Origin of the sequence: Mesorhizobium sp. B2-6-2 (assembly GCF_006440615.1) — a bacterium.
Classification (GTDB): Bacteria; Pseudomonadota; Alphaproteobacteria; order Rhizobiales; family Rhizobiaceae; genus Mesorhizobium.
In genome coordinates this window covers 224,033-281,294 of sequence record NZ_VFUG01000002.1, presented here as the reverse complement: position 1 = coordinate 281,294, position 57,262 = coordinate 224,033, and the positions used below count along the sequence as shown (strand labels likewise).

Here is a 57,262-nt window from a genome sequence, read left to right as displayed (position 1 = left end):
TGGCCGTAGCGCAGCACGATGCCGGTGATCGGCGAGGCGCCGAGCACATGCTTCTCCAGCGCAATGACGCCGCCGACGCTCACGGCGCGGCCGCCTACCGCATTGCTGTCCAGCGCATCTGTCTCGGCATGCGGCTCTGCACCCGGTGCATAGACCCAGGCGATGCTTTGCGCGATCAGCCGGTTGGCACCGGCCGCCTTCGCCGCCTCGACGAGATTGCGGGTTCCCTCGTCGCGAATGCGAGCGTTGCGTACAGTTGCTTCAGCCATCTTGGATGGATCGAGCCCGGCCGGCAAGTCTGTGAGCTGGTGGATGACGATCTCAAGCTTCGCCGCCACGACGGCGGCGCGCAGAGCGGTTGCATCAAATACATCGACCACCACCGGATCGGCGCCAAGCCTGCGCAGGTCCGCGGCTTTTGCCTCCTGGCGCGTCGTCGCCGTCACCTGATGACCTGCCGCCACCAGTTGCGGCACCAGCCGGCGGCCGATAGCGCCCGAGGCGCCCGCAAGAAAAATACGATGGCCCATCGTCTCTCGCTCCTTGCTGCTATAATATCAGAGTACGAACAACATATAAGAGCTATGACATCATGCGCAAGGGGAACCCATCCATTCCGTCCGCCGGTGAAGGCAAGCGCGGCGAGCAAGGCTATCTGGGCTATCTGCTGCGCCAGGCGGCCGGTGCCTATCGTCTGAAGGTGGAAAGGGCGCTGGATGAATTCGGCGTGACGCAGGCGCAGTTCGCGGCCCTCACCATGATCTCGGCCTATCCCGGCCTGTCCAATGCCGATCTGGCCCGGCTCGCGGTGCTGACGCCGCAGACGGTGAGCGTGATCGTCGGCAATCTGGAAAAGGCCGGATCGCTTATCCGCCGGCCGCATGCCGTCCACGGCCGCATCCAGCATCTCGACCTCTCGGACAGCGGCCGCGCCCTGCTGAAGAAATGCCGCGAGCGGGTTTATAAATTGGAGGGCGAGCTGACCGCCGGCCTCTCCGCCGAGGAGGAACGCGCCGTGCGGCGCTGGCTGGTCGCCGTCGCGACCGCTGAGGCGGCACAGCTGTAGACACCTCAGACGATCAGGTCGGCGCGCCGCCGTCCGTCTCGAAAAGCGTGAGCTTGCGCTCGCCGATGCCAAGGTCGGCCCAGCTCGCGCGCCATTCGGCGATATGCGCCGATTTGAAATGGGTTTCGAGCGCGGCGCGGTCGCTCCAGGCCTCCGAGACATGGATGAGCCCGGCATCCAGCACATCCTGCGCGTAGGAATAGCCAAGGCAGCCCGGCTCGGCGCGGCTCGCCGAGATCATTCGCTGCATCGCCGGCTTTGCCTGGTCGAGCCTGTCGGGCGGCAAGCGGATCGTGCCGATGATCAGGAGCATTCGATTTCCTTCCGATAGGTGGCTAAGGCGCCGTAGCCGCTCTCCCACTTTCGCGCAAGCTTGGAGAGTTACGGTCAACGGCCTGCCCTGTGCGTGGCGGCCCTGGATTTGAGGACGACATGGCGATCAGCGAAACACTACCGTCCGGCCTGGCGGTCAAGAACGGCCGCGACGTCTTCTTCGCGCTGGGCATCGTCTTCATCCTGGCGGTGCTGTTCCTGCCGATCCCCGCCTTCCTCATCGATATCGGCCTCGCCTTCTCGATCGCACTTTCGGTGCTGATCCTGATGGTGGCACTGTGGATCCAGCGGCCGCTCGACTTCTCGTCCTTCCCGACCGTGCTGCTCATCGCCACCATGCTCAGGCTATCGCTCAACATCGCCACCACGCGCATGATCCTGTCGCACGGCAACGAAGGCACGCATGCCGCCGGCTATGTCATCTCGGGCTTCTCGAAGCTGGTGATGTCGAGCGACTTCGTCATCGGCCTCATCGTCTTCATGATCCTGATCGTGGTGAACTTCATCGTCATCACCAAGGGCGCGACCCGTATCGCCGAGGTCGGCGCGCGTTTTACTCTCGACGCCATTCCCGGCAAGCAGATGTCGATCGACGCCGACCTTTCCGCCGGCATGATCGACGACAAGACCGCGCAGCTGCGCCGCCGCGAGCTGGAGGAGGAGAGCTCCTTCTTCGGCTCGATGGACGGCGCTTCGAAATTCGTGCGCGGCGACGCCATCGCCGGCCTGATCATCACCGCCATCAATATCGTCGGCGGCATCGCCATCGGCTATCTGCGCCACGGCATGGGCCTTGGCCAGGCGGCCGACGTCTTCATCAAGCTGTCGGTCGGCGACGGCCTCGTCACCCAGATCCCGGCGCTCATCGTCTCGCTCGCCGCGGGCATGCTCGTCTCCAAGGGCGGCACGCGCGGCTCGACCAACCAGGCGGTGTTCGGCCAGCTCGGCGCGCATCCGCGCGCGCTCTACGTCGCGGCCTCGCTGCTGGTCATCCTCGGCCTGATGCCCGGCCTGCCCCTGTTCCCCTTCTTCGCGCTTGCCGGCGGCATGGCCGGCCTCGGCTACATCATCCCGCTGCGCCTGAGCCGCGAGCGCGCCGCCGCCGAAGCCCTGAAGACGCAGGAAAAGGCGAACAAGGTCGAGGAGGAGAAGAACTCGGTCAAGGCCTCGCTGGTCACCGCCGAGATCGAGCTTCTGATCGGCAAGCAGCTTTCGACCAGGCTGATGGTGGCGCACCAGGAACTGGTGTTCCGCATGTCGAAGATGCGCAAGAAATTCGCCCAGCAATATGGCTTCGTGGTGCCGGAGGTGCGCGTCGCCGACGACTTCGCCATCCCGCCGAAGAGCTATCAGATCAAGGTGCACGGCACGGTGGTCGCCGAATACCAGATGCGCGTCGGCGAGATCATGGTGCTGCTCGGCACGCGCGGCGTGCCGGAAATCCCCGGCGAGGAAATTCGCGAGCCGGCCTTCGGCATGCGCGCCTATTCGGTGCTCGAAACCTTCGCCGAGGATCTGAGACGCGAGAACTTCACCTTCGCCGACAACATGTCGGTGCTGCTCACGCATCTCTCCGAGGTGATCCGCAACAACCTGCCGCAGCTCCTGTCCTACAAGGACATGAAGGCGCTCTTGGAGCGGCTCGACCCGGAATACCGCAAGCTCGCCGACGAGATATGCACCTCGCACATCTCCTATCCGGGCCTGCAGGCCGTGCTGAAGCTGCTGCTCGCCGAGCGCGTCTCGATCCGCAACCTGCATTTGATCATCGAGGCGATCGCCGAGATCGCGCCGCATGTGCGCCGCACCGAGCAGATCGTCGAGCACGTGCGCATCCGCATGGCGCAGCAGATCTGCGGCGACCTCTCCGAAGGCGGCACGCTCAAGGTGCTGCGCCTCGGCAACCGCTGGGACCTCGCCTTCCATCAGAGCCTCAAGCGCGACGCCAAGGGCGAGGTGCGCGAGTTTGACATCGATCCTCGTCAGCTCGAGGAGTTCGGCCAGGACGCCACCAAGGCGATCCGCAAGCATCTCGAGGCCGGCGAGCGCTTCGTTCTCGTCACCGCGCCCGACGCCCGTCCCTATGTTCGCATGATCATCGAGCGGCTGTTCACGACGCTTCCCGTTCTCAGCCACGTCGAGATCGCCAAGGGCGTCGAGATCAAGGTGCTCGGAACAATCTCGTGAACGCGCTCTCGCAAGGCGTCGTCATCGCCGCCTTCCTCGCCTTCTGCCGTATCGGCGCCTGCTTCATGCTGATGCCCGGCCTGTCCAGCGCCCGCGTGCCGCTGCAGGTCCGGCTGTTCGTTTCGCTCGCCGCCACCGGCGGCCTGCTCGCTTTCCTGTGGGACCGCATCTACCCGTTCGTCGATCCGCGCCCGCAGGTCCTGGCGCCGATGATCGTCTCCGAGCTCCTGGTCGGCGGGCTGATCGGAGCCATGACCAGGCTCTACATGGAGGCGCTGCGCTTCATGGGCTCGGCCATCGCCATGCTGATCGGCTATGGCGGCTCGGGCGGACCGGCGATCGAGGAACCCGAGCCGCAGGCGGCCCTTGCCGCCATCATCTCCTTCTCGGCGCTGCTTCTGCTCTTCGTCTTCGACTTCGACCACGAGATCGTCAAGGCGCTCGTCGCCTCCTACACGGTCGCTCCGGTCAACGTCTTCTTCAACCCGCAGGCGGCACTGGTCGACGTCACCGACACCGTGTCGGATGCCTTCTTCCTGGTCATCCGCCTCGGCAGCCCGTTCGTCGCCTATGCCATCCTGGTTAATCTGACGATCGGCTTCGTCAACAAGCTGACGCCGCAGATCCCGGTCTATTTCATCTCGCTGCCCTTCGTCATCGCCGGCGGCATGATCATCTTCTATTTCGCCGTCGGCACCTTGCTGTCGCTGTTCGTCGACGGCTTCGTCGATCTCACGCTGGCGAGATAGGCTTCATGACCGCGCGAAAGGACCGCCTGAAGAAACTGGTCAAGGTGCAGGAACAGTTGAAGGCGCTGCACGAGACCCGCCACGCCGGCTTCCTCGCCGCCGCCGTCAAGGCTGAAGTGGAGGCCAAGGAGCTGATCGAGCATTTCGACACCGACAGGTCGCTGGCTGGCCTCTTTCCCGCGCTTTACCACAAGCGCATCACCGACGCGCTCGGCCGGCAGCAACAGAACCTCGATAATGCGCGCCAGGAAGCGGCGCTGATCGCCGCCGCGACGGCGCGCACCAACATGGTCGAGCGTGCCTACAAGGACGAGCGTCGCCGCGACGAGCGCGAGCGATCCGACCGCGAGCGCCTCGATCTGATCATGCAGAAGCGAACCTCCGACGGCTGATCATCGCAAGCCTGCCACAAGCTTCTTCAGTCATTGTGCAACTAACAAAACCGGCAAAGGGCGGACTTTCTTGGCCATTTCCCCACCCAGCGACATCGTCATGGACGTCGTCCGCGCAGCGGAGCCGGCCGATGTCGAGGCCGCGCGGGCAGCGCTCGCGAGAAGGGCGAATGGCGCCTCGGCACCGTTCTCTGTCGATCCCTCCGCGACGGTCGATGCCGGCTCCATTCTCTCGCGTGCGACGGCGGACAAGGCGGAAGCAGCTAATCCGGCGAAGAAGTTCCAACGCTTCGAGGCGATGGTGCTGACGACCTTCATCCAGAACATGATGCCCAAGGACACCGAGGGCGTTTACGGCAAGGGCCTGGCCGGCGACATGTGGAAGTCGCAGCTGGCCGAAAAGGTGGCCGATGTCATGGCCGCGCATGGCGGCATCGGCATCGCCAGATCCATGCTTGCCGACCATTATCTTGACGGCAAGCACAAGGTGCCGGTCGGCCCCGTCGCCGGCGGAGCGCAGAAAACCGAGATCGACCGGCAGACCCGGCTTTCGACCTCGATGATCGAGGAGCTTGAGCGCAAAGCAGCACGGTCGATGACCGGCGACGAGACGACCATAAAAACAGATATTAAGATCTAGGGACCTACATGGCCGACCAAACGGACCTTTCCAACCTTCCCGCACGCACCAGCGCAATGGAGGCGCCCGCCGCCGCGCGACCCGGCAACCTCGCCGCCATCATCGGCCGCATCGAGGAAGTCGTGGACGAGGAAACCGCCGGCATCCGCAGCGGAACGGCCTATGATCTCAAGGCCTCGAACGCGCGCAAGAGCCGGTATCTCTACGAGCTGAACCGCGCCATGAAGGGCGCCAACGAGATCGAATTCCTCGAGCAGCATCGCGAAGGCCTGCTGCGGCTGCGCCAGAAGCTGGCCAGGAACGAGGCGGCGATCCTTGCCCATCTCAACGCGGTCAACGAAGTCGCCACGCTTTTGAGGAACGCCATCCAGCGCGCCGATACCGACGGCACCTATTCGGCCGGTGAGTTCGGAATGGCGCGAGCCTGATTGAGATGATCGAGGCGCAAGGACAGACCCGGTGATAAAATTCATCGCCGCCGCGCTGTGGATCTGCGCCGTGACGCTCAGCGCGGTCTTCTATTCCTTCCAGGCGGCGGGCCAGCGCGGCGCGGCCGAGCCGCCGAAGCCGATGCTGGGCGGCCTCGACTATGTCAAGACCGACATGATCTCGGTGCCGCTGCTGCGCGACGGCACGATCGAGGGCTATTTCCTCACCAAGCTCGTCTACACGGTGGAGCCGGACCAGATAAAGAAGCTGTCGATCCCGGCGCAGGCGCTGATGACCGACCAGGTCTATTCCTATCTTTATTCCAACCCGCAGATCGATTTCACCAAGAAGGAATCGATCGATCTCGACGCTTTCCGCAAGTCGATCCGCGACACCATCAACACCCGCGTCGGCGTCGAGCTGGTGCACGAGGTGCTGATCGACCAGGTCAACTTCCTGTCCAAGGACGATATCCGCGACAACGCGCTTCGGCGCCGCAAGAATGCTGGCGACACCGCGGCGGCGATGACCAAGCCTTTCCAGGCAGCGCCGGAGCATTGACTGCCTGGCCGCGTCCGGCGGCGATGGACATGACCCAGTTCCCTTAAGCGATATGACGCATGGTGACCGCGTTGACGTAAACGTCAACTCGAAGCTATATGCGCCTGTGGTCGCGCTGGAGCGCGGCGCGTCTACCTCGCCCAGCGGCCAAGCGCCGGTGCGCGTCAACGCAACCAACGAGGAGAACCGCCATGGGCGTTCAGGAGATTGCCGACAAGATCAAGTCGCGCGTGGCAAGCGCCGGCTTCGAGCATTCGGTCAAGTTCGACACCGGCAGCGACGGCGTCATCGTCATCGACGGCGCGACCGTCTCGACCGCCGATGCGCCGGCCGACTGCACCGTCAAGCTGTCGCTCGACGATCTGGATTCGCTGATTGCCGGCGACCTCAACCCGACCATGGCCTTCATGTCCGGCAAGCTGAAGGTCGAGGGCGACATGACCGTCGCCATGGCGCTTAGCCAGTTGCTCGGCTGACCCTTTGCAAAAACAGCAACGCCGCCCGATGGGCGGCGTTGCTGTTTTTGTCGAACCTAAAAGCCATTCCAGGAAAAGTGCGTAGCGGTTAGGCTCGGCGCCTTCGCCGTAGCCTTCCGTCCGGAATTGCGTGAAAACAAAGGCTTCAGGCGACGAAGCCCAGCGCCTGTCCTTTGATCTTGCGGCCGGCGGCCTTGATCGTGCCTTTGGCGCCGTCCAACGCGCCGTCCTGCAGTTCCAGCGCCAGAAGCCGGTGCCGCTCATAGGGGCCGGGCATGGCAAGCGCTCCCGTGCGGTCGGCTGAGAAGCCGAACCGCCCGTAATAGGGCGCATCGCCGACGAGCAGGATCGCGCCATGGCCGAGCCGCGCGGCTTCGGCGAGTGCATGCCGCATCAGCGCCGAGCCGATGCCGCCGCTCTTGAAACCCGGCTCGACCGCGAGCGGGCCGAGCAGAAGCGCAGCCGGACCGCCCTCGCCCAATCTCACATCCCACAGCCGCACCGTGCCGACGACCGCGCCCGACGCATCGCGGGCGACAAAGGCCAGGCCTTCCGAGGGCCGGCGGCCGCGCCGCAGCTTCTCGGACGACTTCTTCTTGCGCTTCGGCCCCATGGCGCGGTCGAGCAGCGCTTCGCGCGCCGCGGCGTCGCCCGCGCCTTCGCCAAGGATGACGAAGGCAGGCGCCTGGGCGGCCCCCTCGTCCGGCGCGCCGCGCGAGCCAGCCTGTGCCCGCAGGGCCAGGGAGGGCGCAAACGCATTTTCAGGCGAAGTGGAAACCGGTTCGCCGTAAGAAAATGCGCCAAGAGGCGCTGCCGTCGAGCCGTTCTCCCCCGCGGAGAAAAGCTCAGCCAACGGTCCGGACGAGGGGGCAATTTCAGTGGCCGCGAAGGCCGATTTGGTCAGGTATTCCATGTCCGCGATCCTTCACGAGCGGAGATCTGTCCCACAAGCGAGCCCGGGCGGGCGACAGGCGCCCGCGCCGATTTGATCTGAGCGGTTTCTTGCGAACTGCTCAGATCACGTAGGATCGGAGAGGTTCGAAGCCGTTGAAGGCGACCGCCGAGTAGGTGGTCGTGTAGGCCCCGGTGCCTTCGATCAGCACCTCGTCGCCGATGGTCAGCGACAAGGGCAGCGGATAAGGCGTCTTCTCATACATCACGTCGGCCGAATCGCAGGTCGGGCCGGCGAGCACACAGGGCGCGGTCTCCGAGCCGTCATGGCGGGTGACCAGCGGATAGCGGATCGCCTCGTCCATTGTCTCGGCGAGACCGCCGAACTTGCCGATGTCGAGGAACACCCAGCGCACATTGTCGTTGTCGGCCTTCTTCGAGATCAGCACGACTTCCGACTTGATGACGCCGGCATTGCCGACCATGCCGCGTCCCGGCTCGATGATCGTCTCGGGCAGCGCGTTGCCGAAATGCTTGCGCAGGGCAGAGAAGATCGCCCGGCCGTAGGCCTGGGCTGCCGGCACGTCCTTCAGGTAACGGGTCGGGAAACCGCCGCCCATGTTGACCATCTTCAAGACGATGCCTTCCTCGGCGAGCGTCGCGAACACCTTCCTGGCGTCGCCCAGCGCGCGATCCCAGGCCGACAGGTCGGTCTGCTGCGAGCCGACATGGAACGACACGCCATGGGCATCGAGGCCGAGGCCCTTGGCATGGCGCAGCACGTCGACAGCCATCGCCGGCACGCAACCGAACTTGCGCGACAGCGGCCATTCCGCGCCTTCGCCGTCGGTCAGCACGCGGCAGAACACGCGCGAGCCGGGGGCGACGCGGGCGATCTTCTCGACCTCTTCGACGCAGTCCACGGCGTAGAGGCGGATGCCGAGCTGGTAGGCGCGTGCGATGTCACGCTCCTTCTTGATGGTGTTGCCGAAGGAAATGCGGTCCGCCGGCGCGCCAGCATCCATCGCCATCTCGACCTCGGCAACCGATGCAGTGTCGAAGGACGAGCCCATCGCAGCAAGCAGGCGCAGGATTTCCGGCGCCGGGTTTGCTTTCACCGCATAGTAGATCTTGGAATCGGGCAACGCCTTCTCGAAGGCGCGGAAATTGTCGCGCACGACATCGAGGTCGACGACGAGGCAAGGGCCGTTCGGACGTCGGGTGGCAAGGAAATCAAGGATGCGCTGGGTGGCCATCGGGTCTCTCCATAGCGCCTTTCGGCGCGCAATAAGGCTGCGGGACGCGGGCTGTCGGCCTCGCGAGCACGCGGTGGACAAAGGCGGGACGTCAAATCCATGGGACCAGCCGGTGGAGACCCCGGAACCATGAAATGCCGTCTCGCGGCGATGAACCTTGGCCTTGCCCGGCCTCGGTTCGCTTTGTCTGCCTTGGCTTGGATGGGAAACCCGTCCGCACTGCCGGCAATGAAGGTGTGCCTCTTTAGTAACCCCGGTCTTTGGACAACCGGAAGAGAACCAGAAAGGCCCGCACCGTCGTTGCTTCAAGGTGTCCTCGGTCTTGTGGTTGGCCACTGACCGACTGGAGGGGTTGGCTCCAGTTACCTTACCGATTGCCCTCACCATTCGAGGATCGGCGGACACCCACAGGCACGTGCGACTTTGGGCAAGCGCGATATAGGAGCGAAGGATTTCACAATCAATAAAAATCGTATGCGCAGGTTGTAAAATTTCTGGCATCGAACAATGCTTGCCGCACTGTATCCGGATATCGAACGATGCCAGGAACTCAAGCACCGCTCAACGCCTTCCTCGATCTGCGCCAAATGCCTGTGGCGAATGCGGAATTGGGCCCGCTCGCAGGCCTTCGCCTTGCCGTCAAGGACATCTATGACGTCGCCGGCTACCGCACCGGCTGCGGCAACCCGCAAAAATTCGAGGAGGCGCACGCTGCCTCGAGCACGGCGCAAGCGGTGCAGACGATCCTCGACGCCGGCGCGCGATTCGTCGGCAAGACCCAGACCGACGAGCTGGCTTTCTCGCTGTTCGGCCAGAACGCGCATTTCCCCTACCCGGTCAATCCCGCCGCGCCCGAGCGCGTCACCGGCGGCTCCTCCTCCGGCTCGGCGGCCGCGGTCGCCGGCGGGCTGGCGAACATCGCCACCGGCTCCGACACCGGCGGCTCGATCCGCGCGCCGGCGAGCTTCTGCGGCCTGATCGGACTGCGCACCAGCCATGGCCGCATCCCGCTCGACGGCGCGATGAAGCTGGCATCGAGCTTCGACACTTTCGGCTGGTTCGCCGACGACATCGAAACCTATGAGACGGTCGGCAAGCTTTTGCTTGGCCGCGACCCGCACCTGCACCCGCTCAACCGGCCGCTGTCGATCCGCTGGCTTGACGCCTTCGTCACGGGTCCGGCCGAAGCCGCCGAATATGCGCGCATGAAGGCGCTGGCCGCCGGCGTGATCGGCCAGCCGGTAGAGACCGAATACGCCTTCGCCTCGTTCCCCGACGAGCTTTACTGGTGCTTCCGCCGCCTGCAGGCCTTCGAGGCCTGGCGCGAGCATGGTCCCTGGATTTCGGCCGGCGGCCGCCTCAGCCCGGGCGTCGAGGAGCGTTTCGGCTTCGGCCGCACCATCGACGCCAAGACTGCCGCCAGCGAAGCCGCGCGCCGCTTGACGTTCCGGGCCGAATTCGCGGCGCTGCTCGGCAACAACGGCTTTCTGGTGCTGCCCACCGTTCCCGGCGCGGCGCCGCTCGCTTCAAGCTCGCCCGAACAGTTCCAGGCTTATCGCGAAAGGGCGCTGCATCTCTTGTGTCTTTCCGGTCTTTCGGGCTTTCCGCAGATCACCTTGCCGGTCGGCTCCGTCGACGGCGCGCCTTTCGGCCTGTCGCTGCTCGGCCCTTCCGGCAGCGACGTTGCCCTGATACGGCTCGGCCGCAGGATTCTCGACGCGGCACGAAAGGTCTGACCATGGATACATTGACGCGCATGCGCGCCTTCATCGACGTGGTCGAGGCGGAAGGCTTTTCGGCCGCGGCGCGCAAGATCGGCCGCTCCAAGGCGCTGTTGTCGAAATATGTGCGCGAGCTGGAGGACGAGCTCGGCGCGCTGCTGCTCAACCGCACCACGCGCCAGTTCTCGCTGACCGAAGCCGGCCACACCTATTATCAGCGCGCCTCCGAGATCGTGCGCGAGGTCGACAGCCTCGCCGAGGCTGTGCGCCAGTCTTCCGGCGACGTTCGCGGCAGGATCAAGCTGTCGGCCGCCCGCACCTTCGCCGATGCGCCGATCGGCCAGTCGCTGGTCGACTTCGCCAGGCAGCATCCCGACATCGTGCTCGACATCCATCTCGACGACCGCTTCGTCGACTTGGTCGAGGAAGGTTTCGACCTTGCCGTGCGCATCTCGCGACTGGAGAACTCCTCGCTGATCGCCAGGCGGCTGGCGCCGTTCTCGGTCAGGCTTTGCGCGTCGCCGGAGCTGATCGCCAGGCATGGCAAGCCGACACGTCCGCAGGATCTCGCCAACATGCCCTGCATCGTCGACACCAACGGCCGCTCGCTGGCCAACTGGCGCTTCAAGGGCGAAGGCGATGACTCCATCAGCGTCGCCGTTTCGGGCCCGATCGAGGTCAACAGCCCGATCGTGGCAAGAGCCGCCGCGCTCTCCGGCCTGGGCTATGCCATGCTGCCGGATTTCGTCGCCGCCCCCGACGTCGCGTCCGGCAAGCTGGTCACCGCGCTCGACGATCGTCTCCTGGCGGGCACCGGCATCTTCGCCGTCTATCCGCACCGGCGCTATCTGCCGGCCAAGGTAAGGGTCCTCGTTGACTTTCTGGTGCAGTGGTTCAAGACGCGCGACGCAGCGTGATAACCCGCGTCCCAATTTCGCCCCCTTTATGTTAACTCTCGGGCCTCACTCCCGAAGTCGATGGAATCGCGGCCCGGAATGCATCTGAAACGGCAAGCAACCATGCTGGCGTCGGCCATAGTGGCCACGTTCGCCTCGGTCGAGCAGGCCGAGGTGCACCCGCATGTCTTCGCCGAGGCTCGCCTCGACGTGATCCTCAGCCAGGATCACCAAAGTGTGACGGCGCTGCGCCACCTTTGGCGCTTCGACGACCTTTTTTCGAGTACGGTGATGATGGAGTTCGACAAGAACTCCGATCTGAAACTTGACGACAAAGAGCTCAAAGAAGTGGCCGACACCGTCCATTCCTCGTTGGCCGAGTTCAATTACTTCCAACTCGTCACCCAGGACGGCAAGGACGTGCCGATGGTGCCGCCGCCGCATCTGATGGCGAACTTCGACAACGACCAACTGATCATCCTGTTCGAGTCGCAGCCCAAGACCCCGATCAAGCTCGCCGGCAAAGTCGACATCGGCGTCTACGATCCGACCTTCTATACGGCGATCGACTTCACCGACGACGCCAACCTTGCCGTCGAAGGCCTGCCATCGACCTGCACCAAAAAGGTCATCCGGCCCGATCCTGACGAGGCGATCAAGGAAAACCAGAAGACCCTGACGGAGGCGTTCTTCAACGATCCGACAGGCACCAACATGAGCAAGATCTTCGCCACCAAGCTCGAGTTGAACTGCCCGCCGGAAGGATGATTTGGTGATGAAACCGTCGCTGCGCGCAAGCAGGTTCCGCAAAAGTGTCTCACGGTTTTGCGATCGGAACCTGCGACAAACGAGGGAATCCAAACGGATATTCGTGGGGCATCCCATGAATATCCGCTTGGCCCTCGGCCTCTTGGCCGCCGCATTGATGGTGACCCATATGCCTGTCGTCGCGCACGCGCAAAGCTCGCTCGGCATCGGCACCAATGACGGCATGGCGCCGACCACAACGGGTCCGTTCGCCCATATCCTGATGTGGATCAATCTGCGTCAGCAGGAGTTCTACCATTCGCTGGCGGCCGCCATGAAGGCGATGCGCCAGGACGGCAGCAAGCTTTGGCTGCTGATCGGCCTGTCCTTCGCCTATGGCATCTTCCACGCCGCCGGTCCCGGCCACGGCAAGGCGGTGATCTCGTCCTATATGGTCGCCAACGAAGTGGCGCTGAAGCGCGGCATCATGCTCTCCTTCGTCTCGGCGATGCTGCAGGGGCTGACGGCGGTGGTCGTCATGATGCTTGCCTATTTCGTGCTGCGCGGCACCGCGATCTCGATGACCGACGCGGCCTGGTTCCTCGAAATCTCGAGCTACGTGCTGGTGACGCTGTTCGGCGCCTGGCTTTTGTGGCGCAAGCTCGGGCCGTCGATCCTGCGCCTGTTCGGCAGGACGCCTGCCTACAGATTGTCGGCCGCTCATGCCGGTCATTCGCATGGCGGGCATGCGGGCCACTCGCATGCTCATGCGCATGCCCATTCCAGCCATTCTCATGCGCATTCGCACGCCGCTCATGCGCATGCACTGCACGTGCATGACGATCATGATCATTCGCACGGTCACGATCACGCCGATCACGATCACCACGACCACGGCCCAGGCGAAGTCTGCGACGCCTGCGGTCATTCGCATGCGCCGGACCCGGCGATGCTTTCGGGCGACCGCTTCGACTGGCGCACCGCCTGGTCGGCGGTGGCCGCCGTCGGCATCCGCCCCTGCTCCGGCGCGCTGATCGTGCTGAGCTTCGCGCTGCTCAACGGCCTGTGGATCGGCGGACTGCTGTCGGTGCTGGCGATGTCGATCGGCACCGCGATCACTGTCTCGGCGCTGGCGACGATCGCAGTGCTGGCAAAGAATTGGGCCGTCTATTTCGCCGGCGACGGACGCCTCGGCAACCGCATCCATTCCATCGTCGAGATCGGCGGCGCGGCCTTCATCTTCCTGGTCGGCCTACTGCTGTTGTCGGCCAGCCTGTCTGGCGGCGTCTGATCAAAAAAAAGCAGTGCCCGAAGCTTGGTCGAGCTTCGGGTTCAGCCTGCATCAACCGATATCAACAGACGTCAGGCGATCTTCCCGCCGAGCTCGTCCTCGATATACGCGCGGATGATTTCGTCGAAATTCTTCTCGGCGGCAAATCCCAATTCCCTCGCCCGCCTGGCCTCGAACCGCGTCGGCCAGCCTTTGACGATCGCCCAGACGGTCTCGTCGGGCTGCTCGCGGATCCGCTTCGCGACCTCGGCGCCGGCGATGCGCTGCAGCGCCTCGATCTGCTCGCCGACGGTGACGGCGACCCCCGGCATTGTGAGGTTGCGGCGCGGACCAACCTTGTCGCCGTCGATCTCGGCTGCGTGGATGAGGAAATTCACCGCCGAACGCGGGCTGGCATGGGTATGCAGCACCGATCGCGGCACCGGCAGGATCGCCTCCTGGCCGGCGAGCGGCTCGCGGATGATGCCGGAGAAGAAGCTCGACGCTGCCTTGTTCGGCTTGCCGGGGCGAACGCAGATCGTCGGCAGCCGGATGCCGATGCCGTCGAAGAAGCCGCGCCGCGTATGGTCGGCGAGCAGCGCTTCGCTCATCTGCTTCTGCGTGCCGTAGGAGGTGAGCGGCGTCGGATGGAATTCATCCGGGATGACGTCCGGAAACGGCGCGCCGAACACGGCGATCGACGAGGTAAAGACGAGGCGCGGCGCGAACGCCGCCAGCCGCACGGCGTCGAACAGGGTGCGCGTGCCGTCGAGATTGACGCGGTAGCCGAGGTCGAAATTAGCCTCCGCCTCGCCCGAGACGATGCCGGCCAGATGGAAGATCACATCCGGGCGTGGAGCCACGAGAGCGGACATGGCGCCGGGCGCGGAAAGATCGCCGGTGTGGATCGAGACATCGACGCCCGCGATCTCCGGCGCCGACGGCGCCACGATGTCATGTAGGTCGAGCGCCGCGATCTTGCGTCCGCGCAAGGCGCCGTCCCTGGCCAGCCGCGCGATAAGCTTGCGGCCGACCATGCCGGCCGCGCCCGTGATCAGAATTCTCATCTTCAGAGACCTTTCTTGCGCTGGCTGCGTCCGCGCAGCCACAGGACGACGAACAGCGCCACCATGAAGATGACGGCAATAACGGCTGCCAACACCGTCGACACCTTGCCCGCGGCCAGCATGATGACCGGCAGGAAATAGGCGGCGAGGCCGAACACGAGCAGTATCACGGCCGCGGCGGTCGCCGCGTTGCGGGTGTCACGATCCATCAGCTGGCGTTCTTCAGTTCGAGGCTGCTCGGGTTCATCATCACGCCGCGATCAGTGATAGTGCCGACGATCGCGCGGCGCATCATGCGCATGGTCGTGATCATGATGGTGGTCGTGCTCGTCATGGCTGTCCGCGCATTGGCCGAATTCGGGTTCGACAGTGGCATGCTCGATGCCATGCTCGGCCGCAAGCCGTTTCTTGATGGCGCTCACCGCGGCATGCGCATCGACGCCGTCATTCAGGCAAGCATGCAGCGTCGCCATGTTGCTGGTCCCGTCGAGCGACCAGACATGCATATGGTGCACCTCGCGCACGCCCTTGACCGCGCCTTCAATGTCCTTGGCGATCAGGTCGCGATCGAGGCTGGCCGGCACGCCTTCGAGCAGGACGTGGGCCGCCTGGCGCATCAGCGACCATGCCGTCGACAGAATGAGCAGCGACACCAGCACCGACAGGATCGGATCGATGGGCGTCCAGCCGGTTGCCAGGATGATGAGGGCTGCCGCGATTGCCGCGGCCGAGCCAAGCAGGTCGCCCAGCACATGCAGGATGGCGCCGCGCATGTTGAGGCTTTCCCGGTCGCCGCCATGCAGCACGAAGAAGGAGGCGATGTTGACCAGCAGGCCTGCCACCGCCACCACCAGCATCGGCCCGCCGAGCACCGGCGCCGGGTTCATCAGCCGCCCCCAGGCCTCGTAGACGATCCAGAGCGCGATGACGAAGATGGCGATGCCGTTGGTGTAGGCAACCAGCGTCTTCACCCGGGCGAAGCCATAGGTGAGACGGCGGGTGGCCGGACGGCCCGTCAGGTGGAAGGCATACCAGGCAAGACCGAGCGCGATGGCGTCGGCCAGCATGTGCCCGGCATCGGCGACCAGCGCCAGCGACCCGGTCAGCCACCCGCCCAGCGCCTCGGCGACCATGAAGCCCGCGGTCAGGAAAGTGGCGATCAGCACCCGTTTCTTGTCGGTCGAGCCTTGCACATGGCCGGCACCATGGCTGTGACCGGCCAACCCGTGATCGTGCGAGCCATGGTCATGCGCCATCGCTGAACTCCTGTCACGCGCCGAAATCAGCGCGGAAATCCTCGAGCCGCCGCCTCTGGCCGCCCTCTCCGTCGAAATTCGCCGGATCGAGCCAGCCCTCATAGGCTTTGCGCAAGGCCGGCCACTCCTTGTCGATGATCGAATACCATGCCGTGTCGCGGTTTTCACCCTTGACCACAAGGTGTTGTCGGAAGATGCCTTCGAACTTGAAGCCGAAGCGCTCGGCGGCGCGCTTCGATGGCTCGTTGCGGTTGTTGCACTTCCACTCGTAACGGCGGTAGCCGAGATCGTCGAAGAGATATTTCGCAAACAGGAACTGCGCCTCGGTCGCGGCCGGCTTGCGCGAGATCAGCGGGCCCCAATAGATGTTGCCGATCTCGCCGACGCCGTTTGCGGCGTCGATGCGCATCAGCGTCTGACGCCCGGCGATCTTGCCGCTCGCTCTGTCGATGACGGTGAAGAACAGCGGGTCCTCGCTCGCTTCGGCCTTGTCCAGCCAGGGCTGGAAGGCCGCGCGGGTCTCCGGCGGATAGTCCGGCAGCCAGGCGAAACGTCCGCCGGCATCCGAAACCGAGGACGCCTCATAGAGGCCATCGCCATGCCTTGCCGCGCTCAGCGGCTCGAGCCTGACCGTGCGTCCCTCGATCGGCCTTCGTTCCGGCCGCGGGCGCGGCTGCCAATTCTTCAGATCTTCCGACACGGCCGCTCCAATCCGTTTGACTTTTACCTGCGGACGGTCACAAAAACGCTCGCTCACAGAAAGAACCACAGGGACGGGAAAAATGCTCCACACGATCGCGGCTTTCGACCGTCTCGGCGAGGAAAATGCCTTCGCGGTGCTGGCGAGGGCCACCGCGCTTGCCCATCAGGGTCGCGATATCGTCAATCTCGGCATCGGCCAGCCCGACTTCAAGACGCCGCAGCACATCGTCGAGGCGGCGATCAAGGCGCTGCGCGACGGCCACCATGGCTACACGCCGGCAAACGGCCTCTTGGCCACCCGCGAAGCCGTCGTGCGCCGCACGCTGGCCACCACCGGCGTCGAGGTGTCGCCCGAGAATGTGATGATCCTGCCCGGCGGCAAGCCGACCATGTTCGCCGCGATCCTGATGTTCGGCGAGGCCGGCACCGAGATCCTCTATCCCGATCCCGGCTTTCCGATCTACCGCTCGATGATCGAGTTCACCGGCGCGACGCCGGTGCCGGTGCCGATCCGCGAGGAAAACGGCTTTGCCTTCTCTGCCGACGAGACGCTGGCGCTGATCACGCCCAGGACCAGGCTGCTGATCCTCAACTCGCCCGCCAATCCGACCGGCGGCGTCACCCCGCGGGCCGAGATCGAGAAGCTGGTCAAGGGCCTGGAGAAGCACCCTGGGGTCGCCATCATGTCCGACGAGATCTACGACGTCATGACCTATGACGGCGAGACCCACTGCTCGCTGCTCAATTTCCCCGCGATCCGCGACCGGCTGATCCTGCTCAACGGCTGGTCGAAGACCTGGGCGATGACCGGCTGGCGCATGGGCTGGTCAATCTGGCCGAACGGCGACAAGGGTGCGCATCTCTACGACAAGGTTCGCAAGCTGGCGGTGAACTGCTGGTCCTGCGTCAACGCGCCGAGCCAGTATGCCGGCATCGCCGCGATCGACGGTCCGCAGGACGATGTCGAGAAGATGATGCGCGCCTTCGACAATCGCAGGAAGATCGTGGTCGAAGGGCTGAACGCGCTGCCGGGCATTTCCTGCATCACGCCGAAGGGCGCCTTCTATGCCTTTCCCAATGTCTCGAAGACCGGCTGGAAGGCCAAGAAGCTTGCGTCGGCGCTGTTGGAAGACGCCGGCGTGGCGCTCATCGGCGGCCCCGATTTCGGCGTTCTCGGCGAAGGCTATATCCGGCTTTCCTATGCCAATTCGGAGGAGAACATCCTGCGCGCGCTGGAGCGGATCGAGGCGTTTTTGGCAAAGTGAGCTCGGTTCCCTCGGTCGGCGATGTTCCCCTCTGGTGAGTGGCCTCGCCCCGAGCCACCATTACTGCATCCTTGCGGCCGGCCGGAGTCCGCCGGCATGGTCTTTGCAAACATTGTCACCGCATCATGACCGGGCGCAGGCAGGTGTTTGATCCAGCGCAAGGTGCCGGACTGCCCCACGTCGTAAGATTACGCATGCAAACGTCAGGACAGATCCCATGCGTAAAAGCTTGATGAAATCGGCGGCCGCAATCAGCGGCGTCTTGGCCCTTGTCCCCGGGGCCGCATATGCACAGGCATTGGATGCCGACAGATATGCCTATGGTCCTGGGATGATGTGGTGGGGCGGAGGTTGGGCGATGATTTTCGGTCCGTTGTTCATGATCCTCTTTTTCGTCGTCCTTGTGGGTGCCGTCACCCGCTGGCAGTGGGGGCCGGGCGCGGTGTCACCCCATCAGACGTCGCCGGGTCGCACGCCTCTCGACATTCTCAAGGAGCGCTTTGCGCGCGGCGAGATCGACAAGAACGAGTTCGAGGAACGCCGCCGAGTGCTCGGCGACTAAAGCAATTCCAGGAAAGTGTGAGCGGTTAGGCTCGGCGCCGCCGGCTCACCCGCGCCCGACAAACGGCATCTTAGTCGCCATCACGGTCATGAACAGCACATTGGCGTCGAGCGGGAGGCTGGCCATGTGCAGCACCGCGTCGGCGACGCGCTGCACATCCATCACCGCCTCGGCGGCGATCGAGCCGTTGGCCTGCGGCACGCCCACCGTCATCGGCTGCGCCATCTCGGTCAGCGCATTGCCGATGTCGATCTGGCCGCAGGCGATGTCGAACGGCCGGCCGTCAAGCGCCAGCGTCTTGGTGAGCCCGGTGATCGCGTGCTTGGTCGCCGTATAGGGCGCTGAGCCCGGGCGCGGTGCATAGGCAGACACCGAGCCGTTGTTGATGATCCGGCCGCCCATCGGCTTCTGCCGGCGCATGGCGCCGAAGGCTGCGCGAGCGCACAGGAACGATCCCGTCAGGTTGACGCCGACGACGTCGTTCCAGACCTCGACCGGGATCTCGTCAATCAGTGTCGACTTGTAGCCCATGCCGGCATTGTTGAAGAGCAGGTCGACGCGGCCGAAGCCTTCGAGCACGGTCTCGAACATGTCGTCGACTTCCTCGGCCTTGCTGATGTCGCAGGCGACGGCCAATGCCTTGGCTTGCGTCTTGCCCGCATCGGCGATCGCCTCTTCCAGCAGCGTCTTGCGGCGGCCGCAGAACACCGTGTTCCAGCCTGCCTTGAGCAGCGCCGTCGCGACGCTCTTGCCGATGCCGGTGCCGGCGCCGGTAACGATGGCGGTCTTCTCTGCTATGGCTGTCATCGCCGTCCTCCGGTCATGGATGGAAAGACGTGGCATCGCAAATGGCAGGGATGATGGCAAGCCGCTGTTGGCAACAAAGAAAAGGCCAACAAAAAGGGCGGCCATTGGCGACCGCCCCGATCTGAACCGCGCTTGGGAGGAGGAAAAGCCGGTCCGACTGATTAGAATGATGCGCTTGCTGGGTTAACGGAAGATTAACGACCGGCAAGGCGTCCCCGAAGGACGTTTACCAAGCCGAATCACCACGGTGAATTGGGCGCCGTTCCGGCCGGCACCTTGGCCGCCGAAACCGTCGCCTCGACATGATCGACCAGGGCGTCCGGCAGGCCGAGGCGGCCGGCGAGCAGGTCGAGATAACCGCGCTCGGTGCGCGTGTCGGGATCGATGGTAAGCCGCGAGGCGGTGTAGAGCTCGAGCTTCTGCGCATCGGTCTTGGCGCCGGCGACCAGCGTGTCGAGATCGAGCGGGCTTTCGAGCTCGGCAAGCAGGAACTTTTCCGCTTCGGCGCCGATGCCCGCGAGCTTGAGCTTGTCGGCGATCTTCTTGCGCTCGTCATCATCGACATGGCCGTCGGCCTTCGCCGCCGAGATCATCGCCCTGACCAGCGTCAGCGTGAACTCGGCCTCGCCCTGCGGCGCCTGCGAGGGGTGGAAGGCCGTGTCGGCCGGCGGTGGTAACAGTTCCGGCTCGCCGGCGGCCGGCGCCGGCTCCTTGCCGGCCTTGTAGTTCTGATAAGCCTTGTAGGCGAGGCCTCCGATCGCAGCCAGGCCGCCGAGCTTGACGGCCGTTCCCGTCACCTGCCGGCCGGTGCCGGTGCCGAGCAGCACGGCTGCCAGCGCGCCGGCGGCGAGCGGATTGTCCTTCGCCATCTGCACCGCCTGCCCCGCCTTGTCGCGGACAGTCGAGCCGGTCCCGGGGATTTGCGAGCCGAGAAGGTCGTCGAGCAGCTTCTTGGGATCGAGCATCAATGCCTCCAGAATGGGCCCGGCCGAACGCGCCCGGGCAGGGTTTCGGACCGGCAAGAGGTAGGCCCCGTGCATCGACATTACAATGACGGGGGCAGCTTTTCGCTCGCAGAGCTGGCCGCTCTAATTGCCGATATGGCGCTTGCCGCCGCGCGCTTGCGCCAGCTCGACCTGGCGGTGGCGTTCGGCATAGCGCTCGCGATCCTCGTCGGAGCGCGCTTCAAAGCAATGCGGGCATGATACGCCGATTGTATATTTCGGCGACAGCCGGTCCTCGACCGTCAGCGGATGCCGGCAAGCCCGGCAGAGCTCCGCCTCCCCCTCGATCAGACCATGCGAGACGGAGACTCGTTCGTCGAACACGAAACATTCGCCTTGCCAGAGGCTCTCTTCGGCCGGCACGTCCTCCAGATATTTCAGGATGCCGCCCTTGAGATGGAAGACGTCTTTGAGGCCGAGCGACTTCACATAGGCCGTCGCCTTCTCGCAGCGAATGCCGCCGGTGCAGAACATCGCCACTTTGCGGCCTTCGAGCTCTCCACGATGCTGCTCGACCCAGGCGGGGAACTCGCGGAAGCTGGTGGTCTTGGGATCGACCGCGCCCTGGAAAGTGCCGAGCGAGACTTCGTAGGCGTTGCGCGTGTCGATAACGAGCGTGTCGGCATCCGATAACAGCGCGTTCCAGTCGGCCGGCGCGACGTAGGTGCCGGCGCTCGCCGCCGGATCGACGTCCTCGACGCCCATGGTGACGATCTCGCGCTTCAGCCGCACCTTCATGCGGTGGAACGGCATTTCGGCGGCGGCGCTGTATTTGATTTCGAGACCGGCAAGGCCTTCGACGGCTTGCAGATGGTCGATCAGCGCGGCAATCGCGTCCTCGCTGCCGGCAACGGTGCCGTTGATGCCTTCATGCGCCAGAAGCAGCGTGCCCTTGATGCCGCGGCCGCAGCAGAATGCGGCAAGCGGCGCGCGAAGGGCCTCGTATCCGTCGAGCCGCGCGAATTTATAGAGCGCGGCGACGCGGACTGGCTGAATTTCCATGGCTGTTGTCATGGTCATGCCACTAGACCGTGGTGAAAGCGGTTTCAAGGCGAAGGAGGCTCAAAGGCCGGCGGCGATCCGTTGCGCGGCATCGCGACACGCCTGCCTTCGTGGACTTGGCATATCCCTTCTGCTAATCGGTTTAAAATGATCGAGATGGAGACCAGCAAATGACCAGCAAGACCGAAAAGCTCCTGTCGCTTCTCAACGGTCAACCGGTCATCCCGGTGCTGAAGATCGCCAATGTCGCGGACGCGGTGCCGCTCGCCCGTGCCTTGTCGCGCGGTGGCCTGCCGGCGATCGAGATCACGCTGCGCACCGCCGACGCGCTTGAAGCGATCCGCCGTGTGGCCGCCGAGGTCGAGGATGCCTTGGTCGGCGCAGGCACCATTCTAGACGCGAAGCAGTTCGACGAAGCAGCCCGCGCTGGTTCGAAATTCATCGTCAGCCCCGGCATCACCGGCCAGCTTCTCGACGCGGCCAAGGACAGCCCCGTGCCGCTGCTGCCCGGCGCCATCACGCCCGGCGAGGTCATGACCGCGCGCGAGGCCGGCCTGCGCTTTCTGAAATTCTTCCCGGCCGAGCAGTCCGGCGGCATCGCTTCGCTGAAGGCTTTCGCCTCGCCGCTCGCCGACGTGAAATTCTGCCCGACCGGCGGCATCACCGCCAGGAATGCCGCCGACTATCTGAGCCTGCCCAACGTCATCTGCGTCGGCGGCTCCTGGGTCGCGCCCGACGATCTCATCAAGGCCGGCAAGTGGGACGAGATCGAAGCGCTGGCGCGTGAAGCGAGCAAGCTCAAGAAGTAATCTGCCGCTTTTACCAGGGCAAAGGGCCGTTCTCGTCGAAATAGCCGCCCGTCGGCCCGCCGGCCTCCAGTGTCGCCAGCCGCACGATGATCTCGGCCGCCTGTTGGACAGTGCGGTGCCCCCTGCCCCCGTTCAGGTCTGTCGCAGTGTAACCGGGAGCAGCGGCGTTGACCGCTATGCCGCGCGGCGAAAGTTCTCTGGCGAAGGCCACCGTGACGGCATTGAGCGCCGTCTTCGAGCTGCCATAACTCATGAGATTGGGCGACTGGCTGTCGCCGGACGCGCGCGCGATCGAGCCCATATAGCTGCTGACCATGACGACCCGGGCTGCGGGCGTTGCCAGGAGCAGCGGCAGAAACGCCTGCGTGACCCGAACCGGGCCGAAGACGTTGACGTCATAGGTGGCTTTCATGTCATCGACACTCTCGCGGCTCGGCGGCCGCTCATAGCGGCCGTCCGGGCCGAGCGCCTCGACATAGCCGGGTGCAATGCCTGCATTGTTGACCAGCACCTCCAAGGCAGGCGCCCGCGCCGCGACTGTCTTGACCGCGGCCGCCACGCTGTCGTTGCTGGTAACATCGAGCTCGAGCCATTCAACGTCCAGGCCTTCGCCGCGCAGCGCCTGCGCCGCTGCCTCGCCGCGCTCGGCGTCGCGAGCACCGAGCCAAACCTTGAATCCCATGGCGGCCAGCCGACGGGCGGTCTCAAGCCCCATACCTTTGTTGGCGCCGGTAACCAGCGCGTTCTTTTGCGTCGTCATTCCAGGTCTCCTTCTTGGCGACCTAGACATGGCATCAACCGACCTACTTCGCGCGCCGGATCCTCGCGTCCTCTTGCCTAATCCTCTCAGGTGCGCGTCTTCGCGTCACCAGGTGCCGCGTCACATGGTTGCGCGGCCTGCATGGATCGCACATGCTGCAACGATGAACGAAGCGCTGCACGAATTGATCGTGATCGCCGGCCGCCATGCGCGCGGACGGCGGACGAAGACCGCTATCCCGCGCGTAACGATCGGCTGCAGCGAAGTCCCGACGCCGCCGCTGCCCGAGCTCTGTCAGCCGACCACGCTCTTTGTCCTGCAGGGAACCAAAACGGTGCTGATCGGCGACCGCACGCTTGCCTACGGCGCCGGCAGCTATTTCGTCTACGCGGTCGAGACACCCGCCACCAGCCAGCTCATCGAGGCGAGCGTCGCGCAGCCTTACATGGCCGTCGCCTTGTCACTCAATACCGAGCTGATCGCCGGCCTGCTCATCGACCATAAGCCAGCGATCGACGGTGATAGCTTCGCGACCAATCAAGTCGACGACTTGCTGCTCGATGCGTGGCGCCGGATGCTGCGGTTGCTCGACAGGCCGGGCGAGATTCCTGTTCTGGCGCCGATGCTCGAACGCGAGATCGCGTTCCGGCTTTTGCAAGGCCCGCAGGGCGAAAAGCTGCGCCAGCTCGCGCGCGCCGACGGCCGCCTTTCGCAGATCCGCCGCGCCACGGCCTGGATCCGGGCGCATTACAACGAGCCGATCGATGTGACGCAACTGGCCGAGCTGTCGCATATGAGCAATGCCGCCTTTCATCGCCATTTCAAGGCGGCGACGGCGATGAGCCCGATCCAGTATCAGAAGCAGCTTCGTCTATTGGAGGCGCGCCATCTGCTGATCGCCCGACCGGGCAGCGCGGCGCATGTCGCCTTCACCGTCGGATACGAAAGCGCCTCCCAGTTCAGCCGCGAATATGCGCGTCAGTTTGGATTGCCGCCCGCGCGCGACGCCGCGCGACTTCTGGCCAAGGGCGAAGCGGCTGCGCTGGAAGTCGACTGAGCATAAAAACCCGGCCGGCTTGCACCGACCGGGAATAGGACTTGGATGCAATCAGTGGCCGCGTTGGGTCTGGCGGGATCGCTATTTCGTCTGGAAGCGCGCGACCGAGAGGAACTTCACCGCGTTGCCCGTGAACCGGCTTGCGTCCGGCACCCCGCCATCCGCCTGGAAGCCGGCCGTATACACTTCGCTCGGCGGCGTATGCACGATGTTGTAGGCATAGCGCGGCGCTGTCGTCGGGTCGGATACCGCGGCAATGTTGACGCCGCTGCCCAACGCCCAGCGCGCGGCTTGCGGCGGCGTCGCCACCACCATGGCCTTGGGCCCGGGCTTCAGATCGTGGGCAGACGCCCTGGCTTCCTTGGCCGTCGTCTTCACGCCGGCGCCAATTGCCTGCGCCGGATCGGCCCCGGCCGGGAGCGCGGCAATGGCCTGGCGAGGCGAGGCCGCATCGACGCCCGACGGATCGTTGAACGCGGAGCGCGGCTCCGGCTCGGTCAGCGACGCAAGCTGGTATTCGGCGCCGCCGACGCCATCGGCCCCGACGGTGGCATTGGCCTGTTCGAGAACGGCTTTGACCTCGTCCTGCTTGCCGGGCTGCGGCCGGGCGGTCGGCAGCACGGAAAACGCGTCGGTCGCGCTCTTGTCCTGCGAAGCGGTTTCGGCCAGCGCCAGAAGCACGTTTTTGTCCTTCGGCGCCAGGTCGGTCGCCATCGAGCGGTCGGGACGCCAGGTCGGCAGCGGGATGTTGTTGACCGCTACTTGCGCCGGGTCGGCGCTCGCGGCCTCGGCGGCACTGGCCGTGCCGAACGGAACCTTGCCGGGCACGGGCGCCTGCGCCGTCGAAACCGCCTGCTCAGTCGTCGCCGAGGCATCCGCCATGGCGAACGGCACGTTCTGCGGCGTCTGCTGGCCGACATCGACCTTCGGACGCGGCGCGAAGTCGGGCAGCGGGATTTCCTTGGGCGGCAGGGCGGCGATGATCGTCTCCGGCGTATCCTGCTGCGGCTGCTGCTGCTCGTCGGCGCTGTCATCCGCGATCTGCGGGATGCTGGCGCGCTTGGCATCCTTCGGCGCGACGATCGCGATGCCCGGAGGATTGCTGTCGCGTGCCGTGGCGGCGCTCGCGACCTGAACCTGCTTCACGGCTTTCCGCTGCGGCGCCGGGGCACTTTCGTCGGCGGCGTCGTCGGCCTCGTCGGCACCGCCGCCGAACAAGGCCGCGAGCAGGCCGCCGGAGCGCTTGGTCGAGCCGCCGGCGCTGGCCAGTTCGATGTTCGGGGTGCCGGCTCCCTTGCGGGCCTGGTACGCTGCCACCGCTTGCTCATAGCCGGGCAGCGGGCGTCCGTCGCTCGGCACATGCAGCGTCTTGCCGTTGGGGAACAGGCTGACCAGTTCCTGGCGGCTGATGCCCGGCCAATGGCGCACGTTGCCGACATCCATATGCACGAAGGGCGAACCGGAAGTCGGGTAATAGCCAACGCCGCCGCCCTGCATCTTAAGGCCGATGTTGCGCAGTTTCTTCAACGGCACGCCGGGGATGTAGAAATCCATCGCCTTGCCCAGCATGTGCTGGCTCTTCTCGGCGACGCCGCGGCTGCGCGAGCGCAACAGCGCGTTGGTCGACGGCGAGCGATAGCCGCAGACGACCTGGATATAGTCGGTCGCGCCGCTTTCGCGATAGGCTTCCCAGACGAGGTCGAGCAGCCGCGGGTCCATTTTGGTCGGCTCGTTGCGGCGCCAGTCGCGCAGGATGATGTTGATCTTGCGCAGGCCTTCGGGATCGTAGCGGCCATTGCGCTTGTAGACGATCTCGGCCTTCTCGTGGGTGTGCAGGTGATAAAGCTTGAGCGTACGAACCTCGGCCCGGGCGCCTGATGTCGCCGCGGACAGAAAACCGACGGCCAAAATCACGAACGTCAGCCACCTCGGCCAGACGCTCATGTGAAAATGCCGCCCGTTTTTATGTCGTTCGACTTCGTTCAAATCAAATGGCCTTGCAGGCTGCCGTTTGTCCCCGGATTTGACCAAACGGATGCGTCGTTTTCACATCCGAATATCGATCCTAATGGTTAATCATCGTTTATTGAAGCCGAAATGCGGTAACACCGTGGCGATATCCCGTCAAAAATGATGCACAGCATTTCGTGGTAAACCGCTGGTTTATATCAACAATCCGGCCTCGCTCAGAACACGATCTGTTACCGTTAGCGTTAATGCGTGATCCTCGGCAACGCCAACCGCTGAAAACCAAGCGTTTTCAGGTCAAAAGCGACAATTTGACTCGATTTTAGGCAGGCAAGCTGGTTCGAGCCTTGCCTGTCACGAGGCAAGCCGGTCGACGCGACCAGCTTCGGGATCAATGCCATATTCCTTCAACTTGCGGTAGAGCGTCGAGCGGCCGATGCCCAACCGGCGGGCGACTTCGCTCATCTGGCCATTGTAATGGTCGATCGCAAGCTTGATCATCTCGAGTTCGACGTCGGCCAGCGCCCGCACATTGCCGCGCTCATCGAGCGCACGGAGCGTTCCGAAACGCGGCTGCGGCCTGGCTGACGCCTCGCCGTCGGACAAGGCAGGCCCCATCGTGTCGGCGACCTCATCCCCATGCAGGGTCGCATCCGCAACCGTATCGGCGATGGCGGATGCCGGTTCCGCTCCGAGATTGACCGTTCCTTCCACTTGCGCCCGGATCTGCGGGAATTCCTCCTCGGTCAGCACGTCGCCCTCGGCAAGCACCGACGCGCGGAAGACCGCATTCTCCAGCTGGCGGATGTTGCCCGGCCAGTCATAGGCCTGGAGCATCGCAAGCGCCGTGGCAGATATGCCGGCAAGGCGGCGGCGCGGATCGGTCGGAGCGACCTTCTCCATGAAATGCCGGACCAGGTAGGGAATGTCGTCGCGGCGGTCGCGCAGCGGCGGCACGAAGATCGGGTAGACGTTCAGCCGGTAGAACAGGTCCTCGCGGAACTTGCCATCCTTGACCTGCTGCAGAAGGTTGCGGTGCGTGGCCGAGATCAGCCTTATGTCGACCTTGACGGTCGATCGGCCGCCGACAGGATCGACCTCGCCTTCCTGCACGGCGCGCAAAAGCTTGACCTGGACGTCGAGCGGCAGGTCGCCGATCTCGTCGAGGAACAGCGTGCCCGAATGCGCCTCGACGAATTTGCCGGTGTGCTTTTCGGAGGCGCCGGTGAACGAGCCCTTCTCATGGCCGAACAGGATCGATTCGACGAGATTGTCGGGGATAGCGCCGCAATTGACCGTGACGAAGGGCTTTGAGCGGCGGTCGCCGCTGCCCTGGATGGCCCGCGCCACCAATTCCTTGCCGACACCAGATTCGCCCTCGATCAGGATCGGGATGTTGGAGGCCGCCGCCTTTTGCCCGAGGCGTATCACACGGTCCATTGCCGGGCTGCGCGTGATCATGTCCTTGAAGGTGAGATGTCCGCCGCCGCGCCGCCGCGACACACGCTTCATCTCGTCCTCGACGGCTTCTACCTTGAGCGCGTTGGAGATCGCGGTCTGCAGCCTGTCGGGCGACGCCGGCTTGACGACGAAGTCGAAGGCGCCGTGCCGCATCGCCGAGACGACGGTTTCGATGCCGCCCTGGGCGGTCTGCACGATGACGGGAATGTTGATGGCCCGCTCGCGCATCGCCTTCAGCACGCCGATGCCGTCGAGACCGGGCATGACGAGATCAAGAATGACGACGGAGACCTCGCGCGCGTTCGGCCCGTCGAGCACGTCGAGGCCGGCGGCGCCGCTGTCCGTGACGATCGCGGTGTGGCCGAACTTGGTCAACGCGGCCTCGACCAGCCTGCGCTGTACCGGATCGTCATCGACTATGAGTATGGAACCTGTCATGACTGTTTGAGTTGTCCGCCCGAGAAAATCCCCATGGATCATCTTGGCACAGGGTTCTAAATAAGGTTTCAAAAAACCCGGTGAACGAATTCCTTAGGATTTGACCGGCTTCTCCTTTCCCCTTGATTCTGGCCCCTTGGTTCAAAGAAGGTATTGTCGATGCGCATGATGTTTGCTCGGCGGCTTGCGGCCCCAGCGTCCGGCCAGGGCGCGGCGGAGCTTGGCGACCTGCCGGAGTGGAATCTCGCCGATCTCTATTCGGGCATGGAAGCGCCCGAGTTGAAGCGCGACATCGCCAAGGCGGCCAGCGACGCCATTGCCTTCGAAGCCCGCTGGAAGGGCACCTTGGCCACCGAGGCCGGGCGCGGCGGCGCCGGCCGGCTCGGCGAGGCGCTCAAGACCTATGAGGCGCTCGAGGAACTGATCGGCCGCATCGTCTCCTATGCCGGCCTCGTCTACGCCGGCAACACCGCCGATCCGCAGCGCGCCAAGCTCTATGGCGACGTCCAGGAAAAGATGACGGATGCCAGCGCCCATCTCCTGTTCTTCGCGCTCGAGCTGAACCTGATCGACGATGCGGCGATCGAGAACGCCTTGGCCGCCGACAAGGCCTTCGGCCACTACCGGCCTTGGGTGCTCGACCTCAGGAAGGACAAGCCCTATCAGCTCGAGGATCGCGTCGAGCAGTTGTTCCACGAAAAGTCGGTCACCGGGCGCGGCGCCTGGAACCGCCTGTTCGACGAGACGATGACCGACCTGCGCTTCGACGTCGACGGCGAGGAGCTGACGCTCGAGCCGGCGCTGAACCGATTGCAGGATGCCAATGGCGAGGTGCGGCGCCGTGCCTCCGAGGCGCTCGCCTCGACCTTCCGCAAGAACCTGCGCACCTTCACCCTCATCACCAACACCTTAGCCAAGGACAAGGAAATCTCCGACCGCTGGCGCGGCTTCCAGGACATCGCCGACTCGCGCCACCTCGCCAACCGCGTCGAGCGCGATGTCGTCGACGCGCTGGCCACGGCCGTGCGCGAGGCCTATCCGCGGCTGTCGCACCGCTACTACGCGATGAAGGCGCGCTGGCTCGGCATGGAAGTGATGAACCACTGGGACCGCAACGCGCCGCTGCCGGAGACGCCGCAGGCGGTGATCCGCTGGGACGACGCCAGGGACACGGTGCTTTCCGCCTATCAGCGCTTCTCGCCCGACATGGCCGAAATCGCCCGCGGCTTTTTCGATCGCAGATGGATCGACGCGCCGGTGCGGCCGGGCAAGTCGCCCGGCGCCTTCGCCCATCCGACGGTGCCGTCGGCGCATCCTTATGTGCTGCTGAACTACATGGGCAAGCCGCGCGATGTGATGACGCTGGCGCATGAGCTCGGCCATGGCGTGCACCAGGTGCTGGCCGCCGGCCAGGGCGCGCTGATGGCCTCGACGCCGCTGACGCTGGCCGAGACCGCCTCCGTCTTCGGCGAGATGCTGACCTTCCGTTCGCTGATCGAGCAGACCGCTGACCGCCGCGAGCGCAAGGCCATGCTCGCCCAGAAGGTCGAGGACATGATCAACACCGTCGTGCGCCAGATCGCCTTCTACGAGTTCGAGCGCAAGGTGCATGCCGAGCGCAAGAACGGCGAGCTGACCTCGGACAGGCTCGGCGAATTCTGGCTGGAGGTGCAGGCCGAGAGCCTGGGGCCGGCGATCAAGCTGCGCCAGGGCTACGAGGTCTTCTGGACCTACATCCCGCACTTCATCCACTCGCCTTTCTACGTCTATGCGTATGCCTTCGGCGATTGCCTGGTGAATTCGCTATACGCCGTCTACCAGAATGCCGAGCGCGGATTTCAGGACAAGTATTTCGAGATGCTGCGCGCCGGCGGCACGAAGCATCATTCCGAGCTTCTGGCGCCCTTCGGCCTCGACGCCACCGATCCCGCTTTCTGGCAGATCGGCCTTGGCGTGATCGGTTCGCTGATCGACGAATTGGAGACGCTCGACAATTGACGACAGCAACGGCGCAGGCATCGACCGTAATAGTTTAGCCGGAACGCATATTAGCAGGATCTATTCTTACCCTAAATAGCTGTTCTTGAATAACTCTCCGGCGCATTTTTCAACTAGCTTTCGACAAGCCATATGATAGCGTCCGGCCTCAAGCTCAGCCGGACGCATCGCGCAGGCCAGAGATGGCTGGTCGCGCCGCCACGGCGAATGCGATGACGGCCGTCGGCTTCGGACAAGGCCAAACGCCGATGGCTCGATTGAAGCCGGCGATTGCGCCGACCACGGAACCTTTGACGATCCCTGGCGTGAGCTCGCCTTTCCGGGCCTCAGCCGACAGATCGGACTGGAGAGGGAAATGAGCACTTTCTTCTACATGCTCCTGGCGTTTGTTGTGGGTGTCCTGGTCGGCTGGTTCATCTGGGGCCGCCTGCGCGGCGAGATCGACAGCCTGCGTGGCGATCTCGACCGCACGCGAGGCGAGCGCGACAGGCTGCGCGCCGATAGCGATCGGTTGAAGGGCGAGCTCGACGCCAGCGGCCGTGCCCGCGCCGATCTCGAAAGCCGGCTGCGCGATACGCCTTCCGCCAAGGCCGGCGCCGACAAGGCCGCCACACCGGCCCCGGCGGCGCTGATGTCGACGACATCGGCGGCGGCAAAGGCCGGGCCCACAAAGCCCGCCGCTGCAAAGAAGCCGGCCGCAACGAAGACTGCAGCGGCACCGAAGCCGGTGGCCAAGGCCGCCGCGCCGAAGAAGGCGGCAGCGCCCGCGGCAAAGAAGGCGGCAGCGCCGCAGGCCAAGTCCGGCAAGGCAGACAATCTGCGACGCCTCATCGGCATAGGTCCGGTCAATGAAAGGCTGCTCAAAGGCCAGGGCGTCACCACCTACGCCCAGATCGCCGCCTGGACCGCCGCCGACGTCAAACGCATCGAGGAGGTGCTCAATTTCGACGGCCGCATCGCGCGCGAAAAATGGATCGAGCAGGCCAAGCTTCTCGCCGCCGGCGATGAAGCGGAGTTTGCCCGGCAGTTCCCAACAGCTGGAACCGCAAATAACACCTGAACATCGAGCCGGCATGGCAAACGCCGTCGATTGGCCAGAGACACCCGCCACTTCGTCATCAACTCTGAAGAATCGTGGCGTCTCTAAGCCTAGCGTTTAGGGTGACGATGATCTTTCGCATGACGGCGGCGATGGCCACCATTGGCTTCTTGCCGTTGGCGATGAGGCGTTTGTAGAAGGTTGCGAACTCGCCCCTTCCGGCAGCGGCATGCAACGCGGGCATGTAGAGCATGCTCCTGATCTCTGGTCGTCCGCCACGGATTTTGCGGTAGCCGTGTTTTTGGCCGCTGTCGTTTGGATGAGGCGCGAGCCCTGCAAGGGCTGCCGCCTTGCGGCGTGTCATGGAGCCCAGTTCAGGCAAGATGGCCAGAAGCTTGGCCGCCACGATCGGGCCAAGACTGTCCATGGCCGTGCAGACGGCTGCCCGATGCTTGAGGGTGGGGCTGTAGGCGATCAACTCGCGTATTTGTGCATCGACGACCTGGATCTGACGTTCGACGACTTTGATTATGGCCTGGAAGGAAGTCGCGAGCTTGCGGCCACCAGGTGCCTTGGCACGGTTCTTCTCCGCGACCTTCATGGTGATGAGCTCCTGGCGGCGGCGGACCAAGGCTCGCAAGCCGGTCTCATCGGCATCCGGAGCCTGCCAAAGCGACAGTTTTGCCCAGCGCTCGCTGCCATAGCTCCAAAGCATGCCGGCATCGATGGCGTCGCTCTTGCCGTGCGTGCCGAAGGAACGGATGAAGCTCTTGACCTTGAGTGTGTCGGCGCGATGGCAGGCGACGCCGGCGCGCAGGCACTCCTCGAGCAGCAGGACTTCATGGCCGCCGGTCGGCTCGCACACGACAAGGTCGATGCGTTTGTAGCTCTTGAGCAAGGCGCGGATGGCGCGCCGCTGATTGGCGATGGTGCCGGTAACGGCGCCGTCGCAGACGGTGATGGTGTTCTTGGCGATGTCAAAGCCGAGGCACGATTGCGGTTGTTGGTGCAAGAAGGCCATGCTGGTGGTATCCTTCTAAAGGCTTCGGATTGTTTGCGGGCGTGGCGCGAGCCAGCGGCCAATCAACTCTCCAAGCGATGGCGGACAAAGACGGCAGGGACCTTGATGACGTCGGGTGTTACCCGGTCCTAAGGGCGGTTGCCTGCCGCCGGGACTGCTGGCTGTGATGGGCCGCAGTCCCGGCCGCCAAACTACCCGATCCTTCTCAAACAATCCTAGGGCGGAGCGAGGAGCGAAGCGACGCAGCGCGGACCATAGGATCCTTTCCGTGAAGTCGAGGCGTTGCCACGCTGCAGAATTCTGCTCCGCAGCACCCTACGATTAAAGTCGCTGAATGGATCCTCGGGTCTGCGCGTCCGCTTCGCTTCCGCTCCGCCCGTGGATGACGAAGTTCGGGCGTTTCGCCAATCCTGCAAAATCGGTTACCGAAAAGCTTCGGCGCCAACGGGACGCCTTTGCGCCGCCCGACGCCGCTCTCTCGATTGCGCCTCGGCGAGCCCCCATATAGAGCGGTCGACGGCGCTTTTGTCCGCATCCGAGGCTCATGTCCCTGCCCGCAGCCATTTTCCGCAACGACGCGATCGCTCGTCAGCTGGTCTTCGATCGGCCGGATGAGATCATCGTCGCGCACGAGGCTGAAGAGTTCGGGCCTGCGCTTGAAAGGGCCCAGGCCGCCTCCGACTCCGGCAAATGGCTGGCGGGCTATCTCTCCTACGAAGCCGGTTACCTGCTCGAGCCGAAACTGGTGCCGCTGCTGCCGGAAGGCCGCCGCGCGCCGTTGATTTGCCTCGGCGTCTTCGACGCACCGCTCGAACAGGCTGTGTCGCCGAACGCCGGGCCCGCCAGCAACGGCCCGATCTTCGATTCCCACGCAGCCTGGTCCGCCGACGACTATGCAAGCCGCTTCGCGCGCCTCCACAACCACATCCGCAAGGGCGATTGCTACCAGGGCAACCTCACCTTCCCGGTCCGTGCGCAGTGGTCCGGCGATCCGCTTGCGGCCTTCGACGCGCTGACGGAACGCCAGCCGGTGAAATACGGCGCACTGGTCTCGCTCGGCGATCCGATCGTCCTGTCGCGCTCGCCAGAACTGTTCTTCGAAATCGATGCCGACGGCATGATCGAGACGCACCCGATGAAGGGCACCGCGCCACGCGGCGCGACCAAGGCCGAAGACGCCCGGCTGAAGGCCTTCCTGCGCAACGACGAGAAGAACCAGGCCGAGAACCGGATGATCGTCGACCTTCTGCGCAACGACATCTCGCTGATCAGCGAAGTCGGCACGCTGGACGTGCCGGAACTGTTCCGCATCGAGACCTATCCGACGGTGCACCAGATGGTCAGCCGTGTGCGGGCGCGGCTTTTGCCCGACATCGGCATCCGCCAGGTCTTCGCCGCGCTCTTTCCCTGCGGCTCGATCACCGGTGCGCCGAAAATCCGCGCCATGGAAATCCTGCATGAGCTGGAAGATGCGCCGCGAGACGTTTATTGCGGCGCCATCGGCTGGATCGCACCGGGCGGCAGGATGCGCTTTTCGGTGGCGATCCGCACCATCTCGCTCTTTGCCGACGGTGAGGCCGTCTACAATGTCGGCGGCGGCGTCGTCTTCGATTCGACCGCCGAGGAGGAGTATCGTGAGTGTCTGTTGAAAGCGCGCTTCGCGACGGGAACGGTGCCGGCTTCGAGCTGATCGAGACCATGCGCTGGGAGCCTGGCTCCGGCTTCCTGCGCTTCGAGCGCCACCTTGCGAGGCTTTATGCCTCCGCCGCCGAGCTCGGCTTCGCCTGCGACCCTGAACGGATCGGCGAGGTGCTTTCGAACACCGTCGGCGGAAACAAGCTTGCCTTGCGCGTGCGCCTCGCCTTGCAGCGCAATGGCGAAGCGACGGCCGCGGCTCAAGTCTATGAACCGCTGCCCGCCGACAAGGTCTGGCGGCTACAGCTGGCGCGAACACGGATCGATTCGGCCAACACGCTGTTGCGCCACAAGACAAGCCTGCGCCAGGTCTACGCGCAGGCGCGCGCCGAATATCTCGCCACCCGCGCCGACGAAGTGCTTTTGGCCAACGAGCGCAGCGAGCTCTGCGAGGGCACGATCACCAATCTCTTCGCCGACTTCGGCGACGGCCCGCTTGCCACGCCTCGGCTCGACTGCGGCCTATTGCCTGGAATATTGCGCGGCGCGCTTCTGGACGAAGGCCGCGCCGTGGAAGCGATCTACAGCTTCGACGATCTGAAGGCGGCGAAGGCGATCTTCGTCGGCAACTCGCTGCGCGGGCTGATCCCGGCGCGGCTTGGCTGACCGCGCCTGAGACATAAATGGATAGCACCCAAACAGGCATGACCGTTCGCCACCCGACCCACACGCCCTATGACGGGTCCTCGAAACTCTTCACCATCGGGCTGAAGCCGCTCGACTTCGATCGCTGGATCGAGGTCGATGAATTGCTGCTGCCGCATCTGGCCGAGAAGCAACGGCTTTACACGGAAATCCCGGAAAAGGTCTTTGTCGAGGAAGACGGCACCCAAGACGCTCAGCGCGAAGTGCTGGACCTGCTCGTCGCGCATCTCGAAGCCGCGCATCCCGGCACGCACCGCCGCAGCGGAGTGGACGTCGAGCCGATCGGTTTCGAGACGGCGAGCGACAGGCTGCCTCCTGCCCAGCGCGAGGCGCCGCTGGCTAAGGCTTCGCTGCTCGTCCAGGAAGATCTGATCCTGATGCGCCGCGACGAACGCGGCTGGCGGCTCGCCGCCGGCTCGCTCTGCTTCCCTTCGTCCTGGTCGCTGCAGGAAAAATTCGGCAAGCCGCTGCAGGAGATTCACCAACCGGTGCCTGGATTCGGACCCGGCACGCGGCCGGCCGAGCTCATCAACCGCATGTTCGACGGCCTGCAGGGCCAGGCGGTCGAGCGCTTCAACTGGTCGATCCAGGCCGGCGACGCGCTCTATCATCCGCTCTCCAATGTCGAGCGCACCGACCGCGCCACGAACCGCCCGAGCCGCTTCGCCGACGGCGATGTCGACGCCCATGCCTTCATCCGCGTCGAACGCCAGACGCTGCGCAAGCTTCCCCTGTCGCGCGACATCCTTTTCACCATCCGCATCCATCTCGATCCGCTCAAGCTGCTCATCCGCCATCCTGACCGGGCAGCCCTCGCCGTCTCTTTCGCGGAGCAACTCCTGGCCCTCGACCAGCAACAACTCGACTATAAGGGCCTGACCGCGGACCGCGACCGGCTGGTCGAATTCCTCAGCGGCATGGCCTGCACGCCTTAACCAAGGTGCCAACCTGGCCGGGCCGGCGGTTGGTGCTTTTCGCTGGTTTATGACAATGATCTGTGGTGTAGCGCTTGGCCGTCGGGCAAAAAGCCCCGGTTTTGCGCGTGTTTGAAGGAGTGTGCGAAAAAATGGCGAACGAAAACTGGCCCGTTTACGGTGAAATCACCGGCCCTGTCGTGATGATCGGCTTCGGCTCGATCGGACGGGGAACGCTGCCGCTGATCGAGCGCCATTTCAAGTTCGACAAGTCGCGCATGACGGTCATCGACCCGCGCGACACCGACCGCAAGCTGCTCGACGAGCGCGGCATCGCCTTCATGCAGGACGCGGTGACCGAGAAGAATTACAAGAAGCTGCTGACGCCGCTTCTGACCAACGGCGGCGGCCAGGGCTTTTGCGTCAACCTGTCGGTCGACACCGGCTCGGTTGACCTGATGAAATTGTGCCGCAAGCTCGGCGTGCTTTACATCGACACCGTCGTCGAGCCGTGGCTCGGCTTCTATTTCGACGCCGAGGCCGACAATGCCAGCCGCACCAACTATGCGCTGCGCGAGGCGATGATCAAGGAAAAGCAGGACAAGCCGGGTGGCCCGACGGCGGTCTCTACCTGCGGCGCCAATCCCGGCATGGTCTCGTGGTTCGTCAAGAAGGCGCTGGTCAACCTCGCCACCGATCTTGGTCTCGAGTTTTCGGAGCCCGCGCAGGAAGACCGCGAGGCCTGGGCCAGGCTGATGAAGAAGGCCGGTGTCAAGGGCATCCATATCGCCGAGCGCGACACCCAGCGCACCAAGAAGCCGAAGCCGATGAACGTGTTCTGGAACACCTGGTCGGTCGAAGGTTTCATCTCGGAGGGCCTGCAGCCGGCCGAGCTCGGCTGGGGCACGCATGAAAACTGGATGCCGAAGAACGGCAAGAAGCACAAGCACGGCTCCAAGGCGGCGATCTTTCTGGAACAGCCCGGCGCCAACACGCGCGTGCGCAGCTGGTGCCCGACGCCCGGCCCGCAATACGGCCTGCTGGTGACGCACAATGAGTCGATCTCGATCGCCGACTTCTTCACCGTGCGCTCGAAGAAGGGCAAGGTCCAATATCGCCCGACCTGCCACTACGCCTACCATCCCTGCAACGACGCCTTGCTGTCGTTGGACGAGATGTTCGGCGCCGCCGGCAAGCCGCAGCCGATCCACCACGTGCTCGACGAGAACGAGTTGGTCGATGGCGTCGACGAGCTCGGCGTGCTGCTCTACGGCCACGACAAGAACGCCTATTGGTATGGCTCGCAGCTGTCGCTGGCCGAGGCGCGCAAGCTCGCTCCCTACCAGAACGCCACCGGCCTGCAGGTCACCTCGGCGGTGCTCGCCGGCATGGTCTGGGCCCTGGAGAACCCCACTGCCGGCATCGTCGAGGCCGACGAGATGAACTACCGGCGCTGCCTCGACGTGCAGTCGCCCTACCTCGGCCCGGTCAGGGGCTACTACACCGACTGGACGCCGCTGGACAATCGGCCCGGCCTCTTCCCGGAGGACCTGGACAAGGACGACCCGTGGCAGTTCCGCAACATCCTCGCCCGATAGCAGCCGGACCCGCCGGAGCAATTCGAGCAAAAGTGTGAAACGGTTTTCCGTCTGGATTTGCGTGAAAACAAGGAGATAGAGCGGCTCGCCGTTTCCGTGAAACGGTGGAGACGCTCTCCCTCGCCGCCTTGCAATCGCCCGGAAATCGGGCGATTGAGTATCGGCGGACTGAGGAGAGGATTTTCAAAATGACCATTGCGCGCAAACTGCTTTCGGCAGGCGCCGCGGCAAGCCTTCTGGCTGCGGCCGCCTGCACCACCACCGGCCCCGCGGACCAGCCTTCGATGGCGGCGCCGAAGGGCGTCGAGGGCAACTGGATCGACGCCAAGGGCACCGGCCTGTCCACCTTCGCGGCCGGCAGCTTCACCACCGTCGCCACCGATACCGGCCAGAAGCTGTCGGAAGGCAGCTACACCATGACCGGAGCGACCTCGGTCGAGATCCACGGCACCTCGCTGATCCGCCAGACGCCGGTCAGCTTCAACTGCCTGATGATCTCCACCAGCCAGCTCAACTGCACCAGCGCCAGCGGCCAGAATTTCGTGCTGACGCGCCGGGCTTGAGAGTTCGCAAATCTTCAGCTGACAGGGCCGGCGGCGCAAGCCGCCGTCCTTTTTTGTGCCGGCAAACATCTCCCTGATTTGTGCTTGCATCGACCGGAACCCGATGTGAACATGACCGGAGCTGACTGTTATTTTCCAGTCAAGCGAGGGCATTAAGCATATTCGAAGTCAGCATATCCGGGAGACGAAGATGAAGAAGATTGCCGCGATCCTAGCCCTGTCGGCCTCGGCGCTCGGCCTGTCGGCGGGCGTGTCTTTTGCCGACTACACGCTGAACATCCTGCATTTCAACGATTGGCACAGCCGCATCGAAGGCAACAACAAATACGAGTCGACCTGCTCCGCCGACGAGGAGACCAAGGGCGAATGCATCGGCGGCGCCGGCAGGCTGGTTACGGCGATCGCTGAGGAACGCAAGAAGCTCGAAGGCCAGAACCTGCTGCTGCTCAATGCCGGCGACAGTTTCCAGGGATCGCTGTTCTACACCACCTACAAGGGTGCCGTGGAAGAGGAATTCCTCAATCAGATCAAGCCCGACGCGGTAACGCTCGGCAACCACGAGTTCGACGACGGCGAGACCGCGCTGGTTCCCTATCTCGACAAGGCGAAATTCCCGATCGTCAGCGCCAATGTCGTCCCCAACGACAAGTCCGGCGCCAAGGACAAGATCAAGCCTTCGATCGTCGTCGAGGTCGGCGGCCAGAAGATCGGTATCGTCGGCGCCGTCACCAACGACACGCCCGAACTCGCCTCGCCCGGCCCGAACATCGCCATCACGGACGACGTCAAGTCGATCACCGCCGAGGTCGAGAAGCTCAAGGCGCAAGGCATCAACAAGATCATCGCGGTGACGCATATCGGCTACAGGCGCGAGCGCGACGTCATAGCGAAAATCCCGGGTGTCGACGTGGTGGTCGGCGGCCACAGCCACACGCTTCTGTCGAACACCGATCCGAAGGCCGAGGGTCCCTACCCGACGATGGTCGACAACCCCGACGGCTACAAGGTGCCGGTCGTGCAGGCCGCGTCCTATTCGAAATATCTCGGCGAGTTCAAGGTCGTGTTCGACGACAACGGCGTCGTCAAGGAGGCGAGCGGCGCGCCGATCTATCTCGACAAGTCGATCACCCCCGATCCCGCCGTTCTTGCCCGCATCAAGGAGCTCGGCGCGCCGATCGAGGCGCTGAAGAACAAGGAGGTGGCCGAGACCACCAAGGCCATCGATGGCAGCCGCGAGAATTGCCGCGCGCGCGAATGCGAGATGGGCAATCTCGTCTCCGACGCCATTCTCGACCGCACCAAGGGCCAGGGCGTCGAAATCGTCATCTCGAACGGCGGCGGCCTGCGCGCCTCGATCGACCAGGGCACGGTGACCATGGGCGAGGTGCTGACCGTGCTGCCCTTCCAGAACACGCTGGCCACTTTCAAGATCTCGGGCAAGGACCTGGTTGCGGGCCTTGAAAACGGCCTCAGCCAGATCGAGGACGGCGCCGGCCGCTTCCCGCAGGTTGCCGGCATCAAATATTCCTTCGACAAATCCGTCGCGCCCAATGCCGGCCGCGTCAAATCGGTCGAGGTGATGGAGAACGGCGCCTGGACGCCGATCAGCCCGGACAAGCAGTACCTCGTCGCCACCAACAATTACGTCCGCCAGGGCGGCGACGGCTACAAGGTCTTCGCCGACAGGGCGAGCGACGCCTATGACTACGGCCCCGGCCTGGAGCAGGTGGTGGCCGACTATCTCGGCGCCCACCGTCCCTACACGCCGAAGCTCGACGGCCGCATCACCGAGCTTGCGGCGGCGGCGGCCGAGCCGGCCAAGCCTGCGGAACCGGCGAAGCCTGCCGAGACCGCCCCCGCCACCCAGGCGCCTGCGGCCGGGGCAGCAAAACCAGCCGAGACGTCGCCGGCAAACGGCGAACCCGCCATGCCGGCTCCGCCTTCCGGTTCCAGCGACATTGCCGGCACGCCGCCGGCGGTTTCTAATGAAACCGCGCCTGCGGCGCCGGCCGCGGAACCGGCAAAGCCCGCCGAGACCGCCCCGGCAACGCCTGCTCCCGCAGCCGAGCCGGCCAAGCCGGCGCAGGCAACGCAGGCCGAAGCGAAGCCGGCCGAGACCAGCCACACCGTCGCCGCCGGCGATACCTATTGGGACCTGGCCAAGAAAGCCTATGGCGACGCCACCAAGTGGAAGCTCATCTCCGAAGCCAACAAGGATTATAAGCCGCGTCGCCTGCCGCTCGGCGCGACGCTGACCATCCCGCCGGCCGCGAAGTAACCCGTCATTCGGAAAGCATGGCACCCGCTCGGGCAACCGGGCGGGTGTTCCTTTTTCAGTAACGCGATAAGGTGCGGCCAGACGCGGCATTGAAACCCGGCAGGGCATCGCTAGTTTCGCGGGCTACCGGAGATTGTTGATGACTCTTGCCAACCCCACCGATGCCAAAGCCGCAAAGGCCGTCGGTCCGCTGTCCGCCGATGCCGCGCCGGTCAGGCCTGGCAAGATCGGCGTGATGCTGGTCAATCTCGGCACGCCCGACGGCACGGACTTCAGGCCGATGTGGCGCTACCTGCGCGAATTCCTCTCCGATCCGCGCGTCATCGAGCTCAACAAGGCGATCTGGTATCCGATCCTGTATGGACTGGTGCTGACGACCCGGCCGAAAAAATCCGGCGCCAACTATGCCCGTATCTGGAACCGGGAGATGAACGAGTCGCCGCTGCGCACTTTCACCCGCGCTCAAGGTCAAAAGCTGGCCGCCGCACTTACCGACCTGCCCGATGTGGTGGTCGACTGGGCGATGCGCTACGGCAATCCCTCGACGGCAAGCGTCACTCAGAAGCTCGTCGACCAGGGCTGCGACCGCATCCTCACCTTTCCGCTCTATCCGCAATATTCGGCGACGACGACGGCGACCGCCAACGACCAGCTCTTCCGCGCCCTGATGAAGATCAGGCGCGCGCCGGCGATCCGCAGCGTGCCGCCCTATTATGACAAACCGGTCTATATCGACGCGCTAGCGCGTTCGATCGAGCAGCACCTGGCGACCCTCGACTTCGTGCCGGAGGTGGTGATCGCCTCCTATCACGGCATCCCCAAGCCCTATTCCGACAAGGGCGATCCCTACGGGGCGCATTGCCTGGAAACCACGCGGCTGCTGCGGGCAAGGCTCGACTGGGACGAGAAGAAGCTCATCGCCACCTTCCAGTCGCGTTTCGGCGCGCAGGAATGGCTGCAGCCTTACACCGATGTCACCGTCGAGCAACTGGCCAAGGACGGCGTGAAATCGATCGCCGTCGTCAATCCCGGTTTCTCCGTCGACTGCATCGAGACGCTGGACGAGATCGGCCGCGAGGCGGCCGAAATCTTCCATCACGCCGGCGGCGAGAATTTCGCGCATATCCCCTGCCTCAACGACAGCGCCGAGGGCATGGCGGTCATCGAAGCGCTGGCGCGGCGCGAGCTTTGCGGCTGGGTATGACTGGTTTCACCGGCTAATGCATGTCGCCCAGAAGTGTGCAGCGGTTCTGGGACAACGACATGCATCAAGACAAAGACTTAAAGCGCGTCGACGGAACCCCTTTCAGCGCGACGCGCTTTAGCTAGAAACCGGTGCGCAAAAGCCTTCGCTAACCAATATTCCCGATCACCTGATTGTAACGCTGCGGAAACACACTTAAGTGATTTCGTGAGGTCGCCGCCTTTTGAGGGAGAAACGAAATGGGCTTCAGCGGTTTCGATATTGCCATCATTGTTCTTGTCTTCCTGGTCATCATCCTTCTTTTCAAAGGCATCAAGACGGTGCCGCAAGGTTATAATTACACGGTGGAACGCTTCGGCCGGTACACCAAGACGCTGACGCCTGGCCTGAACATCATCAACCCCATCTTCGAGCGCGTCGGCGCCAAGATGAACATGATGGAGCAGGTGCTCGACGTGCCGACGCAGGAGATCATCACTCGCGACAACGCCATCGTCGGTGTCGACGGCATCGCCTTCTACCAGATCCTCAATGCCGCGCAGGCCGCTTATCAGGTGGCCGGGCTGCAGAACGCCATTCTCAACCTGACCATGACCAATATCCGTACCGTCATGGGCTCGATGGACCTCGACGAATTGCTGTCCAACCGCGACGCCATCAACGAGCGCCTGTTGCGCGTCGTCGATGAGGCGGCGCATCCGTGGGGCATCAAGATCACCCGCGTCGAGATCAAGGACATCAATCCGCCGGCCAATCTCATCGAATCAATGGGCCGCCAGATGACGGCCGAGCGCAACAAGCGCGCCCAGATCCTGGCCGCCGAAGGCCTCAAGCAGTCGCAGATCCTCGAGGCCGAGGGCCGCAGGGAAGCAGCCTTCCGCGACGCCGAGGCGCGCGAGCGCTCGGCCGAAGCGGAGGCCAAGGCGACGCAGGTCGTGTCGGAAGCCATCGCCAAGGGCGACGTCCAGGCGCTCAACTACTTCATCGCCCAGAAATACACCGAGGCGCTGACCAGGATCGGCTCGGCCACGAACAGCAAGGTGGTGCTAATGCCGCTGGAAGCCTCGTCGCTGATCGGCACGCTCGGCGGCATTGGCGAGATCGCCAAGGAAGTTTTCAGGAGTGAAGGTACGGCCGGCGCGCAGCGGCAGGCCGCGCGCCCGCCGCTGGTTCGGCCGAACGAAAACTGAGATCATAGGAGGCTGCTCCCATGTTCGACCGTATCGTTTCCGAACTCGGCCCGTGGAACTGGATGGTTCTGGGCTTCGTGCTCCTGGTGATGGAGATCGTCGCGCCAGGCGTCTTCATGCTGTGGATCGGCATCGCCGCGCTCATCGTCGGCGCCGTGTCGCTGGCGATATGGGACGCCGCTTTCTGGACCTGGCAGGTGCAGGTGCTGGCGTTCCTGATCCTGTCGCTGATCTCGGCTTTCGTCGGCAAGAAACTAACGGCCGGCCGCCACGACGATGCCGACCAGCCGCTGCTCAACCGCCGCGGCGCGCAGATGGTGGGCAAGCTGGCGACGCTGGCCGAGCCGATCAAGGACGGCCGCGGCCGCATCAAGCTCGGCGACACACTGTGGCGTGTGTCCGGCCCTGACCTGCCCGCAGGCACGCAAGTGCGCGTCGTCGGCGCCGCCGACACCGACCTGGAGCTGACGGTCGAGGCGGCCTGAACCGAGACAGGTATCGGACGGACTGAGACTAAGGCAATTCCAGGAAAAGTGCGTGGCTAGAGCAATTCCAGGAAAAGTGTGAAGCGGTTTTCCGTTCGGAATTGCGTAAAAACAAAAAGATAGAGCGGTTCGCCGTTTCCGTGAAATGGCGAACCGCTCTACGCTGCGCCAATGCGCAGCAGGTCGTGGAAGTGAACCACGCCCACCGGCATTTTGTCTTTGGTCACGACCAGCGCGCCGATATTGTGCTCGTTGAGCATGGCGATTGCCGTGCCCGCCAGCGTCTGCGGATCGATCGTCTTGGGCGTGCGGGTCATGACCTCATCGACGGTCACGTCGGCCAGATTGCGATGCAGATTGCGTGCAACGTCGCCGTCGGTCACGATCCCGACCAGGTTGCCGTTCGTATCGACGATGCAAACGCACCCGACTTTCTTCTGCGACAGCGTCATAACCGCTTCCGGCATCTTGGTGCCGAGCAGGGCGAGCGGCACCTGATCACCGGTCCGCATGATCTCCGACACCAGGGTCAGGTTGGCGCCAAGCTGCCCGCCGGGGTGCAAGGTTCGGAAGTGATCCGGCGTGAAGCCCCGCGCTTCGAGCAGAGCGATGGCCAACGCGTCGCCCAGCACGAGTTGGAGAAGCGTCGATGTCGTCGGCGCCAGCCCGTGCGGACAAGCCTCGGGTACGATCGGCAGCAGCAAAACCACATCGGCCGCACGCGCCAGCGCCGAGCTCTCGCCGGAAGTAATGGCGATCAGCGGGATGGAAAAACGCCTCGAATAGGCGACGATGCCCATCAATTCCTTGCTTTCGCCCGACCACGACATGGCGATGATGGCATCGTCCTTGGCGATCATGCCGAGATCGCCGTGATTGGCCTCGGCCGGATGGACGAAAAAGGCTGGCGTGCCGGTCGAGGCAAGCGTCGCGGCGATCTTGGCGCCGATATGGCCGCTCTTGCCGACGCCGGTGACGATGACGCGGCCCTCGATCCGCGAGATGAGGTCGATCGCGGCGGCAAAAGGCTCGGTCAGCCCGTTTGCGAGCGCGGCGGCCAGGGCCGCCACGCCGGTCTGCTCCGTCGCCACCGTTCTCAGCGCCGATTCGATCGCGGCCTGCCTGTCCGGCTGCTTTCTCTCTGGGGACCCCGCATGCATGGGCGAAGCGATTAGCGCTTTGCCGCGCCCCTGTCCAACGGAATTGCCTTCAGCCTCCGATTGGGAGGCTCAGAGGCGGCTGTCTCAACCCTCCGTTAACCATCCGCATTTACGGTTCGGTAAGTATGGCGCAACCGCGCCGCGCAAGCAGTGGTGACGATGTCCGGGGGCCAGCCTGAAACGAAAATCGGTCGGAAGGGCATTGCCGTTGCAGCACTGCTGCTGACGGCAAGCGCGCTTGCCTTGCTGCATCCCGCGCCGGCTTTCTCGCAGGAAACCGAGCTGCGCGGCGAGGTCTCCGATTCTGCCATACTCGCCGACCAGCAGCGCAAGGCCAGGCAGTTGCGGGCGCAGGGATCGCAGGGTCAGACCCCGCCCGCCGCCGCTGCCGTCCAGGATACGGCATCGACGACCTACCAGCCGTCAAGCCCCGGCGCCGTTCCCGATGACGATCAGACGGCGGGCGCGACGGACAGCATCTTCGACCAGCCGCAGGCAACGGACGATCAATTGGCCGACACGAAGGCCCCGGTAAAACGCCGCCGGCCCTCGACCGCGAATCAGCGCGCTCGCGACGCCAAGGCCGGCACCAAGACCGCCGACAAGAAGAAGGCCAAGAAGAAAACCGGCGAAGCGACGGACAGCACGACCACCGCAGCGACCGCCGGCACAGGCAACCGGACCGACGCCACCGCCACCGGCGATGAGGACGGCAGCAACCGCCGTGCCGTTACCATCGACAGCGTCGACAAGCAGAAGCTGGACCCCGGTCAGGAACGCACCGCCTCCATTGAAGGCCTGAAGGTCAAGCCGGAGGATGATCCCTTCGCCGCGCCGGGCGTCAAGGTCGGCACCTTTCTCTTGCGGCCGACGCTCGAGCAGGGCTTCACCGCGACGTCCAACGCCGATTCCAGCAGCACCGGCAAATCGGCGGTTCTGTCCGAGACGGCGCTGCGTTTCACCGCGACCTCCGACTGGCGCGAGAATTCGGCTTTGATCACCGGCTACGGCCAGTTCCGCAACACCGTCTCTGGCCAGAAGATCAACGATGCGCAGGGCCGCATCGAGGGCCAGCTCAATGTCGACCTCGATAACGAGCTGCGCGCCATTGCCAAGCTGGGCTATGAAGCCGCGCCCGAATCGGCCTCCTCGCCGGATGCGATCGCCGGTGTCACCCAACAGCCGCTGCGCCAGACCGTCGACGGCAGCCTCGGTCTCGAAAAGAGTGTCGGCAAGATGCGCTACGCGCTGACCGGCGCGGTCTCGCATGATTTCTACGGCGATGCCGAGCTCTCCGACGGCACCACCGTTTCGCAGAAGGATCGCGACTCCACGCTCTACACCGCGACCTTGCGCACCGGCTACGAGATTTCGCCGGCGCTGACGCCGTTCACGGAAGTCGAGGCCGGGCGGCGCCTCTATGACCTGCGCGTCGACACCGACGGCTTCGAGCGATCCTCGACCAGGCTTGGCGCGCGCGCCGGGCTCGAGCTCGATATGGGCGAGAAGCTGTCCGGCGAATTTTCCGTCGGCTGGCTGCGCGAGGCGATCGACGACAGCCGCCTTCCGGCGGTGGCGGGTCCGAGCATCGACGCCGACCTCAAATGGTCGCCCGAGCGTGGCACCACTATCGGCCTGACCGGCAAGACCAGCGTCGAAACAACCACGACGGCCAATGAGAGCGGCGACATCCTCTACTCCGGGCGTCTGACCGGCGAGCGCCAAATCCGCGCCAATCTGACGGCGAACTCGGCACTCGGCCTCGACTGGCGCGATTACACCGGCTCCGACGGCCACGATTTGATCCTGAGCGCCGAGGCCGGACTGACCTGGTGGCTGAACCGCTATGCCGGGGTCACCACCAGGGTGAGAACGGAGAAGCTGACCAGCAATCTGCCTGGCCGAGACTATACGACCAACAGCGTCTATCTCGGCCTGAAGGTCCAGCGCTGAACGCAGCGACGGCCCAAGCCTATGCCGAAATTCAGGTCAGGCCGAGTCGAGAACGGTGGGTTCCGAGAACCGGCCTACGCCGGCCGAAGCCCTTATAGAGCGGACACACTTTATGAGGCTTCGGCCGGCGAAGGCCGGAAGCGCAGGAACCTGCCGTTCGCAGACCGGCCTCACCTGAATATCGGCATAGGCTAAGACGCGGCGCCGCGCCGCTCTACCGGCTGCACCTCGTCCAGCAGCGTGCGGATGACGCCGGCCATGCTTCCGTTCATGTCGCTGCGCCAGAGCGCGAAGGCGACATTGGCCTCGACGAAACCTTCCGGCGAGCCGCAATCGAAGGTGCGCCCCTTGTAGTGATAGCCGTAGAAGGCCTGCTGTTTCTCCAGCTTCAGCATCGCGTCGGTCAGCTGAATCTCGTTGCCGGCGCCGCGTTCCTGGCTTTCCAGGATACCGAAGATTTCCGGCTGCAGGATGTAGCGGCCGTTGATGAAGAGGTTGGAGGGCGCGGTGCCCTGCTTCGGCTTCTCCACCATGCCGGTGATGCGGAAGCCGTGGTGCGTGTCCTCGCCACGGCCGACAATGCCGTATTTATGCGCCTCGGCCGGATCGCATTCCTGCACGGCGATGATGTTGTTGCCGGTCTCGGCATAGAGCTCGACCATGTCCTTCATGCAGCTCTTTTCCGACTGCATGATCATGTCCGGCAGAAGCAGGGCGAACGGCTCCTCGCCGACCAGCTCGCGGGCGCACCAGACGGCGTGGCCGAGGCCCATCGGCACCTGCTGGCGCGTGAAGCTCGTCTGTCCGGGAGCCGGCTGCAGCCGCTGCAGGCGGGCGAGCTGATCGTCCTTGCCGCGCTGGGCAAGCGTGTCATACAGCTCGAACTGGACGTCGAAATGGTCCTCGATGACTGCCTTGTTGCGCCCGGTCACGAAGATGAAATGCTCGATGCCGGCCTCGCGCGCCTCATCGACCACATATTGGATGACCGGCCGGTCGACGACGGTCAGCATTTCCTTCGGGATTGCCTTGGTGGCCGGAAGAAACCGCGTGCCGAGGCCGGCGACCGGGAAAACTGCCTTGCGAACGCGCTTCATGCTGACACCCCCTGCGTTTCGGCCAATTATCCGCTCGGCAGCACGCTCCGCAATCCCCCCAAACATTTTCACGGCGGAATCATTTTCACGCCGGAATGTCGGATTAAGGGCGAACAGTGAACGTGTCAGCTAAAAGCCGCGACATCTCTTTTCGTTCCCTGCGGCACCTATGGTAAACCAAATGCTAACCCGGTTCGGCGTTGAATGATCCTTCCTGATGTGACGAAGGAGGAAATGATGTCCGTTCGCAACACCGCGAGGCGCCTGACGGCACTGGCGACGGCCGCCGGCCTCACGCTGGCCTTGCTGATGCCCGCCGGACCCGCTTTCGCCGATGCCGGATTCCGCCAGTGGGTCTCGGATTTCCGCGCCACCGCGGTGGCAGGCGGCGTTTCGGGCGCGGTCTACGACCAGTCGATGAGAGGCGTCGAGCCCGACCCGGTCGTGCTGGAAAAGGCCCGCACCCAGCCGGAATTCACCGCGCCCGCCTGGGATTATTTCGATAACCGCGTGCACGACCAGGCAGTCGCCAACGGCCAGGCGATGGCGAAGAAATGGAGGCCGTGGCTGGATCGCATCGAGGCGCGGTTCGGTGTCGACCGCAACATCCTTTTGGCCATCTGGTCGATGGAATCGAACTATGGCGAGACGCTCAAGCGCGACGACATCATGCGCAACGTCGTCCGCTCGCTGGCGACGCTTGCCTATGGCGATCCGAAGCGGTCGAAATATGCCCGTACCCAACTGATCGCGGCCTTGAAGATCCTGCAGACCGGCGACATCGACGAAAGCCATCTGATGGGCTCCTGGGCAGGCGCGATGGGCCAGACCCAATTCATCCCCACCAGCTACCAGCGCTATGCGGTCGACATGGACGGCAACGGCAAGCGCGACATCTGGAGTTCGATCCCCGACGCGCTGGCGACCTCCGCCAATCTGCTCAAGAAGAACGGCTGGCAGGCCGGCAAGACCTGGGGCTATGAGGTCTCCATACCGGCCGGCAAATTGCCCAGCGGCGCAAAAACGATCGCCCAATGGCAGGCGCTCGGCGTCGTCAGGGCCAGCGGCAAGCCGTTCAAGAACCTGACCGACAAGGCGACGTTGAAAGTGCCGGACGGCCGAGGTGGACCCGCCTTCCTGATGATCAGGAATTTCTCTGTCATCAAGGCGTACAACAACGCCGACAAATATGCTTTGGCCGTCGGCCTCCTGGCCGACGAGATCGCCGGCGGCACCGGCCTGGTCCAGGACTGGCAGCGGCCTTTCACCAAGCTCAGCTTCGAGGAACGGCAGGAACTGCAGAAGCGGCTTTCAGATCACGGCTATTATGACGGCAAGTTCGACGGCAAGATCGGCGATGGCTCGAAAGCCGCCATCATGGCCTACCAGGCCAAGGTCGGCTTGAACCAGGATGGCTATCCGAGCCTGGAAGTGCTCAAATGGCTCCGCAAGCAGTAGAGCCTGGGGAAGCGCCAGCATCCTCTCAAAGACGGCAAGGATGCTGTAGCGCTTCGGCTTGCGCATGACTTTCCTACGTCTTCCGGTCATGCGCCAAGGGATGGAGAGATGTTTGGTTTCGGTTGCGCGTATCAGGCAGGGCATTCGCCGGGCGCCGATCCTGATTCTCGCCCTGGCCGTGCTCGTCGTCACCGCCGCCGGCGCCTTCCACGCACCGGCATTCGCGCAGGAGGAGAGCCGCGGCTGGTCGTTGCGTGACCTTCTGTTCCCGCGCCGCAGCGAACGCGTCGAGCCGCCGTTCGAAATCCAGAAATCAAGGCCGAAGCCGAAGAAGAAATCCAAGCCGCGCCCGCCGGCCGAGCCGGAAACGCCGATCGTCGAGAAGACGAACGACGCCCGTGTCGTGCTGGTGGTCGGCGATTTTCTGGCGGGCGGGCTGGCCGAAGGCCTGGACACCGCCTTTGCCGACAATCCCGCCGTCAGGATCGTCGCCCGCGCCAACGGGTCGTCGGGCTTCGTTCGCGACGATTTCTATAACTGGCCGGTCGAGATCAAGTCGCTGATCGAGACCGAGAAGCCGTCGGCCGTGATCGTCATGCTGGGCTCCAATGACCGCCAGCAGATGCGGGTCGGCGAGGTGCGCGAGCAGCCGCGCTCGGAGAACTGGACCAAGGAATACGAGCGCCGCGCCGATGCGCTCGGCAAGGCCATCCAGGACACCAAAGTGCCGTTCCTATGGGTCGGCATGCCGGCTTTTCGCGTGTCGAAGATGAACTCGGACATGCTTGCCTTCAACGACATCTACCATTCGGTCGCCGAAAAGCATGGCGGCGAATTCGTCGATGTCTGGGACGGCTTCGTCGACGAAAACGGCGCTTTCGTCACCTCCGGCCCGGACATCAACGGCCAGCCTGTTCGCCTACGCTCCGATGACGGCATCAACGTCACCAAGGCCGGCAAGCGCAAGCTCGCCTTCTATACGGAAAAGCCGCTGGCGAAGATCCTGGGCTTGGCGGCGCCGGGAAGCGTCACGACCGTGTCGGCGCCGGCCGGCGCTCCGGTTGAGGCGCCGAAGCCGGCCGCGGCGCCCGTCATCGTCGACCGCACCGCGCCGATGCTTCTCGGCGACCCGGCGCTCGACGGCGGCACCGAGCTGCTCGGCGCCGCGCAGCCGGCCAGGGCCGATCCGAACCTGCCAGGCGAAAAACTGATCGTCGAAGGCAAGGCGCCCGCCGCCTCGCCCGGCCGCGCCGACGATTTTTCGTGGCCGCCGAAGACGCAGCCGGCGACAGCAGCTGTCGAGTCGGCCCCTACGCCCACCAGCCCTTAATCGACGTCCATCGGATTCGTCGGGATATCCGTTAAGGAGATCCCCCTTAGATCGTCCTGCGTGAAAGGATTTCACGCCAGGCCGAACAATGGCATTGTTCTATTCCGCTGGGATTACAGGGGGCGAACATGTCGGCGACGGGCTATGCCTTGCTTGGCTTCGTAACTTGGACCCTCCTCCTGCTTGTATGGATGGAGATCCTGCGCACCCATCTTGTGGTGAGCGGCCGCATCCCGGCAAATGGCTTCACGCCGGATAACGCAGGTCTTTCGCCCTTTTTGCAGCGGCTTGCGCGAGCCCACGCCAATTGCATTGAGGGACTCCCGATATTCGGGGGCCTCATGGGCGTGGCCATGATGACTTCGCGGACGGGGATCACCGACCCCCTTGCATACTGGTTTATCGCCGCGCGGCTAATCCAGTCGGCCATTCATCTGGCGTCGACAAGTCCAAACGCGGTCAAGGCTCGATTTTCCGCCTTCGCAGTCCAGATGGCCATCGGCCTCTACTGGGCGGTAAAGCTGCTGGCCAGTTAGGCGCTTCAAGAAGCTAAAGCATGATCCCGAGAAGTGGGAACCGGTTTTCGGATAAAGATCATGCTCCAACAAAGAGTTAGACCGCGATGGCGATTCAACGAAACGCCATCATGGTCTAACGGCTGACTGCTTTGAAGCCTTACCGCGGAAGCACCGTCGATCCCATCAGCGCCTCGTCGATCGAGCGCGCCGCCTGGCGGCCCTCGCGGATCGCCCACACCACCAGCGACTGGCCGCGGCGCACGTCGCCCGCCGCATAGAGCTTGTCGACGCTGGTCCTGTAATCGCGATCATTGGCCTCGACATTGTTCGAGCGGCGGCTGTCGGTGACGACCTTGATCTTGCCGTCGAGCTCCTTCATCAGGCTGTCGCCCGCCGGGCCGGCGAAGCCGATGGCGATGAAGGCGAGATCGGCGCGGATGACGAACTCGCTGCCGGCGATCGGCTTGCGCTTGTCGTCGACCTCGCAGCAGCGCACACCGGTCAACTGGCCTTCCTCGCCGATGAACTCGAGCGTCGCCACTTGGAATTCGCGCTCGGCGCCCTCGGCCTGCGAGGAGGACGTGCGCATTTTCGTCGCCCAGTAGGGCCAGACGGCAAGCTTGTCTTCCTTCTCCGGCGGCTGCGGACGGATGTCGAGCTGCGTCACGCGCACCGCGCCCTGGCGGAAGGCGGTGCCGATGCAGTCGGATGCGGTGTCGCCGCCGCCGACGACCACGACATGCTGGCCGCCGGCAATGATCGGGTGCGAGGGCCAGGCGACCGACTGGATCGGCTCGCCGCCGACGCGGCGGTTCTGCTGCACCAGATAGGGCATGGCGTCATAGACGCCGCTGAGATCGCTGCCCGGAATGCCGGCCGGACGCGGCGTCTCCGAACCACCGCAATAGAGCACTGCGTCGAATTCCCCGAGCAGATCGGCCGCTTTCATGTCCACGCCGACATTGACGCCGCAATGGAAGGTCACCCCCTCGCCCTGCATCTGCTCGATGCGCCGGTCGATATAGTGCTTCTCGATCTTGAAGTCCGGTATGCCGTAACGCATCAGCCCGCCGGGGCGGCTCTCGCGCTCATAGACATGCACGTCGTGCCCGGCGCGGCCGAGTTGCTGCGCCGCCGCCATGCCGGCCGGGCCGGAGCCGATGACGGCAACCCGCTTGCCGGTCTTCCTCTCCGGCGGATAGGGCCGGATGTGGCCGGTCTCATAAGCCTTGTCGGCGATCGCCTGCTCGACCGTCTTGATAGCGACCGGAATGTCCTCGAGGTTCAGCGTGCAGGCTTCCTCGCAGGGCGCGGGACAGATGCGGCCGGTGAACTCCGGGAAATTGTTGGTCGAATGCAGGTTGCGGATCGCGTTGTCCCAGTCGCCATTGTAGACGAGGTCGTTCCAGTCCGGGATCTGATTATGGATCGGGCAGCCGGTCGGCCCGTGGCAGAACGGAATGCCGCAATCCATGCAACGCGCGGCCTGTTTCTCGACTTCCTTGTCCGACATCGGCAGCGTGAATTCACGGAAGTGCCGGACGCGGTCCGAGGCAGGCTGGTACTTGTGCACCTGCCGGTCGATCTCGAGAAAGCCTGTTACCTTGCCCATAGTCCAGTCCCTGCTGTCCGAAGGCATGCTTTTGTCGCGCACCCGTTAACCCCATAAGGCTGCCATGGCAACCTTCGTTCCGAGGTCAGGATTGTTGGTGAGGATGCCGGCCGGAAAGTCATCTTCCCGGCCGTGCCCGAAACCTATTCCGCCGCCACGCTCATGCGCATGCGTTCCATCTCGATCAGCGCGCGGCGATATTCCACCGGCATGATTTTCCGGAATTTCGGTCTAAAATTCTGCCAGTCGTCGAGGATCTCGCGGCCGCGCACCGAACCGGTGAAATGCACGTGGTTGGAGATCAGCTGGTAAAGCCGCTCCTCGTCATGGCTGGTCATGTCGCCGGAGACGTCGACGCGGCCCTTGTGGTCGAGGTCGCCGCCGTGATGGAGCAGCTTCTCCATCAGGTCGTCCTCTTCCGGGACCGGCTCCAGCTCGACCATCGCCATGTTGCAGCGCTCAGCGAAGTCGCCCTTCTCGTCCAGCACATAGGCGACACCGCCCGACATGCCGGCCGCGAAGTTGCGCCCGGTCTTGCCGAGCACGACGACAATGCCGCCGGTCATGTATTCGCAGCCGTGATCGCCGACCCCTTCGACGACGGCCGCCACGCCGGAATTGCGCACCGCGAAACGCTCGCCGGCGACGCCGGCGAAATACGCCTCGCCTTCGGTGGCGCCGTAGAGCACCGTGTTGCCGACGATGATCGAGTCCGCCGCGACGATCTTGGCCTCTTGCGGCGGGCGGATGACGATGCGGCCGCCCGACAGGCCCTTGCCGACATAGTCGTTGCCGGCGCCGACCAGCTCGAAGGAGACGCCGCGCGCCAGGAAGGCGGCGAAGGACTGGCCGGCGGTGCCGGTCAGCTTCACCTTGATCGTATCCTCGCGCAGGCCCTTGTGCTTGAAACGCTTGGCGACTTCACCCGACAGCATGGCGCCGACAGATCGGTCGACATTGCGGATCGGCAGCTCGATGGTGACCGGCTGCTTGGCGTCCAGCGCCGGCTTCGCCAGCTCGATCAGCTTGCGGTCGAGCACGTCGTCGATCGGATGCTTCTGCCGCTCGGTCCAGTGCAGCGCCACGTGCGGCGCATCCGGCTTGAAGAACATCTTGGAGAAGTCGAGCCCGCGCGCCTTCCAGTGTTGGATGACGTCGCGCTTTTCCAGGAGATCGGTGTCGCCGATGATCTGGTCGATATGAGTGAAGCCCATGTCGGCAAGCAGCGCCCGCACCTCTTCCGCCACGTAGAAGAAGAAGTTGATGACGTGCTCGGGCGTGCCCTTGAAGCGCTTGCGCAGCACCGGGTCCTGCGTCGCCACGCCGACCGGGCAGGTGTTGAGGTGGCACTTGCGCATCATGATGCAGCCGGCCGCGATCAGCGGCGCGGTCGAGAAGCCGAACTCGTCGGCGCCGAGCAGCGCGCCGATGATGACGTCGCGCCCGGTGCGCAGGCCGCCATCGACCTGCAGCGCGACGCGCGAGCGCAAGCCGTTGAGCACCAGCGTCTGGTGCGTTTCGGCAAGGCCCATTTCCCACGGGCTGCCGGCATGCTTGAGCGAGGTCAGCGGCGAAGCGCCGGTGCCGCCGTCATAGCCCGAGATGGTGATGTGGTCGGCGCGCGCCTTGGCGACGCCCGCCGCAACCGTGCCGACGCCGACCTCCGACACCAGCTTGACCGAGACGTCGGCCGCCGGATTGACGTTCTTCAGGTCGTAGATCAGCTGCGCCAGATCCTCGATCGAATAGATGTCGTGATGCGGCGGCGGCGAGATCAGGCCGACGCCGGGCGTCGAGTGCCTGACCTTGGCGATGGTCGCGTCGACCTTGTGTCCGGGCAACTGGCCGCCCTCGCCGGGCTTGGCGCCCTGCGCCACCTTGATCTGCATGACATCGGAATTGACCAGATATTCCGCCGTGACGCCGAACCGGCCGGAGGCGACCTGTTTGATCGCCGAGCGTTCCGGGTTCCTGCCGCCGCCAGGCAGCGGCAGATAGCGGTCGGCCTCTTCGCCGCCCTCGCCGGTGTTCGACTTGCCGCCGATGGCGTTCATGGCGCGCGCCAGCGTGGTGTGCGCTTCCCGGGAGATCGAGCCGAACGACATCGCCCCGGTCGAGAAGCGCTTGACGATCTCGGCCGCCGGCATGACGTCCTCGATCGCGACCTTCTTGCGGCCGGTCTCTTCCGCTGTTCTGATCTTGAACAGGCCGCGAATGGTCTGGGCGCGCGCGGTCGCGCTGTCGATCTGCGCCGAATAGTCCTTGAACGTGTCCCATGAGCCCTGCCGCACGGCGTGCTGCAGGCTGGCGACGGCATCGGGCGACCACATATGCGCCTCGCCGCGCATGCGGAACATGTATTCGCCGCCGACCTCGAGATTGTTGCGCAGCACCGGATCGCTGCCGAAGGCGTCGCTGTGGCGGCTGAGCGTCTCGGTAGCGATCTCATCCAAGCCGACGCCTTCGATCAGCGTCGCCGTGCCGGTGAAATACTTCTCGACGAAGTCCGACTTCAGCCCGATGGCGTCGAAGATTTGCGCGCCGCAATAGGACTGGTAGGTCGAGATGCCCATCTTGGACATCACCTTGAGGATGCCCTTGCCGATCGACTTGATGTAGCGCGAGACCACCTCGTATTCGTCGACCTCTTCCGGCAGCTCGCCGCGCTTGTGCATGTCGAGCAGCGTATCGAAGGCGAGATAGGGATTGATCGCCTCGGCGCCGTAGCCGGCCAGGCAGCAGAAATGATGCACCTCGCGCGGCTCGCCGGATTCCACCACGAGGCCGACCGAGGTGCGCAGGCCCTTGCGGATCAGGTGGTGGTGCACGGCCGCGGTCGCCAGCAGCGAAGGAATGGCGATGCGGTCCGGCCCGACCTGGCGGTCGGACAGGATGATGATGTTGTAGCCGCCGGCGACCGCCGCCTCCGCCCGCTCGCAGAGCCGGTCGATGGCGCCCTGCATGCCGGCGGCACCCTCGTTCGAACCATAGGTGATGTCGATCGTCTTGGTGTCGAACCTATCCTCGGTGTGGCCGATGGAGCGGATCTTTTCCAGATCGCCATTGGTCAGGATCGGCTGGCGCACCTCGAGCCGCTTGCGGCGCGACGTGCCGACCAGGTCGAAGATGTTCGGCCGCGGCCCGATGAACGACACCAGACTCATCACCAGCTCCTCGCGGATCGGGTCGATCGGCGGGTTGGTGACCTGGGCGAAATTCTGCTTGAAATAGGTGTAGAGCAGCTTCGACTTGTCCGACATCGCCGAGATCGGCGTGTCGGTGCCCATCGAGCCCACCGCTTCCTGGCCAGTGGTGGCCATCGGCGCCATCAAAAGCTTGGTGTCTTCCTGCGTGTAGCCGAAGGACTGCTGGCGATCGAGCAGGCTGACATCCTTGCGCAGCGCGCGCGGCTCGACCGGCTTCAGGTCTTCCAAGATCAGCTGCGTGTTGGCGAGCCAGGTCTTGTAGGGGTGCCTGGTCGCGATCTCCGACTTGATCTCCTCGTCGGAGACGATGCGGCCCTTGGCGAGATCGATGAGCAGCATGCGGCCGGGCTGCAGCCGCCACTTCTGCACGATCTTTTCCTCCGGCACCGGCAGCGCGCCGGCTTCCGACGCCATGATGACGCGGTCGTCGTCGGTGACGATGTAGCGCGCCGGGCGCAGGCCGTTGCGGTCGAGCGTGGCGCCGATCTGGCGGCCGTCGGTGAAGACCACCGCCGCCGGTCCGTCCCACGGCTCCATCAGCGCCGCATGGTACTCGTAGAAAGCCTTGCGGTCGGCATCCATGAGCTTGTTGCCGGCCCAGGCTTCCGGGATCAGCATCATCATGGCGTGGGTGAGCGAGTAGCCGCCCTGGAACAGGAACTCGAGCGCGTTGTCGAAGCACGCCGTGTCCGACTGGCCTTCATAGGAGATCGGCCAGAGCTTCGAGATGTTGTTGCCGAACAGCTCGGAATCGACCGAGGCCTGGCGCGCCGCCATCCAGTTGTTGTTGCCGCGCACGGTATTGATCTCGCCGTTGTGCGCGACCATGCGATAGGGATGCGCCAGCTTCCATGACGGGAAGGTGTTGGTCGAGAAGCGCTGGTGGACGAGGATCAGCGCCGTCTCGAAACATGGATCCTTGAGGTCCCTGTAATAAGCGCCGACCTGATAGGCCAGGAACATGCCCTTGTAGACGATGGTGCGCGCCGACAGCGACACGCAATAGGCGCCGATGTCCTTGTTGTCGTTCTCGGCATAGATCCGGCCCGAGATCACCTTGCGCAGCAGATAGAGCCGCGCCTCGTACTCCTCGTCGTCCGTGATGTCGGCCGTGCGGCCGATGAACACCTGCCGATGGAACGGCTCGGATGCCACGATATCCGGCGCCTTCGACAGCGACGAATTGTCGACCGGCACGTCGCGGAAGCCGATAAGCGGCAGCCCTTCCGACTGCGCCGATTCCGCGATGATCTCTTCAATATGGGCACGCAGTGCCGCGTCCTGCGGCATGAACCAGTGGCCGACGCCGTATTGGCCGGCCGGCGGCAGCTCGACGCCCACGACCGCCATTTCCTCGCGGAAGAAAGCGTCCGGGATCTGCACCAGCACGCCGGCGCCGTCGCCGACCAGCGGGTCAGCGCCGACGGCGCCGCGATGGGTGAGGTTTTCCAGCATCGCCAGGCCGTCCTCGACGATCTGGTGCGACTTCAAGCCCTTCATGTTGGCGATGAAGCCGACGCCGCAGGCGTCGTGCTCGTTGCGCGGATCATAGAGGCCCTGCGCGGCCATGCCGTTGGCAGTTCGCAGCCCTTTGGTCAGGACGGTATTTTTAACGGCTGCCGCTTTCGTCTGCGCGGCCTGGCCGTTGATCGCAGATGGCGTCAGTTCCGTCATCGTCCTATCCTCCGTTCTTCACCTTGGCCCCGACTGTCTCAGGGCGCTGGTTTGCCTTGGGAAGCGAGAGTGCTTCCCCTTCATGTTGCTGCACGTCTCGCGAAATCCATCGAACCATACGGCTATACGCCCGGTTCGCATCCGGTATCGTACAGGCCAGAGCCGGGCCGTCTACCCGCCGCTCGCGACAATGGCCGGAATGGCAGCAATGATACGCCAGTCCGGCCTGTTTTGTGCGACAAAATAAGACAGTACTACTGTCCTAAATTTTTTATGGCAGAAATCAGAGAGCCGCACAAGACCGATTCACAAAAAACTTGGGCGCGCCACGACACAAAATTTCGCGACATGCGCCGGAAACGCAAGCTTTGGTCCAGGCGTCTTGGCGCCGATTGCAGGCTTCACCGCTTTGCCCACGATTGGCCCTTGCGCTTGGACTGCCGAAGCGGTCAAGTCGCGCCGCTTTTGCCAATCACCATATGGACCTCTCGATGTTCTTTGCATCCGACAACTGGGCGGGCGTCCACCCCGACATTTCGGCCAACCTGTCGCGCCATGCCGTCGGCGTGGCCACCGCCTATGGCGACGGCGATCTGGACCGCGCCGTCTATCGCCGCTTCAGCGAGATCTTCGAACGTGAGGTGCAGGTCTTCTTCGCCGCGACCGGCACCGCGGCCAACGCGCTTTCGATGGCTGCGTTGAATCGCATCGGCGGCATCGCGCTCTGCCATTCCGAGGCGCATTTGAATGTCGACGAGTTCGGCGCGATGGGTTTCTACACCGGCGGTGCGCGCATGGCGCCGGTGGCGGGACCGCTGGGGCGCATGACCCCGGAGGCTCTCGACCGGACCA

Annotated in this window: 51 protein-coding genes (2 of these 51 cut by a window edge); 32 read left to right on the top strand and 19 right to left on the bottom strand. The window is 64.3% G+C overall.

Annotated elements, in window-relative coordinates; translation table 11 throughout:
- Positions 1-530 carry the 5' portion of an NAD(P)-dependent oxidoreductase gene (locus FJ419_RS06725; RefSeq protein ID WP_140688736.1) on the bottom strand. 196 nt of this gene lie to the left of the window's left edge, so only the first 530 of its 726 coding nucleotides appear in the window; it begins with the start codon at positions 528-530; its stop codon lies off the left edge, out of view.
- 62 nt (positions 531-592) lie between these two features.
- Here FJ419_RS06725 and FJ419_RS06720 point away from each other — a divergent pair, with 62 nt between their 5' ends.
- Positions 593-1,066 carry a MarR family transcriptional regulator gene (locus tag FJ419_RS06720; RefSeq protein ID WP_140688734.1) on the top strand — a complete coding sequence of 158 codons (474 nt, stop codon included), beginning with the start codon at positions 593-595 and terminating at the stop codon, positions 1,064-1,066.
- Positions 1,067-1,079: 13 nt separating this feature from the next.
- Here FJ419_RS06720 and FJ419_RS06715 read toward each other — a convergent pair whose 3' ends face one another.
- Positions 1,080-1,379, bottom strand: coding sequence for a putative quinol monooxygenase (locus FJ419_RS06715; RefSeq protein ID WP_140688732.1), 300 nt, complete (start codon positions 1,377-1,379; stop codon positions 1,080-1,082).
- A 119-nt stretch (positions 1,380-1,498) separates the two neighbouring features.
- Between FJ419_RS06715 and flhA the strand changes: the two genes are divergently transcribed.
- From flhA to FJ419_RS06680, 7 genes are all read left to right on the top strand, one after another.
- Positions 1,499-3,586 (top strand): flagellar biosynthesis protein FlhA, encoded by a 2,088-nt coding sequence (gene flhA / locus FJ419_RS06710; RefSeq protein WP_140688730.1) that lies wholly within the window; start codon positions 1,499-1,501, stop codon positions 3,584-3,586.
- Positions 3,583-4,335, top strand: a complete 753-nt coding sequence (gene fliR, locus FJ419_RS06705; RefSeq protein ID WP_140632344.1) for a flagellar biosynthetic protein FliR — start codon at positions 3,583-3,585, stop codon at positions 4,333-4,335. The genes flhA and fliR overlap by 4 nt, the downstream gene beginning before the upstream one ends.
- Before the next feature lie 5 nt (positions 4,336-4,340).
- Entirely contained in the window at positions 4,341-4,727 is a 387-nt protein-coding gene (locus tag FJ419_RS06700) for a hypothetical protein (RefSeq protein ID WP_140688728.1), read from the top strand.
- A gap of 70 nt (positions 4,728-4,797) precedes the next feature.
- Positions 4,798-5,367 carry a rod-binding protein gene (locus tag FJ419_RS06695; protein WP_246679133.1) on the top strand — a complete coding sequence of 190 codons (570 nt, stop codon included), beginning with the start codon at positions 4,798-4,800 and terminating at the stop codon, positions 5,365-5,367.
- A gap of 8 nt (positions 5,368-5,375) precedes the next feature.
- The gene (locus tag FJ419_RS06690; protein ID WP_140688726.1) at positions 5,376-5,795 is read left to right on the top strand and encodes a hypothetical protein; all 420 of its coding nucleotides are present in this window, start codon (positions 5,376-5,378) and stop codon (positions 5,793-5,795) included.
- A 31-nt stretch (positions 5,796-5,826) separates the two neighbouring features.
- Positions 5,827-6,357, top strand: a complete 531-nt coding sequence (locus FJ419_RS06685) for a hypothetical protein (protein ID WP_140688724.1) — start codon at positions 5,827-5,829, stop codon at positions 6,355-6,357.
- A gap of 191 nt (positions 6,358-6,548) precedes the next feature.
- Complete coding sequence (locus FJ419_RS06680; RefSeq protein WP_140688722.1) at positions 6,549-6,833, top strand: SCP2 sterol-binding domain-containing protein; 285 nt, start codon at positions 6,549-6,551, stop codon at positions 6,831-6,833.
- A 145-nt stretch (positions 6,834-6,978) separates the two neighbouring features.
- Here the strand turns inward: FJ419_RS06680 and FJ419_RS06675 are convergent, their stop codons facing one another.
- Together FJ419_RS06675 and FJ419_RS06670 are read right to left on the bottom strand one after the other, a co-directional pair.
- Positions 6,979-7,503: an N-acetyltransferase gene (locus tag FJ419_RS06675; RefSeq protein ID WP_246679149.1), complete on the bottom strand. Its 525-nt coding sequence runs from the start codon at positions 7,501-7,503 to the stop codon at positions 6,979-6,981.
- 343 nt (positions 7,504-7,846) lie between these two features.
- Positions 7,847-8,980 carry a type III PLP-dependent enzyme gene (locus tag FJ419_RS06670; RefSeq protein WP_140688720.1) on the bottom strand — a complete coding sequence of 378 codons (1,134 nt, stop codon included), beginning with the start codon at positions 8,978-8,980 and terminating at the stop codon, positions 7,847-7,849.
- Positions 8,981-9,519: 539 nt separating this feature from the next.
- On the opposite strand from FJ419_RS06670, the gene FJ419_RS06665 reads away from it, so the two are divergent.
- The 4 genes from FJ419_RS06665 to FJ419_RS06650 all read left to right on the top strand — a co-directional run bounded on the left by FJ419_RS06665 (position 9,520) and on the right by FJ419_RS06650 (position 13,635).
- Entirely contained in the window at positions 9,520-10,716 is a 1,197-nt protein-coding gene (locus FJ419_RS06665) for an amidase (protein ID WP_140688718.1), read from the top strand.
- A 2-nt stretch (positions 10,717-10,718) separates the two neighbouring features.
- Positions 10,719-11,618, top strand: coding sequence for a LysR family transcriptional regulator (locus FJ419_RS06660; protein ID WP_140688715.1), 900 nt, complete (start codon positions 10,719-10,721; stop codon positions 11,616-11,618).
- A gap of 78 nt (positions 11,619-11,696) precedes the next feature.
- The gene (locus tag FJ419_RS06655) at positions 11,697-12,365 is read left to right on the top strand and encodes a DUF1007 family protein (protein ID WP_140688713.1); all 669 of its coding nucleotides are present in this window, start codon (positions 11,697-11,699) and stop codon (positions 12,363-12,365) included.
- A 115-nt stretch (positions 12,366-12,480) separates the two neighbouring features.
- Positions 12,481-13,635: a nickel/cobalt transporter gene (locus tag FJ419_RS06650; protein ID WP_140688711.1), complete on the top strand. Its 1,155-nt coding sequence runs from the start codon at positions 12,481-12,483 to the stop codon at positions 13,633-13,635.
- A gap of 71 nt (positions 13,636-13,706) precedes the next feature.
- On the opposite strand, the gene denD is transcribed toward FJ419_RS06650, so the two are convergent.
- Genes denD through FJ419_RS06630 form a run of 4 tightly spaced genes read right to left on the bottom strand, consistent with a single transcriptional unit; the run spans position 13,707 to position 16,637 of the window.
- Positions 13,707-14,681 carry a D-erythronate dehydrogenase gene (denD, locus tag FJ419_RS06645; RefSeq protein WP_140688709.1) on the bottom strand — a complete coding sequence of 325 codons (975 nt, stop codon included), beginning with the start codon at positions 14,679-14,681 and terminating at the stop codon, positions 13,707-13,709.
- Positions 14,682-14,683: 2 nt separating this feature from the next.
- Positions 14,684-14,890, bottom strand: coding sequence for a hypothetical protein (locus FJ419_RS06640; protein WP_140688707.1), 207 nt, complete (start codon positions 14,888-14,890; stop codon positions 14,684-14,686).
- Between the two features lie 51 nt (positions 14,891-14,941).
- Positions 14,942-15,937, bottom strand: a complete 996-nt coding sequence (locus FJ419_RS06635) for a cation diffusion facilitator family transporter (protein ID WP_140688705.1) — start codon at positions 15,935-15,937, stop codon at positions 14,942-14,944.
- 13 nt (positions 15,938-15,950) lie between these two features.
- Positions 15,951-16,637 carry a GNAT family protein gene (locus tag FJ419_RS06630; protein ID WP_140688703.1) on the bottom strand — a complete coding sequence of 229 codons (687 nt, stop codon included), beginning with the start codon at positions 16,635-16,637 and terminating at the stop codon, positions 15,951-15,953.
- An 82-nt stretch (positions 16,638-16,719) separates the two neighbouring features.
- Here FJ419_RS06630 and FJ419_RS06625 point away from each other — a divergent pair, with 82 nt between their 5' ends.
- Positions 16,720-17,904 carry a pyridoxal phosphate-dependent aminotransferase gene (locus FJ419_RS06625; protein ID WP_140688701.1) on the top strand — a complete coding sequence of 395 codons (1,185 nt, stop codon included), beginning with the start codon at positions 16,720-16,722 and terminating at the stop codon, positions 17,902-17,904.
- Positions 17,905-18,121: 217 nt separating this feature from the next.
- The gene (locus FJ419_RS06620; RefSeq protein ID WP_210241649.1) at positions 18,122-18,466 is read left to right on the top strand and encodes an SHOCT domain-containing protein; all 345 of its coding nucleotides are present in this window, start codon (positions 18,122-18,124) and stop codon (positions 18,464-18,466) included.
- A gap of 45 nt (positions 18,467-18,511) precedes the next feature.
- Here FJ419_RS06620 and FJ419_RS06615 read toward each other — a convergent pair whose 3' ends face one another.
- From FJ419_RS06615 to FJ419_RS06605, 3 genes are all read right to left on the bottom strand, one after another.
- A complete protein-coding gene (locus FJ419_RS06615; RefSeq protein WP_140688699.1) occupies positions 18,512-19,273 on the bottom strand; it encodes an SDR family oxidoreductase in 762 nt (253 codons plus the stop codon).
- A 239-nt stretch (positions 19,274-19,512) separates the two neighbouring features.
- A complete protein-coding gene (locus FJ419_RS06610; protein WP_140688697.1) occupies positions 19,513-20,238 on the bottom strand; it encodes a tellurite resistance TerB family protein in 726 nt (241 codons plus the stop codon).
- 123 nt (positions 20,239-20,361) lie between these two features.
- Positions 20,362-21,279 carry a rhodanese-related sulfurtransferase gene (locus FJ419_RS06605; protein ID WP_140688695.1) on the bottom strand — a complete coding sequence of 306 codons (918 nt, stop codon included), beginning with the start codon at positions 21,277-21,279 and terminating at the stop codon, positions 20,362-20,364.
- A gap of 170 nt (positions 21,280-21,449) precedes the next feature.
- On the opposite strand from FJ419_RS06605, the gene FJ419_RS06600 reads away from it, so the two are divergent.
- Positions 21,450-22,088, top strand: coding sequence for a 2-dehydro-3-deoxy-phosphogluconate aldolase (locus FJ419_RS06600; protein WP_140688693.1), 639 nt, complete (start codon positions 21,450-21,452; stop codon positions 22,086-22,088).
- Positions 22,089-22,098: 10 nt separating this feature from the next.
- On the opposite strand, the gene FJ419_RS06595 is transcribed toward FJ419_RS06600, so the two are convergent.
- Positions 22,099-22,848, bottom strand: a complete 750-nt coding sequence (locus tag FJ419_RS06595) for an SDR family oxidoreductase (protein ID WP_140688691.1) — start codon at positions 22,846-22,848, stop codon at positions 22,099-22,101.
- Positions 22,849-23,011: 163 nt separating this feature from the next.
- On the opposite strand from FJ419_RS06595, the gene FJ419_RS06590 reads away from it, so the two are divergent.
- Positions 23,012-23,905: an AraC family transcriptional regulator gene (locus FJ419_RS06590; protein WP_140688689.1), complete on the top strand. Its 894-nt coding sequence runs from the start codon at positions 23,012-23,014 to the stop codon at positions 23,903-23,905.
- A gap of 81 nt (positions 23,906-23,986) precedes the next feature.
- Here FJ419_RS06590 and FJ419_RS06585 read toward each other — a convergent pair whose 3' ends face one another.
- Positions 23,987-25,849, bottom strand: a complete 1,863-nt coding sequence (locus tag FJ419_RS06585; protein ID WP_140688687.1) for a DUF882 domain-containing protein — start codon at positions 25,847-25,849, stop codon at positions 23,987-23,989.
- A gap of 378 nt (positions 25,850-26,227) precedes the next feature.
- On the bottom strand, positions 26,228-27,772 hold the full coding sequence (locus tag FJ419_RS06580; RefSeq protein ID WP_140688685.1) for a sigma-54 dependent transcriptional regulator: 1,545 nt from the start codon (positions 27,770-27,772) through the stop codon (positions 26,228-26,230).
- A gap of 159 nt (positions 27,773-27,931) precedes the next feature.
- Between FJ419_RS06580 and FJ419_RS06575 the strand changes: the two genes are divergently transcribed.
- Positions 27,932-29,770: a M3 family oligoendopeptidase gene (locus FJ419_RS06575; protein ID WP_181170631.1), complete on the top strand. Its 1,839-nt coding sequence runs from the start codon at positions 27,932-27,934 to the stop codon at positions 29,768-29,770.
- Positions 29,771-30,125: 355 nt separating this feature from the next.
- Positions 30,126-30,830 (top strand): proton-conducting membrane transporter, encoded by a 705-nt coding sequence (locus FJ419_RS06570; RefSeq protein WP_140688683.1) that lies wholly within the window; start codon positions 30,126-30,128, stop codon positions 30,828-30,830.
- A 58-nt stretch (positions 30,831-30,888) separates the two neighbouring features.
- Here the strand turns inward: FJ419_RS06570 and FJ419_RS06565 are convergent, their stop codons facing one another.
- A complete protein-coding gene (locus FJ419_RS06565; RefSeq protein WP_140688681.1) occupies positions 30,889-31,830 on the bottom strand; it encodes an IS110 family transposase in 942 nt (313 codons plus the stop codon).
- 544 nt (positions 31,831-32,374) lie between these two features.
- On the opposite strand from FJ419_RS06565, the gene FJ419_RS06560 reads away from it, so the two are divergent.
- The 9 genes from FJ419_RS06560 (at position 32,375) to FJ419_RS06520 (ending at position 42,402) form a co-directional block, all read left to right on the top strand.
- Positions 32,375-33,520: an aminodeoxychorismate synthase component I gene (locus FJ419_RS06560; RefSeq protein WP_140688679.1), complete on the top strand. Its 1,146-nt coding sequence runs from the start codon at positions 32,375-32,377 to the stop codon at positions 33,518-33,520.
- Entirely contained in the window at positions 33,469-34,131 is a 663-nt protein-coding gene (locus FJ419_RS06555; protein WP_140688677.1) for an aminotransferase class IV family protein, read from the top strand. Before FJ419_RS06560 ends, FJ419_RS06555 begins: the two co-directional genes overlap by 52 nt.
- A 17-nt stretch (positions 34,132-34,148) precedes the next feature.
- Positions 34,149-35,105 (top strand): DUF3445 domain-containing protein, encoded by a 957-nt coding sequence (locus FJ419_RS06550; protein WP_140688675.1) that lies wholly within the window; start codon positions 34,149-34,151, stop codon positions 35,103-35,105.
- A gap of 131 nt (positions 35,106-35,236) precedes the next feature.
- On the top strand, positions 35,237-36,682 hold the full coding sequence (locus tag FJ419_RS06545; RefSeq protein WP_140688673.1) for a homospermidine synthase: 1,446 nt from the start codon (positions 35,237-35,239) through the stop codon (positions 36,680-36,682).
- Between the two features lie 188 nt (positions 36,683-36,870).
- Positions 36,871-37,245 (top strand): hypothetical protein, encoded by a 375-nt coding sequence (locus tag FJ419_RS06540; RefSeq protein ID WP_140632410.1) that lies wholly within the window; start codon positions 36,871-36,873, stop codon positions 37,243-37,245.
- A gap of 190 nt (positions 37,246-37,435) precedes the next feature.
- A complete protein-coding gene (locus tag FJ419_RS06535) occupies positions 37,436-39,523 on the top strand; it encodes a bifunctional metallophosphatase/5'-nucleotidase (RefSeq protein ID WP_140688671.1) in 2,088 nt (695 codons plus the stop codon).
- 139 nt (positions 39,524-39,662) lie between these two features.
- Positions 39,663-40,727 (top strand): ferrochelatase, encoded by a 1,065-nt coding sequence (gene hemH / locus FJ419_RS06530; protein WP_140688669.1) that lies wholly within the window; start codon positions 39,663-39,665, stop codon positions 40,725-40,727.
- A gap of 239 nt (positions 40,728-40,966) precedes the next feature.
- Positions 40,967-41,917 (top strand): SPFH domain-containing protein, encoded by a 951-nt coding sequence (locus FJ419_RS06525; protein WP_095766330.1) that lies wholly within the window; start codon positions 40,967-40,969, stop codon positions 41,915-41,917.
- Between the two features lie 20 nt (positions 41,918-41,937).
- A complete protein-coding gene (locus FJ419_RS06520) occupies positions 41,938-42,402 on the top strand; it encodes an NfeD family protein (protein WP_140688667.1) in 465 nt (154 codons plus the stop codon).
- Between the two features lie 158 nt (positions 42,403-42,560).
- On the opposite strand, the gene FJ419_RS06515 is transcribed toward FJ419_RS06520, so the two are convergent.
- Complete coding sequence (locus FJ419_RS06515) at positions 42,561-43,562, bottom strand: KpsF/GutQ family sugar-phosphate isomerase (RefSeq protein ID WP_140688665.1); 1,002 nt, start codon at positions 43,560-43,562, stop codon at positions 42,561-42,563.
- Positions 43,563-43,721: 159 nt separating this feature from the next.
- Here FJ419_RS06515 and FJ419_RS06510 point away from each other — a divergent pair, with 159 nt between their 5' ends.
- Positions 43,722-45,515 carry an outer membrane beta-barrel protein gene (locus tag FJ419_RS06510; protein WP_140689321.1) on the top strand — a complete coding sequence of 598 codons (1,794 nt, stop codon included), beginning with the start codon at positions 43,722-43,724 and terminating at the stop codon, positions 45,513-45,515.
- 191 nt (positions 45,516-45,706) lie between these two features.
- Here the strand turns inward: FJ419_RS06510 and galU are convergent, their stop codons facing one another.
- Entirely contained in the window at positions 45,707-46,612 is a 906-nt protein-coding gene (galU, locus tag FJ419_RS06505; protein ID WP_140541857.1) for a UTP--glucose-1-phosphate uridylyltransferase GalU, read from the bottom strand.
- Between the two features lie 237 nt (positions 46,613-46,849).
- Between galU and FJ419_RS06500 the strand changes: the two genes are divergently transcribed.
- From FJ419_RS06500 to FJ419_RS06490, 3 genes are all read left to right on the top strand, one after another.
- A complete protein-coding gene (locus FJ419_RS06500; protein ID WP_140688662.1) occupies positions 46,850-48,070 on the top strand; it encodes a lytic murein transglycosylase in 1,221 nt (406 codons plus the stop codon).
- A 112-nt stretch (positions 48,071-48,182) separates the two neighbouring features.
- The gene (locus FJ419_RS06495) at positions 48,183-49,400 is read left to right on the top strand and encodes a DUF459 domain-containing protein (protein WP_140541858.1); all 1,218 of its coding nucleotides are present in this window, start codon (positions 48,183-48,185) and stop codon (positions 49,398-49,400) included.
- A 128-nt stretch (positions 49,401-49,528) separates the two neighbouring features.
- Positions 49,529-49,936 (top strand): MAPEG family protein, encoded by a 408-nt coding sequence (locus FJ419_RS06490; RefSeq protein ID WP_140688654.1) that lies wholly within the window; start codon positions 49,529-49,531, stop codon positions 49,934-49,936.
- A 139-nt stretch (positions 49,937-50,075) separates the two neighbouring features.
- On the opposite strand, the gene FJ419_RS06485 is transcribed toward FJ419_RS06490, so the two are convergent.
- Together FJ419_RS06485 and gltB are read right to left on the bottom strand one after the other, a co-directional pair.
- Positions 50,076-51,530 carry a glutamate synthase subunit beta gene (locus FJ419_RS06485; protein WP_140688646.1) on the bottom strand — a complete coding sequence of 485 codons (1,455 nt, stop codon included), beginning with the start codon at positions 51,528-51,530 and terminating at the stop codon, positions 50,076-50,078.
- Between the two features lie 143 nt (positions 51,531-51,673).
- Positions 51,674-56,410, bottom strand: coding sequence for a glutamate synthase large subunit (gltB, locus tag FJ419_RS06480; protein ID WP_140688638.1), 4,737 nt, complete (start codon positions 56,408-56,410; stop codon positions 51,674-51,676).
- A 491-nt stretch (positions 56,411-56,901) separates the two neighbouring features.
- Here gltB and FJ419_RS06475 point away from each other — a divergent pair, with 491 nt between their 5' ends.
- A protein-coding gene (locus FJ419_RS06475; protein WP_140688629.1) for a low specificity L-threonine aldolase crosses the window boundary here: on the top strand, positions 56,902-57,262 show its 5' portion. Its footprint extends 689 nt past the window's final position; only the first 361 of its 1,050 coding nucleotides appear in the window; its start codon is at positions 56,902-56,904; its stop codon lies beyond the right edge, outside the window.

Coding starts and splice junctions, on each gene's coding strand:
- FJ419_RS06720 (WP_140688734.1), top strand. CDS start 593: ATGCGCAAGGGGAACCCATCCATTCCGTCCGCCGGTGAAGGCAAGCGC.
- FJ419_RS06715 (WP_140688732.1), bottom strand. CDS start 1,379: ATGCTCCTGATCATCGGCACGATCCGCTTGCCGCCCGACAGGCTCGAC.
- flhA (WP_140688730.1), top strand. CDS start 1,499: ATGGCGATCAGCGAAACACTACCGTCCGGCCTGGCGGTCAAGAACGGC.
- FJ419_RS06700 (WP_140688728.1), top strand. CDS start 4,341: ATGACCGCGCGAAAGGACCGCCTGAAGAAACTGGTCAAGGTGCAGGAA.
- FJ419_RS06690 (WP_140688726.1), top strand. CDS start 5,376: ATGGCCGACCAAACGGACCTTTCCAACCTTCCCGCACGCACCAGCGCA.
- FJ419_RS06680 (WP_140688722.1), top strand. CDS start 6,549: ATGGGCGTTCAGGAGATTGCCGACAAGATCAAGTCGCGCGTGGCAAGC.
- FJ419_RS06670 (WP_140688720.1), bottom strand. CDS start 8,980: ATGGCCACCCAGCGCATCCTTGATTTCCTTGCCACCCGACGTCCGAAC.
- FJ419_RS06665 (WP_140688718.1), top strand. CDS start 9,520: ATGCCAGGAACTCAAGCACCGCTCAACGCCTTCCTCGATCTGCGCCAA.
- FJ419_RS06660 (WP_140688715.1), top strand. CDS start 10,719: ATGGATACATTGACGCGCATGCGCGCCTTCATCGACGTGGTCGAGGCG.
- FJ419_RS06655 (WP_140688713.1), top strand. CDS start 11,697: ATGCATCTGAAACGGCAAGCAACCATGCTGGCGTCGGCCATAGTGGCC.
- FJ419_RS06650 (WP_140688711.1), top strand. CDS start 12,481: ATGAATATCCGCTTGGCCCTCGGCCTCTTGGCCGCCGCATTGATGGTG.
- denD (WP_140688709.1), bottom strand. CDS start 14,681: ATGAGAATTCTGATCACGGGCGCGGCCGGCATGGTCGGCCGCAAGCTT.
- FJ419_RS06640 (WP_140688707.1), bottom strand. CDS start 14,890: ATGGATCGTGACACCCGCAACGCGGCGACCGCCGCGGCCGTGATACTG.
- FJ419_RS06635 (WP_140688705.1), bottom strand. CDS start 15,937: ATGGCGCATGACCATGGCTCGCACGATCACGGGTTGGCCGGTCACAGC.
- FJ419_RS06625 (WP_140688701.1), top strand. CDS start 16,720: ATGCTCCACACGATCGCGGCTTTCGACCGTCTCGGCGAGGAAAATGCC.
- FJ419_RS06620 (WP_210241649.1), top strand. CDS start 18,122: ATGCGTAAAAGCTTGATGAAATCGGCGGCCGCAATCAGCGGCGTCTTG.
- FJ419_RS06615 (WP_140688699.1), bottom strand. CDS start 19,273: ATGACAGCCATAGCAGAGAAGACCGCCATCGTTACCGGCGCCGGCACC.
- FJ419_RS06610 (WP_140688697.1), bottom strand. CDS start 20,238: ATGCTCGATCCCAAGAAGCTGCTCGACGACCTTCTCGGCTCGCAAATC.
- FJ419_RS06605 (WP_140688695.1), bottom strand. CDS start 21,279: ATGGAAATTCAGCCAGTCCGCGTCGCCGCGCTCTATAAATTCGCGCGG.
- FJ419_RS06600 (WP_140688693.1), top strand. CDS start 21,450: ATGACCAGCAAGACCGAAAAGCTCCTGTCGCTTCTCAACGGTCAACCG.
- FJ419_RS06595 (WP_140688691.1), bottom strand. CDS start 22,848: ATGACGACGCAAAAGAACGCGCTGGTTACCGGCGCCAACAAAGGTATG.
- FJ419_RS06590 (WP_140688689.1), top strand. CDS start 23,012: ATGAACGAAGCGCTGCACGAATTGATCGTGATCGCCGGCCGCCATGCG.
- FJ419_RS06585 (WP_140688687.1), bottom strand. CDS start 25,849: ATGAGCGTCTGGCCGAGGTGGCTGACGTTCGTGATTTTGGCCGTCGGT.
- FJ419_RS06580 (WP_140688685.1), bottom strand. CDS start 27,772: ATGACAGGTTCCATACTCATAGTCGATGACGATCCGGTACAGCGCAGG.
- FJ419_RS06575 (WP_181170631.1), top strand. CDS start 27,932: ATGCGCATGATGTTTGCTCGGCGGCTTGCGGCCCCAGCGTCCGGCCAG.
- FJ419_RS06570 (WP_140688683.1), top strand. CDS start 30,126: ATGAGCACTTTCTTCTACATGCTCCTGGCGTTTGTTGTGGGTGTCCTG.
- FJ419_RS06565 (WP_140688681.1), bottom strand. CDS start 31,830: ATGGCCTTCTTGCACCAACAACCGCAATCGTGCCTCGGCTTTGACATC.
- FJ419_RS06560 (WP_140688679.1), top strand. CDS start 32,375: ATGTCCCTGCCCGCAGCCATTTTCCGCAACGACGCGATCGCTCGTCAG.
- FJ419_RS06550 (WP_140688675.1), top strand. CDS start 34,149: ATGGATAGCACCCAAACAGGCATGACCGTTCGCCACCCGACCCACACG.
- FJ419_RS06545 (WP_140688673.1), top strand. CDS start 35,237: ATGGCGAACGAAAACTGGCCCGTTTACGGTGAAATCACCGGCCCTGTC.
- FJ419_RS06540 (WP_140632410.1), top strand. CDS start 36,871: ATGACCATTGCGCGCAAACTGCTTTCGGCAGGCGCCGCGGCAAGCCTT.
- FJ419_RS06535 (WP_140688671.1), top strand. CDS start 37,436: ATGAAGAAGATTGCCGCGATCCTAGCCCTGTCGGCCTCGGCGCTCGGC.
- hemH (WP_140688669.1), top strand. CDS start 39,663: ATGACTCTTGCCAACCCCACCGATGCCAAAGCCGCAAAGGCCGTCGGT.
- FJ419_RS06525 (WP_095766330.1), top strand. CDS start 40,967: ATGGGCTTCAGCGGTTTCGATATTGCCATCATTGTTCTTGTCTTCCTG.
- FJ419_RS06520 (WP_140688667.1), top strand. CDS start 41,938: ATGTTCGACCGTATCGTTTCCGAACTCGGCCCGTGGAACTGGATGGTT.
- FJ419_RS06515 (WP_140688665.1), bottom strand. CDS start 43,562: ATGCATGCGGGGTCCCCAGAGAGAAAGCAGCCGGACAGGCAGGCCGCG.
- FJ419_RS06510 (WP_140689321.1), top strand. CDS start 43,722: ATGTCCGGGGGCCAGCCTGAAACGAAAATCGGTCGGAAGGGCATTGCC.
- galU (WP_140541857.1), bottom strand. CDS start 46,612: ATGAAGCGCGTTCGCAAGGCAGTTTTCCCGGTCGCCGGCCTCGGCACG.
- FJ419_RS06500 (WP_140688662.1), top strand. CDS start 46,850: ATGTCCGTTCGCAACACCGCGAGGCGCCTGACGGCACTGGCGACGGCC.
- FJ419_RS06490 (WP_140688654.1), top strand. CDS start 49,529: ATGTCGGCGACGGGCTATGCCTTGCTTGGCTTCGTAACTTGGACCCTC.
- FJ419_RS06485 (WP_140688646.1), bottom strand. CDS start 51,530: ATGGGCAAGGTAACAGGCTTTCTCGAGATCGACCGGCAGGTGCACAAG.
- gltB (WP_140688638.1), bottom strand. CDS start 56,410: ATGACGGAACTGACGCCATCTGCGATCAACGGCCAGGCCGCGCAGACG.